Raw genomic sequence first — 56419 nt, 5'->3', positions numbered from 1 at the left:
GGACTGCGTAGCGCTACGGCCTACCGGTAGCCATCAACACTAACCAAATGAAAGAACCCATATGAATGATCTCGCCCATGCTTTGGGTCAGTTGTGCCGGCGCAATCGGGATGGCTCCCATGCCACCCAAGCGAACCGGCTCCGTGGCTTGCAGGCGATGGCGGGAGATCTATACCAACTCGGCTACAGAGTGCCTAAAGCGGCTTCCCTGAAGCCGAAACATGTCACCGCCCTTGTTGATCATTGGCAAGGGCAGGGGCTTAGCCAAGCCACTCTGAAGAACCGGCTCGGCTGGATCCGCTGGTGGGCGGAGAAGGTCAACAAGTCCTCGGTAGTACCGCGCGACAATGCCTCGCTCGGCATTGCGCCGCGTGAAAAGACCGTGACAAATCGCGCCTGGCAACCAGAAGCAGACGAGCCGTTACCCGATCCGCGCATGCAGACTTCCATCGACCTGATGGCGGCCTTCGGCCTCCGGCTTGAGGAAGCACTTAAGCTGCGACCGGTACAAGCCGATCGCGGCCATGTGCTGCACTTGCAAGGCTCGTGGACCAAAGGCGGACGGGAACGCGAAATTCCGATCCGCACTGATCAGCAACGCGCGTTGCTGACGCGCGCCAAGGAACTCGTCGGCAAGCAGTCCATGATCCCGGCGGAGCGGACCTATATCCAACACCGCAAGGCATTTGAGCATCAGGCACTCAAACACGGCATCACCAATGTACACGGGCTCAGGCATGCCTACGCTCAAACCCGTTATGCCGATTTGACGGGCTGGGCCTGCCCGAAACAGGGCGGCCCGCAACTAAAGGAACTGACCAAACCGCAACGCGAGCTGGACCGGCAAGCCCGGTTGATTGTGTCTCAAGAACTGGGACACAGCCGGATTGCGATTACGAAAATCTATCTGGGCTAGAAAGGAGGGCACTTATGAAGTTGATGGATGCTCGCCGCGCCAACTCGCTCTCTCACACAGCACGCGAAACCCATGCCCGCGAGTTATTCAACCCCGAAACCATCGCCGGTGAAATTGAACGGGCGGTGTCCCTCGGCAAGACAGAAATACGGATGTTTCAGAAAGTGCCGGTAGACCTCAAGGAAACAGAAGCTGCGCAGGCGTTGACTGCCAAACTGGCTGCATTGGGTTATGCCATTTCGTGGGAGCAGGCCGCGCAGAAAGAGGAGTTCGGCAAACGCGAAACGATGCGTTTTTTTCAGTATCGGGAACTGGTGATTGCTTGGGGCTGAGGAGCTACTCAGATTGGCTTTTCTGAGTTGGCACGCGGATCGAAAATTCAACGTCGAGGATATTTGCTTCCTCAAAACGCCGTGTTTCCACCGACAGCACGTATGGGCTAAGTGATTGTTCGTCAGTCGAAGCGCTTTCTATTGCTAACTCAATTTGCTCCGGCAGCGTTTCAAGACTGAACGCATTTCTGGCCAAAGCAAATGCTGCTTCCTTGAGGCTGGACAGTCCCGTTTGCGGAAATGGATCTATCTGAAAACTAGCTTTGATTTTGAGTTCGTCGGCTGCGTTCTCGCCACCTTGGATGCGGTAAACTAGCGTTTGGCGTGGAAACCCGTCGGTGAGGAATTTGTAACGGGATTCAGCGAACCATTCTTCACCGAAGCCTGATCGGTGATAGTCGTTAGTTTTCAGGCCTAATTCCGCTAGGAAAAGCTCGGCTTTATATGGGCTCCAACCTCTATCTGCGGCGACATCTGGCGGAGATTTTTTCAGGCGTTGATATTTTCGAACTTCAGAAATGATGTCTGTGAGGTCGGAGCTGGTTTTGGCGGGCAAAGATTGAAACTGTCGAACAGCCCGGAGCAATAGCACCGGTCGTAGGAAGAAGTTCCGAAAGAACGCTCTTCTGGCCTCTGTCTTCAGTTCGTCGGATTGAAAGGTCTTCAACCCAATTCGTATGGCGGCATTTTCCCAACGGGCGTAGCAGTGCATCAAGTAATAGATTGGTAGCGAAAACATGCTGAGCAGAACGGGCAACGACACTTCCCGCAGGGTTTGATACGAGAATAAGGAGCCTTTGGTCTCGATGGTGGTGGTGATGAAATGCCAAACCACGACGACGACAATGCCGACCAAAATCCATTCGACTAATCGTTTTACGGCGGCGAATTTTTCATCTCGTTCGCACACAACTTGAACCATCGCCAGTAGTGTCACGATGGGAACAAGCAGCAGCTCGGCCCAGAGTGAAAATGAGTAGGCGACGACGATAAATTCAAAAACCGCCAGGACCTTAAATTGGTCGCGGAGGATATTGCCGAAGAAAGAAGCATCCCCGTCATGCTGAATGGCGCGGCCAAGCAGCACGGCTCCAGAAAACAAAAACCAAAGAATAGTGCCCTTGAGCTCGAAAATGGTCCATAGACCAACAAGGGACAGCAGATAGGCACCAAGCCAAATCCAAATGCCATATGTGCCGAACAGCAAGGATAGTTTGGGCTGGAATAAGGCTTTCAGAGCCGCGAACAACGGCTCTTTCAAGTCAACCTTTAAAGGCAGGTATACCGCTATAAGCGCAAACCAGATCGCTGTGGCGATCTCGCGGTTCGAGAAAAATTGGCTAATCCATTCCATCAAGCGATAGGTGCGACTCCGATGTTCGTTTTGCTATTTTAGCGAGAAGTGCAGGGTAGATACAAATGCTTTGGTTCGAGCAGTTACGGCCCGAACACCAACACCCTGATCGATTGTCTTCGCCAGGCTCTGGCATTTGCGCCACAGAACGTTCTGCAATCGGGCTTGAGTTGACGTGATGAGCGATAGAAAAACTTGCTAAGGCTCATATTTTCCTTGATTCTGAGTTATAGAAAGGATGTCTATAACTCATGAAATGGAATTGGCAACGCGCCGGATGGCCCAACTTTAGCTACGATGCAACGGTGCTTGCACCGCTGGAAAGCCAATTTTTGCTGCGGTCCGGTGAGTTTATCGGTGCCTACAGACATATAAGTCCCGATGAGCGTGACCAGTTGCGCATCGAGCTTATTAGCGACGAGGCCCTGAAAACGTCCGCGATCGAAGGCGAGATGTTGAACCGGGATAGCTTGCAATCCTCGCTCCGTAAGCAATTTGGTATTGCAGGTGATACGCATCATGTCCCGCCGCGTGAGCGCGGTATCGCCGAAATGATGGTCAGTTTGTATCGGGATTTTGGGGCACCTCTGACCCATGAGGCTCTGTTTGCGTGGCACAAGATGGTGATGGCCGATGCTCGGCGCATCGAAACAATTGGCGCTTATCGCACGCATGCTGACCCGATGCAGGTTGTTTCCGGATCCTTCGGAAACCAGAAGATCCATTATGAAGCACCACCATCATCACAAATACCGGCACAGATGGAGGATTTTCTAATCTGGTTCGCCGCTTCCAGCCCCGGAGGGAAACAACCGCTGCCGGCCCTGACGCGCGCTGGCATTGCGCACATCTATTTCGAGAGTATTCACCCGTTTGAAGATGGCAATGGCCGGATAGGCCGGGCAATTTCCGAGAAGGTGTTGGCGCAAAGTCTGGGGCAACCCAGCTTGATCCTGCTGTCCTACACGATTGAACGTGGCCGCAAGCTCTATTACGATATGTTGGAGAGCAGTAGTAGAGACATCCATATCACCGAGTGGCTGCTTTACTTCGGTCAAATGATCCTTGAGGCACAGGAAAATACCGTCAACCGGATCAACTTCTATATTGCCAAGGCTCATTTCTTTGACCGGTTCGGTTCCCGCTTGAATGAACGCCAAAGAAAAGCAATTTTACGGATGTTCCGTGAAGGACTCGACGGCTTTAAAGGCGGCTTAAGCGCCGAAAACTACATCAGCATCACCAAGGCTTCGCGGGCTACAGCCACGCGTGACCTGCAAGGGCTTACAGAAATGGGCGCGTTCTCCCGGACGGGTGAGAGGCGCTATACACGGTACCATCTTGTACTGGAATAGCTCGTCCACCAGCGCGTGAGGGCGGACGAGGGGCCGCTACGGCCCGAACACCAGCACCTCGCCCTGATCGGTTTCCATAACGTTGAAATCGCCATTCACGGCCATGTCGCGGGCGAAGGCCTCGTAGTCGATGTAGTATTCCAATTTGACCGGAATATCGTAGCACTCGGTGATCAGCTCTTCGGCGTAATCGACGGCTCTGCCGCGATAGATGGATACGTCATCTATCCGGTCTGGAATCTCATCGATGTTATAGCCATTCTCAGCCAGATAGACGGCCTTGAGATAGTCGTCGTCATCGACATCCAGTTCGGCAAAGGTTTCAAACCAAACCGCCAAGGTGGCCTGACTGATGCCAAGGGCGTTGAACAGGCGGTGATTATCACCGTCGATGAACTGCAACTCGTATTCTTCGACAGGCATACCGAACCGGTCGGTATGACCCTTGGTCTTGGCTTCGTATTCCTCCAAGGAGGAGAAATAGAAGCCCGTCGCCTCGATGCTGTACGGCTGGGCGTAATACACCGAGTCTTCCAACGGCCCGGCGGCCAAGAGGCGGGGGCTCATTGCCCCGCCTCCTCTTTGCGACCCGCCTTGCGGATGACAGTACGGCCAGTCACCAGCGGGGAGTAGTTGATCGCGAGGCTCATGCCGTCGCTGTCCTGATGCGCCCAACCCACGCCGATCTTGGTCCAGCGGGCTTTGTTGCCTTCCCCGACGACGTGAAAAACTTCATGGGTCGGTGCTTTGTCGTTTTTGGTCTGTGTTGCCATTGGTGGCTCTCCTGTTTCGTTTGGCGGCCACTCCGTGTGGCCGGTCGGAAAGCGAGGCGTTCGGGCCAGTAGGACGGCGTGCAATGGTTTTCTCGGGAGACCGCGCAGCGGCGGAAGGCCATTGCAGGACGGCCGGACCGGACGATTTTCCGACCGTTTCCGGCCACAGGAGCTGCCAGACAAGGAGAGCGGTACCGATGCCCAGACCAGCGACATCGCACCAATGATAGATTTTCACGAAAATGGGTAAGCGAGTTCAGCAACCCGCCAAATCAAAGGAGAGGGTGCTTCACAGGCGATGAAGCAGCTTCAACCAGAAATTCTCTGCTTAGTGGCCGTGCTCTTCTTCGTCATGGTCCTGCTCAGGAGAGGTGGATGCACGTGACCTCTCCCTACGCTCGGCAGCATAGGCACTGAGTTGGTCACGCAAGGATGGATCAAGCTGCTGTTCAAAGCGGGCCAGGCGCTCGGCATCATCCTCATCCCGAATACGACGCATGCGCTCTTCCATGACAATGGTATCGATATGCGCTTTGATCTCAGGCGAGGCATTTTCGGCAATGGCCATGAGTTCCCGCTCTTCGGCAGTCGGGCTTAAAGCTGTTGCCCGTTGCAGAACCGATTGCTCGTATTCAGCATGTCGGTCCGCCAGTTCTTGCTCGAAGGACCGCTCAGACGGTTCCGCTTCATCCCTATCAAGACCAGCCTCACGTCGGGCACGCAGGCGTGCTTCTTCATACCAGGGTCGCTCGGATGCTGTTGCACTTTCACGGGCCGCGGCGTCATAGCGATCACCGGCTCGGGCGGCGAGGCGCGCTTCCTCATTGGCACGATGAACTTGGCGCTTCCGATAGGCTTCTTGGTTGTTCTGCTCAGCACTGTGAACTGCGTGTTCATCAGGGCGGACTGCAGCTTCATCAAGATTGGGTTCGTGCAACGGCTCACCGATGTCTGGTTCCTTCGCCATGATTTCCCCCTGTGATTGATGATAGGCACGGGCGGCCTCTCGTTTCAGGCGGCGTTCCGCCTGATCCGGCCCGCGATGTTGGGTCGGTACTTTTGGAATGCCGCGGGTCTTGTAGCTACGCCTGTCCAGGCGCACGCTTGACCCGGCGGCTGCCAGATATTTGTTGCTGGTCGTCTCCCATCCCCTTCGGGCTGCATCGACGAAGCCTTTATGATCCACGTTCGGGATCTTGGAACCGAAACCGTTCGGTTTCAGGGACCTGATGGTCAGAATGACATGGACATGGGGATTATGCCCTGTGCCGTCGTCATGAATGGCGATATCCGCCACCATGCCGTTGGCAACAAAGGGGGCCGCGAATTCTTGTGCCACCTTGATCCATTGGTCGCGGGGAATGTCCCGTGATAGGGCACTCACGATCGTTTTTGCCAAACGGGCATCTATCCGCTTAGCGCTCGCGTCAACGGCGTTCCAGAGTTGTTCGCGATCCTTCGTCCAAGCCGGCGCGCCTGATGGCACCAAAATTTCACTGTGCACCACATCACGCCGGTTGCCAAAGTTGGTAATTTTCTGTTCGCGCTCATTCCAGAGCGCCGTTCCCGAGATGTAGGCGGCAGCCGCTACAGCGGACCGTTCGCCGCCATCACGTTTGCGACGGGAGAGGTTGTCGACGTGACAATGAAACTGGTCATCCATCGCCAGTGACCTTGCACGACAATTCCAACGGGCACTGCCCGGGGTGCAGGGGGTACCCCCATGCCGCGCTTCCGGGTTCGACGGGCTCTGCAAGAGACCCTCGAACGCGGCAATGTTGCCGAACGGGACCAACGTGTACGCGTTTGGCAACATGTAAGTGCGCTGTTAAGAGGAGATGTTCCAACCCCGCCAAAACTCAGCGTTCCTGCTCTTTTTCCCGCTCGCGCAGCTCTTCCAGAAAGAGCCGGTCTTGCTCCAATTGGCGGGGGCCTTCTTCCGGTCGCAGGTATTCATATTCCGCATTCATGCGGTCCTGCGCGGTGTCCAGTTCTTCCCGGCTGTAGCTATCGTGATTGGGACCAGGTTGGGGCAGGTCGCGCTCAGGCGCGCTTTCCAGCTCTCGCTGTTTCCGGAGCGCTTCGAGTTTCTGAAACAGTTCTCGATTGGCGCGCTTTTCGTTGTCGCGTTCGTTCTTACGAATTTGACGCTCCAACGCAGCAACCCGTTTTTCTTGATCCTCAGCCCGAAGCTTGGCCATCCTTTCGGCGATGACAATGTCCTGGGCGTATTCATAGGCAGCGGGTGATTGGAATTTTGCAGCTTCCAAAAACTCCTGTTCCGCATTGGTGCGAAACCATTGGCTGGTGGCCCGCTGGTAAAGCTCTTTTTCTCGGCGCTGATGGGTAACCGCCAACTCGTGTTCATGTCTCAACGTCTGGGCTTGGAGCTCGTGTTCACGAACACTCGGCGTCTCATATTGCAGCTCTTCTACGTGCGGCGCATCGCGGCCGGATGACCGGGAAATAATGCGCTCTGCGATTTCCTCACGCTCTTGTTGAGCGCGATTGGGCTCTTCGGTCACGGCTTGTTGGTTCGACCACCAATGCCGGAACTCATTGCTTTCAACGTGCTGCTCGGTAGCTTGCTCCGCATCCTGCCAGCGTTCCTGCCAATAGGACTTGAGCTCGGTCCGCTCGACCTTCGTCATGTCTTCGGCAGGAAAGTAATCCTCCGGCGGCCAATCATCGCGTTGGGTGAGGTGAGGATAGAGTTTTCGTTCTTCCGCTGTCGGCTGCCGTTGCATGTGAGAAGTCGTCCTGTGCTGAAGAGGCTGACAAATCTGCCAATTCCATAGCACGCAACGGCTAAACGTTTAAGTGTGTAGTCTGTTGGGCGTCAGTTCTGGTTGAAGAGCATCGCCATAAGACCTCGTCAAAGTCACGTTTCACGAGGTAACACCATGCACGCCAATACACTCGAACTGGCCCAAAATTTCGCATCCAATGCCATGCTGGCTGTGATCATCATCATGATCCTGCCCGGTATCTATCACGGGTGTCTGTTCGCCGTGGGCTTCGTCTACGGCTTCTGCAAAGAAATACCGGACACATACCGGTTGTTTCGCAAGCTTAAGCGGGAAGGATTGATTTCCTGACTCCCGAGTTTCGCATCAGGGGCCGTTTCCATTGGAACGGCCTTCTCCTTTGCTGACTGGACACAATTCAGAGTTTTGCATAACGTATTTTCTAACATTGGTATTTCTTTATTGCGCGACGCGTCTGGGGAGAGGCGGAGCATGTCATCCGATCCGTTTGATCGTCTTAAAAACATGCAGATCGAGCCGTTCAAATCCGGAAGCGGCCCCATCGATGAATTCAAAACCGTCGGCAGCGGTCTTCGCCTTGGCGTGGGAATCCATCGGGGCGCCAAGGCATGGTTGCTGCGCCGCCAGCTTGAGAGTGAGGGCTACGACCCGATCACGATAGAAGCCGCCGTGGAGGCGGCTAAAGCCGGGCGTGACCATGAAGGAATACTGGCAGTTGCCAGAAAGGCCTATGCGGCACAGCGCAAGCAGCAAGAGATGCGGAAGAACCCGCCGCCTATTCATGGCTCGGCGGCTTGGGCAACGCACAACGCGCTAACAGAAGCTGGCTATCTTTTCGATACCTCCGACATAGCCCCCAGTGCGCTCAGCCTCGGACAGGCCACCGGAAGTTCTCAAAACCTGCAATGGGCAGGGGAAAGCCATCTCCTGACCGTCGCGCCGACCCGTACCGGCAAAGCAACCATGCAGATCATTCCCAATCTGCTGCAATATCAGGGCAGTGCTGTGGTGCTCGATCCCAAGGGTGAGTTAGCGCTGGCAACAGCAAGATGGCGGGCGGACAATGTCGGGCCGATCTACATCCTCAACCCCTTCGATCTGCCGGAACTCGGCGGTATCGGCCATTCCTTTAACCCGTTAGACATGGTGAAGGATGAGCGTGACGCCACCAAACTGGCGGAGATGATTTACCCAAGGACCGATGATGACCGGCAACGCTTCTTTGACAACGAAGCGATAGGGTTTTTGACGGGCGTCATTCTGTTCACAGCCCGCTACGCCGCCCCAAAGTTCCGGAATATGGGCGCTATTCGTGACGTTCTTTCTTCTTTAAACAAGGACTTTTACGGCCTTCTTAATGCAATGAGTGATCCGGCAATGCCGCCAGCGATCAGCAATGCAGCGAAAACGGTATCCACCAAAACAAGGGATGTTGGGCAACCCCGTTTGATCGATAGCCTCAGCCAGCATTTGCGGATCTGGGACACGTCGGGCCTACGGGACGCAACTGCGCATTCAGACTTCGATTTTCGGGATTTGAAGGACAGACCGGCAACCGTTTATCTCGTGTTGCCGTTTGAAGAGCTGAGCGCGTATTCGACATTTGTGCAGTTGGTGATGGCGACCGCATTGGACGCCATGATTGCCAATCGACGCAAACCCGATATCCCGGTGTTGTTTGTACTGGACGAGTTCCTGTCGCTGGATGCGGACGACCGCTTTGTAAGCGCGTTACGAACCCATGCCAGCGCTGGCGCACGGCTGTGGTTCTTTCTGCAGGACCTGCCAACCCTGGAGCAGAAGTATCCGACTACATGGAAATCGTTTTTGCAGGCTGAGGTCAAAACCTTTTTCGGCACCGACGATCCGCACACTGCCGACCTCATATCGAACTATCTCGGCGATACCACCGTGGCCTACGAAATCCCCTCGGGTAGCCTCGGCGTGGCGGGCGGCGGCGCTTCGTATTCCACTGCGGACAACCTGCATCTCACCGGGCGCAAGCTCATGACACCGGATGAGGTGATCCGGCTGCTGTCAGCCGTCAATGCCAGCGAGCCTCGGGCAGCTATTCATTTTCTGCGTGGTGTTCCACCGGTGCAGGCGCGTCTTACGCCGTGGTTTCAGAACGAACTCATTAGCCCGCGGCACGGAGCAGCAAGTGGGGGAACACATGCGCAAACTCGACCCGACCCGACTTAGAAATCCGGTTTGGTTTACGGTCATCGTGATGATGGCTGGCGCCGGGCTTGGCGTCGTCATCGGCAGTTTTGTTCTGCTGACGACCGGTATCTTCGCCATGTTGGCCACTGGTCCTTTGGGGTTCCTACTATATGGCCCCCTGTTGATGGCTCAGACGGCAGCATCTTCCTCAATGGGTATGATTATCGTTCCAGCATGGGCGTGGTTTGGTGGCTGGTTTTTTGCCGCTGGTTCGGTTGGTAATAATATTGGCGTAGCGGCCAGAGTCGGAATGACGCTGTTTTCCGAAGGTCACCCGGTCTACGTGCGGATTAACGAACTCGCGCGGGAGCTAAACCTGCCACCGATCAGGTGGGTAGGGTGGTATGAAGGCGAGGAAATCAATGCTTTCGCCATGGGTGTCAATCGCGAAAACGCTCTGATTGCAATGTCCAAGGGAGCGATCGACAAACTTACCAAAGAAGAGCTCGATGCGGTAATGGCGCATGAGCTTGCTCATGTTGCCAATAACGACATGGCACGCATGACCTATGCGCGGGGTGTTCAGAATGCGCTGACCTGGTTCTTGCTGTTTCGCGGGTTCAAACAGATTGCTTTGTGGGTGTTCACCCCGACCTCTCAGTTCGAGTTAATGCGGTTTTCCCGCACCCGCGAATATTGGGCTGATGCCATTGGCGCTGTGCTGACCAGCCCGCAGGCGATGGCTGGTGCCTTACGCGCTATCGATATGGATCAGGCCGCGCCGCCAGCCAAACAGACGCCTTATGCCAACATCATGCTGCGAGCCAATGCTCATAGCTGGCTCGCCACCCATCCGCCGATTGAAGACCGGATAAGCGCGGTCATCCAGCAAACCTATATCGAGAAGCTGCCGTTCAAGGCGGTACAGACAGTCGTCACCGAGGAGCCCGCCGCCGCACATTGATAGCTGAGGCGTCCAACTAGGTTTTGATGTGGGCAGCGTAGTGTTTTTCGATCATTTCGACGCTGGTGCGGCAGTTCTTGGCGATTTGATAGATATCCGCCCCCTCCAACAGTCTCAGGCAAATGTAGGTGTGCCGTAAGCTGTAAGCTGTAAGCCGTGCGCCGATTGCCGTCCCGGTCGAATTTAAGACCTTCGTCCTTCAGGAGGCGGTTGAAGCCCTTCACGTGGTAGGACGGAAATACGAGATCGGTCGCTTTGGGCTTGTTGCGCTCTTTGAGCCGCTTGAAGGGATGCACGGCTCCGGCAGTGCTCTTGCAGTAGCCAACCCCACGCTTGCCGCGCACCTCGATCACCAAAATAGTCTGGCCGTCTTCCTCTTCGATTGAGACATCCCGGTATTGCAGGTTATTGGCCTCATCGGGCCGCAGGCCGGTGTTGGCCATGAACAGCACGTAGTCATGCATCTGTTCTGCAGCCCATTGCCATTTCTTGCCTTCGGCTTCTTTGGCGTTGCGGCGGGTCGCCTGATAGAGCTTCTTGTAGTCCTCGGGCGAGAACCATGCCCGGTGGCTGATTTTGCGCGACATCTGGTAGGGTGTGGAGAAATCCGGTAGATGAGCGATCCAGCCATAGCGGTTCGCGGTCTTCATCACCTGACGCAGCACAACGATTTCCTGATTGAGCGTGCTGCGGGCAGGAACCTTGCCATTCTCATCCGGCGTCAGCCGCTTGATCCGGTATTCCTGCACGATGCCGGGGGTAATCTCCGACAGACCCTTCTTGCCGAAAAACGGCAGCAGGTGATTGTTCAACCGGCCTGTGTGGTTCTGGACATAACGCTCATTACGCTCGCCTGCGGTGATGGCCGCGTATTCCTTGCTGAACACCTCGGCTGCATCCGCAAAGGTCTTCTCGGCCTTGACCTCACCTGAGCGGATTTTGCCTCTGAGTTCGAGATACCAATCTTCGGCAAATTCACTCGCCTGACTGAGGCTGGAACGGCGCGAACTGACCCGCCATTCCTTGCCTTCCAAGTAGGCTGAACACTGCCACGCATTGCTGCGTGGACGCTTATAGAGCCGGACTTTGCCACCCAGTATCGAATGCGCTTCCATCACTCACACACCCCCTGAAAAAGTGTGTGCGTAGTGTGCGAGAGCAATTTGGCGAGAGCAAGACCAGTTAAGTGCTTGAAAAAGTTGGCTGGGGAACCTGGATTCGAACCAGGACTAACGGAGTCAGAGTCCGTGGGTCTACCGTTAACCTATTCCCCAACAATGCCCTTTGAAAGAGCGACCAATCGTTTTCAAGGAGACGGGTACGGTGCCCGCCGCGATTGGTGTGCCGGATATACAGCCATCATCTTCCTGATTGCAAGACCCGTTTCCGGATTTTTTTTGAAATCGAGTGCCCGGGCGGAACCGGACAGGGCGAGGCGGGGCCGAACCCGTCAGCAGACGGGAGAGTGACCGCCGTTGCTGCATTCAGAGCATGGAAAGCTTTTCCCGCGCCGGGCAACCTGTTACAGTTTTGGCAACGAAAGAGATGGTTCCCGGTCGCGCCCGGACAAAACGGCGGCTGCACCGGGATTCCGAAAGGCATAAACGTGACTCAGTCAGGTCAGGAACCGCCCGATACCGGGCGCAGTACCGCTGACGCGTCCGTTTCCAGCAGGACTCCGGGGGAGTCCGCGGGACCCGGCAGACGGCGCCGCAAGCGTCGCTCCGCAAAGGGTTCAAAAGGCAATGATTCGGGTTCCACCGCAGGTGGCGCGTCCGGGTCTGCGCCGGCGAGGGGACCGGATCCGGTCCCGGCTGAAAACGGAAACGTCGACAAGGCAAACCCGGTGCAGGCTTCGTCCGCACCGGCAGAAGCTTCACGCGAAGACAGCGGCAGAAGACCCCGGAAACGAAAGCGCGGCCAGGGCCGCGTTGCGGCAGCCGGTGCGCGCGCCGACATGCAAGAGCCTCGCGTTCATGATACCCGTGGCGATGATACCCGTGGCGATGATTCTCGTGGAGATGTTTCCCGAGGCCATGAGACCCGTGATCATGCTTCCGGCAGTGCTGAGTCCGAAGGTCGTCGCGCCGGTCGCATGAACGGCCGTGGGGCAGGCACTGGACATGGGCATGGTCAGGGGCAGGGGAAAGATCAGGGGCAGGGCCAGGGCCAGGAAGATCCGGACGCCGCAGCTTCGCCGGACGGACTGACCAGCGCGAAGGGCAGAAAAGCGGCCCGCAGACGTGGTCGCCGCCGGCGTAAATCCACAAACACTCCCGTCAACAGCATGGCTGGAAGCGCCGTCACGGCCGGCGGCGCGACGACCGCCGTCCCCGGTCAGCAGGAGGTTCAGGGAGCCGCTCGACAGGCCGGTAGCCGTGGGGGCGCCGGCTCACAGGGCAGCACACAGGGCCGGCAAAGGCCGTCCCGCCAGGCGTCCTCAGGCCACTCTAAATCCGGCCACCCCAACTCCCGACAGGCTTCCCCGGAACCCGGCTCTGCGGCCGAGGCCGACAGCCCTCACCGGAGCGGACACGCGGACCACAGGCGCGATGAACGCGCCGCCACGCACAGGCCCCGCGCCCAGGCGGGCCGGGCAGGCGGGCCGCTTTATGCCGCGCTCGATCTTGGAACCAACAATTGCCGCCTCCTGATCGCACGCCCGGAGGAGCGGGGCTTTCGTGTCGTCGACGCGTTTTCCCGGATCGTCCGTCTTGGCGAAGGCGTCGGCGCCCATCTGAGGCTCAGCGAAGCGGCCATGGACCGGGCTGTCGACGCGCTGGCCCAATGCCACCGCAAGCTTGCCGACCGGGGTGTCGTTCGGGCAAGGCTGATTGCGACCGAGGCCTGCCGGGCCGCGGAAAACGGCGATCAGTTCATCGACAGGGTCAAGGACGAGACCGGCCTTGCGCTGGAGGTTGTCAACCGTGAAACGGAAGCCCGGCTTGCCGTCGCCGGCTGCGCATCCCTGGTCGATCATGACGCCGACGGGGTCATTCTGTTCGATATCGGCGGCGGCTCGTCGGAAATCGTCTGGCTGGACCTGCGCAACCGCTGCGGTGCCAGAGGCTATGCGCTGACCCGCTTCATCCGCTCGTGGATCTCGCTGCCCGTGGGGGTGGTCAATCTGGCCGAGCGCCACGGCGGTGTTCACGTGACCCCGGAGATCTTCGAGGCCATGGTCGAGGATGCGGCCAACCATCTGTCCGAATTCAGCCTCGCGAACAATCTGACGGAAGCCATCGCCACCGGACGGGTACACATGCTGGGCACCTCGGGCACGGTCACCACCCTTGCCGGCGTGCATCTGGGCCTGAAGCGCTATGACCGGCGCCGGGTCGACGGCACCTGGCTGGAAGACGGAGATGTGTCGCTGATGATTGATCAACTGCGCGACATGCCGTATGAGGCGCGCGTGGAAAACCCTTGCATCGGCGCGGATCGGGCGGATCTCGTCCTGGCCGGCTGCGCGATACTCGAGGCCATCCGGCGGCGCTGGAGCTGTTCCAGGCTGCGGGTTGCCGATCGCGGGTTGCGCGAAGGAATATTGACGGAACTGATGGCCGCCGACGGCGTCTGGTCGCATCGCAGATCCGGACAGCGGCACCATCGCAGCCGCCAGAGGAGCGGATCATGAGCGGACAGAAAAAGGGCACGGGCGACCGCGGGTTCAACGTCAAGGTGAAGACGTCGGCCGGGCGCCGGGAATCCTCCACGCGCTGGCTGCACCGGCAACTGAACGATCCCTACGTGCGCCGGGCCAAGATGGACGGCTACAGATCGCGCGCGGCCTACAAGCTCATCGAGATCGACGACAAGCACAAGCTGCTGAAGCCGGGTTACAGGGTCGTCGACCTTGGCTGTGCACCGGGCGGCTGGTGCCAGGTTGCCGCTCAAAGAGTGCAATCCTCCGTCGACGCGCCAAAAGTCGTCGGGATCGACTATCTCGATATGGACCACGTCCGGGGGACAACCTTCCTGATGAAGGATTTCCTGGACGACGACGCCCCCGACGCCCTGCTGGCGGCGCTCGGCGGACAGAAACCCGATGTGGTCCTGTCCGACATGGCCGCACCGACGACCGGGCACAAGCAGACAGACCATCTGCGCACGACGCACCTCTTTGAAATTGCGATCGATTTTGCGCGTCAGAACCTGGTGCCGGGCGGCTCGTTCCTGTCCAAGGTGTTTCGCGGCGGTACCGAGCACGCGTTGCTGAACGATCTGAAGCGCGAGTTCAAGTCCGTTGCCCATCTGAAGCCGCCCGCAAGCCGCAAGGAAAGCCCGGAACTCTACGTGATCGCGAAAGGATTCCGTGGCGGCGATCCGCAGACCGATAGCTGAACACCGCGCCAGGCACGGAAGTCCTTCCTGTCACCGGACATTGTAACCGGCAAGGGACGGATCTGCAGCCAGTCCTCCGGCACGCTCCGGAGGCATGATTTTCCCGCCGCCGGAGCATGTAACGTCACCGCCCGAACCGGTTACGACCATCCGGGCGCGCAAAGGCGGACGGGAAGGACGGGCAGGCAAATTGCAAAAGGGTCGCTGTTACCCTTTCCTTTCTGTCACCTGCATGTTATTGACCCGCGCCAACTTCTCCGGCACAGCCGAAGCGACTCGACAGATGCAGGCTCTATAGACAGGCCGGCGTCGCGACATTTATTTTTAAGGGGAATTGGCAATGGCATCCTTCTTTGTCCCGACGACCGGACAGCAAGCCCTCACCTTCGACGATGTTCTGCTGATCCCCGGTCACTCGGAAGTCATGCCGGGTGAAGTCGACCTGAAAACCAGGGTCACCCGGGAACTGGAACTCAATATTCCGATCCTGTCGTCCGCCATGGACACGGTGACCGAAGGCCGCCTGGCCATCGCCATGGCCCAGGCCGGCGGCATCGGTGTGATTCACCGCAACCTGACGCTGGACCGCCAGGCGGAAGAAGTCCGCATGGTCAAGAAATTCGAGTCCGGCATGGTGGTCAACCCGCTGGTGATCGGTCCCGACGCGACGCTGCAGAATGCCCTGGACCTGATGAAACGGTTCGGCATTTCCGGCGTGCCGGTCGTCGACAATGGCGGTGCCGGTGGTCAGATCACCGGCAAGCTCGTCGGCATCCTCACCAACAGGGATGTGCGTTTCGCATCCAATCCGGACCAGAAGATCCATGAGCTGATGACCAGGGACGATCTGGTCACGGTCAACGAGAATGTCAGCCAGGACGACGCCAAGCGCCTCTTGCACCAGAACCGCATCGAAAAACTGCTGGTCATTGACGAGAACCGGAACTGCATCGGTCTCATCACGGTGAAGGACATGGAAAAGGCGCAGCTGAACCCGAATGCCTCCAAGGACGATCAGGGGCGTTTGCGGGTGGCCGCCGCGACCAGCGTCGGCGAAGAAGGCTTTGCCCGCGCTGAACGGCTGGTCGATGCCGGTGTCGACATGGTTGTGGTCGACACGGCCCATGGTCATTCCCAGAAGGTTCTGGACATGGTCACCAGGGTGAAGAGCCTGTCCAACTCGGTTCAGGTGCTGGCCGGCAATGTGGCCACTTCCGAAGGAACCAAGGCGCTGATCGACGCCGGAGCGGACGCCGTCAAGGTCGGCATCGGGCCGGGGTCGATCTGCACCACGCGCATCGTCGCCGGTGTCGGCGTTCCCCAGTTGACCGCGATCCTGGATTCGGTCAGCGAGGCCGAAAAGCACGGCGTGCCGGTGGTGGCGGATGGCGGCATCAAGTTTTCCGGCGACCTTGCCAAGGCGATTGCCGCCGGCGCGGCCTCCGTGATGGTCGGATCCCTGCTTGCGGGCACCGAGGAAAGCCCGGGCGAGGTCTATCTGCATCAGGGACGCTCCTACAAATCCTACCGCGGCATGGGCTCCGTTGGAGCCATGGCGCGCGGGTCTGCGGACCGCTATTTCCAGGCGGAAGTGCGTGACAGTCTGAAGCTGGTGCCGGAAGGCATCGAAGGTCAGGTGCCCTACAAGGGCGCGCTCGGCAGCGTTCTGCACCAGCTGTCCGGCGGCCTGAGAGCGGCCATGGGCTATGTCGGCGGCAAGACCATTCAGGATTTCCAGGAAAAAGCGCGTTTCGTGCGTATTTCCGGTGCAGGCCTGCGGGAAAGCCATGCCCACGACGTCACGATCACGCGCGAAAGCCCGAACTACCCATCCAACGTCTAACAGTTTATCGGGACGCTGACACAACAGCGGCTCTGCAAAGGCACATCATGAAAGATGGCGGACGCCTCGCGGCGGCAATCGAAGTACTCACCGAGGTGGAAACCCGCCATCGTCCCGTTCAGGTGGCGTTGAAGGAGTGGGGCGCGGCCCACAGGTTTGCCGGATCGGGCGACCGCACGGTCATCGGAAACCTGGTCTTCGATGCGCTGCGCAACAAGGCCTCGCTTACGGCCAGGATGCGCGACAGCGCGCCACGGGGCCTGATCCTCGCGACCTACTGCGTGTCGTGGAACAAGGGCATCGACACGCTGTCGGAGGTCCTTGCCCAGGATCACCACGCCCCCGAGCCGCTTTCCGAAGCCGAGACGGGCTGCCTGACCGGGGACGTTCACGACCTGACCCCGGCGCAGCAGGCCGATCTCCCGGACTGGCTCTGGCCGCATTTTCATGAGGTTTTCGGCGACAGCGCCGTCGAGGAGGCCAGGGCGCTCGCCACCCGTGCACCGGTAGACCTGAGAACCAACACCTTGAAATCCGATCGCGACAAGGTCCTGAAGCGCCTCGCGCATACCGGCGCGGTGGCAACGGCCACATCCCCGATGGGCATCCGGATCGAAGCCAAGCCGGGCCAGGCGCGCATGCCCCATGTCCAGGCCGAGGAAGGCTACCGGAAAGGCTGGTTCGACCTTCAGGACGAGGCCAGCCAGCTCGTGTCGGTGCTTGCGGGCGCAAAACCCGGCGAACAGGTTCTCGACTATTGCGCCGGCGGCGGCGGCAAGACACTTGCGTTCGCGGCGGCCATGCAGAACAAGGGTCAGCTCTACGCCTATGACGCGGACCGGTTGCGTCTGGCCCCCATTCACGAGCGGCTTCAGCGGGCCGGTGTGCGCAATGTTCAGGTGCGCGATCCGGCCAGCGCCGGGCTGGACGATCTCGTCGGCCAGATGGATCTCGTCTTCATCGATGCGCCGTGCACCGGCACCGGCGTCTGGCGCAGGCGCCCGGATTCCAAATGGAAGCTTTCGGAAAAAGCACTGGAGGACCGCATTCAGGACCAGCGCAACGTTCTTGAAAGCGCGAGCCGCTATGTCAAGAAGGGCGGCCGTCTGGCGTATGCGACCTGTTCGGTTCTGGCTGCGGAAAACCAGGCCCAGGCCGACTGGTTTCTGGTAAACAATCCTTCGTTCCAGTCCGTTTCAGCGCTTGAATCCTGGCAGCGTTTGCTGCCCGGCGCGCAAATCCCCCGGCATGCCTCGGACCGCGGCGACCTGCTGCTGACACCCGCATCGACCGGAACCGACGGGTTCTTCATCGCCCTGTTTCAACGGACGGACTAGGGTCCGCTCAGGACCGGTCCTGCCGCTGCAGTCCCAGCACATTCGGCACCGGGACGTCGTCGGCGGCAGGCGCCCCCGACGCGCGTTCCGGGCGCGGTTGATACGGCGGCATCCGGCCCTGAAGCGGGACTTTGGTCTGCGAGGGGGCCTGCGCGGCGGGCTGCGCGGAGACCGGTGCGGGTTCGCCCGGCGCCGGATCTTCCGGCTGCGAACCGGCAACGGCGGACGGAGTGTCCTGAGATGCGGCGTTTTCCCGGACGTTGGACTGGGCCTTTACAAGGTCTTCCACCAACTTGCGGATCGGCGGCTCCAGACCCTTTCCCGTCGCAAGCCCGGTCAGCACGGAGCGCGCCTGCACCGGATATTTCAGCGCCGCGAGGACAGTACCGAGGGCGTTGAGGGCTTCCCGTGCGGTCGTATCCAGATCGTGCGCGCGCACCGCGTATGTCAGCGCGCTGCCGTAGTCGGCCAGCTTGCGGCTGAGTACGCTGATCCTGACATGATTGGCCACCGACGCCGGTTCGAGCTTCAGCGCAGCTTCGGCGGCCTCGCGCGCGTCCTCGAGGGCGTTCTTTCCAAGAAGGGCATCCGACAGCAGTTCCAGGGGCAAGGGGTCGGCCGGCGCTAATTCACTCGCCCGGATGGAAAGACCGATGACCTCGTCGAAGCGTTTTCTCAACAGCAGCGTCGCCGACAAGCCGAGCAGGGCCGGACCGTAGTCCGGGTTCGACTTCAGCACGCGCCGGTAGGCGGCGATCGCCGCGGCTTTCTGGTCGGTTTTCGCCATCGTGTCGGCGAACAGCGTCAGAACAGCTGGCGTATCCGGCAGCAGTTCGGCCAGGTGCCGCGCCGGCTCGACCGCCTCGAAGGGTCTGTTTTCCTTCAGCAAAGCGCTGGCGAGACCGTACAACGCATTCCGGTTGTCGGGCCCTTTGGCCAGAACCTCGGAAAAATTCTGCAGAGCGTTCGCCGTGTCGCCCAGAAGCAATTGACAATTGCCGAGGCTGGCGCGCGCGCTCAGGTGATCGGGTTCGGCGAACACGATCCGGCGCAATTGAGATTGCGCCTCATCGAGATAGCCGGTCTGAAGAAGAGCAGACGCCGCCCTGTAAGCGATCTCCGTGTCGTCCGGAGACAGTTCCTGCGCCTTCAGATAGGAAACCAGCGCCTGATCCACACGACCGTCCGCCTCCAGGGCAACGGCTTCTTCAAACGCAAGGCGGGCTTCTGCGGTCATCGTGAACGGATATCCTCAAACGCCGGTCTGTCGCTTCGTCCTGGGGGCAGGCGAAGCGCGCGGCATCCCGGCAGCGTAAGGAGCGCGCATGAAGGGGTCAAAAGGGAAAATCGGCCGTACACAGCTTGTCCGCCGATTAGTTTGCCGGATACGGGCCGGCGGCGGCCGATGGACGGGCCGTGCGTGCCGGGAAATTCCTGTGCGGGAGCGCAACAGCTGCGAAATTCGGGTTCAAATTGCGCAAAAGACCGGTTAGAAGCTGGGCCATGACCCAGCATCAACGCCTTCTCATCATCGACTTCGGTTCCCAGGTGACGCAGCTGATCGCGCGGCGTCTGCGCGAGCTCAATGTCTATTGCGAAATCCATCCCTATCAGAACGTTACGGATGCGTTCCTGGCGTCCTTCGCGCCAGGGGCCGTGATCTTCTCCGGCGGACCGGATTCGGTGACCCGGGAAGGCTCGCCGCGTCCGCCAGAAAGCGTTTATCGGCTGGGCGTCCCGATTCTCGGGATCTGCTACGGCCAGCAGGTGATGATGCAGCAGCTCGGCGGCCAGGTTGAAGGCGGCAAGATCTCGGGCGGCGGCGGCACCGCCGAATTCGGCCGGGCCATCGTCACCCCCGTGGACGCGAAAGTCGACCTTCTCGAAGGCTGGTTCGCCGACGGCAGGGAGCAGGTCTGGATGAGCCATGGCGATCATGTCAGCCGCCTGGCCCCCGGCTTTGAAGTCTACGGCACTTCTCCGAACGCACCCTTCGCGATCACCGCGGATATCGAGCGCCATTTCTATGCGGTCCAGTTTCACCCGGAGGTGCATCACACGCCGAACGGCAAGAAACTCTACGAGAATTTCGTGCGCCTTGCCGGGTTCACGGGCGACTGGACCATGGGTGCCTACCGCGATGACGCGATTGCGAAAATCCGCGAGCAGGTCGGCGACAGGAAGGTCATTTGCGGCTTGTCCGGCGGTGTCGACAGTTCGGTCGCCGCCGTGCTGATCCATGAGGCCATCGGTGATCAGCTCACCTGCGTTTTCGTCGATCATGGCCTGTTGCGCCTGAACGAGGCGGACGAAGTGGTCTCCATGTTCCGGGATCACTACAACATTCCACTGATCCACGCGGATGAATCCGATCTGTTCCTCGGGGAACTGGACGGTGTTTCGGATCCCGAAACCAAGCGCAAGATCATCGGCCGCCTGTTCATCGACGTTTTCCAGAAACACGCCAACGACATCGAAGGCGCCGACTTTCTCGCCCAGGGAACGCTGTATCCCGACGTCATCGAAAGCGTCAGCTTTTCCGGCGGCCCGTCGGTGACCATCAAGTCGCACCACAACGTTGGCGGCCTGCCGGAAAAAATGGGCCTGAAACTGGTCGAGCCGCTGCGTGAACTGTTCAAGGACGAGGTGAGGGCACTTGGCCGGGAACTCGGCCTGCCCGATCATTTCATCGGCCGTCACCCGTTCCCCGGACCGGGTCTTGCCATCCGCTGCCCGGGTGAAATCACACGCGAAAAGCTTGAGATCCTGCGCAAGGCAGATGCGGTCTATATCGACCAGATCCGCAAGCATGGTCTTTATGACCAGATCTGGCAGGCCTTCGTGGCGATCCTTCCGGTCAGGACGGTCGGCGTCATGGGCGACGGGCGCACCTATGATTTTGCCTGTGCCTTGCGCGCGGTGAACTCCGTCGACGGCATGACGGCGGACTACTACCCCTTCAGCCACGAGTTCCTCGGCGAAACCGCGACCCGTCTGATCAACGAGGTTCAGGGGATCAACCGGGTCACATACGACATCACCTCAAAACCCCCGGGCACGATCGAGTGGGAATGAGGAATGACCGGCGACATGCCACCCGAACCGACGGTTTCTGATCTCGCAGTCATAGCCACCGGAAATCCGCAAGCGCACGGGGCGGGCGGATGACACGATCGACCGATCTGAAACCCGACTGCACCAATTGTGCCGCGCTGTGCTGCGTGGTCTTTGCCTTCGACAAATCGGAATCATTCGCACTGGACAAGGCTGCCGGAGAACCATGCCCGAACCTGGATGGCTGTGACCGGTGCCAGGTGTTTTCACGGCGGGACGCGCTCGGGTTCAAGGGCTGTATCGCCTATGATTGCCATGGGGCGGGACAGGTCATCACGCAGGAAGTGTTCCGAGGGCGCACCTGGCGGGACGACGCCGCCCTCGGCGCGCGAATGGGCGCGGCCCTGTCGGTGCTCCGGCGCATCCATGAACAGCTCTCGCTTCTGGAGACGGCCGCACGGCTGCCGCTGGACACCGACGAACTCGCCGGATTGTCGGCCCTGAAAGCACGCCTCACACCGGAAGAAACCTGGACCGAAGCCAATCTGCAGTCCTTCAGGGTCGATGAGACAAACCGGCGGGTCAGGGGGTTCCTGATGGGTCTGCGCCGGCATGTCGATGGCGGGATCAACGCGCGCAATTGATGCAGAATGCAGCGGCCGGGTCGGCTTTCAGGCGTTTGTCGGCGATCGGTTCCCCGCATTCGGCACATGCGCCGTAGTCGCCTTTGTCGAGACGCAGCAAGGCAGCGTCGATCCGTTGTATATGCGCCAGCCGCTGGCGTTCGGAAGCCTGGGCCATGGCCTGGCCCTGAAGGGCGTCCATGCGGGACAAACGGCCGACAGATTGCTGGTCGAGTTCCACCGGTGCCCGGGATTCTTCCGAAATTTCGCGCAAGGATTCCAACTCGTCCCTGAGCGACAGCAACGTTTGACGGACCGTGTCCGGTGTGTCTGGCATGGCACTCCTCCGGCAATCAGAATGACCATGCCGCCGCCGGGGCGCAAGTTTTTCGGGGACCTGGTTTTACGCGTCGTCCCGGCCGGTCGCCGCCTTTTCCTCCGCAAGCATCTCCTCATGATGCTCCTCCGCCTGGACCTCGATGAACAGCCGGGTCACGGACGGCATCTGCATCTTGATGGTCCGCTCAAGCGAATAGATGGTCTCCTCGACGGTCCCGGCCTTGACCTCGTCGATGAAGTCGACCGAAAGCGCCAGCAGGATGTCGTGGGGGCCGCGGTGAAGCGTGCGGATCTCGTTGAGGTTCCGAATGGCCGGTGTTGCACCGATGATCGACTCGATACTGGCAAGTACCTCCGGCGAAGCACCTTCTCCAATCAGAAGCCCCTTGGTTTCATAGGCCAGCAGTGCCGCCGTTCCGGCCAGAATAACCCCGATCATGATCGAAGCGGCCCCGTCCAGCCAGGGCAGGCCGAGATACTGTACGCCGAGCAAGCCCAGGAATGCGACGACAAGGCCGAGCATGGCCGCACTGTCCTCGAACAGGACGGTAAAGACCGTTGGATCCTTGCTGTCCCGCACGGCAGCCATGATCGACTTCTTGCCGCGCACCCGGTTGAATTCCTTGTAGGCGATCCACCAGGCCACGGCCTCGAAGACCATCGCCAGGGCGAGCACGACATAAGCGACATAAGGGCTGGTGACCGGGTGTGGGTACAGCACCTTTTGAATGCCTTCATAGATAGACACACCCGAGCCGACCGCAAAGATCAGGATCGCGACGACAAACGACCAGAAGTAAAGCTCTGCTCCGTATCCGAAGGGATGCCGTTTGTCCGCAGGCTGCCGGGATTTCTTCAGCCCGTAAAGCAGCAGTCCCTGGTTGCCGGTATCCACGAGGGAGTGAATGCCTTCCGAAAGCATTGCGGACGACCCTGTGTAGGCGGCGGCGGCAAATTTGGTGACGGCGATCAGCCCATTGCCGGCAAGTGCCGCATAGATCACCTTCTTAGACCCGTGTCCGGCCATTGTCGTCTCCCGAGACCTGTGGTTTCCAGCCCAACCAATGTGTTGAAACCTATGACGCAATCGTGACTTTGATCAAGCTGGCATCCTTTGCAAACTGCCGAGATCGACTTCAGTTCACCGGAAAGGCACTTTTTTCAGATGTTTCGCATAGCTGTACTGGCGTTCATGGTCCTTGCTCCTGTTTCCGGAGCGCAACCGTCAATGGCCGGAGACGTCGACATTGTCGGGGCGACCGCAAAGATGTCCGGCAACAGCTGGACTTTTTCCGTCACGCTCAAGCATGCGGACAGTGGCTGGGATCACTACGCGGACCTGTGGCAGGTTCTGACACCGGACGGCAACCTGCTGGGAGAGCGCGTGCTTCTCCATCCTCATGTCAACGAGCAACCCTTCACACGGTCGCTGTCCGGCGTGACGGTTCCCGAGGGTCTGGACACGGTGATCATCCGCGCGCGGGATACCGTCCACGGCGTTTCCCCTGACAGCTTTGAACTCCGGCTTCCGCGTTAGGGGACGGAACCCGGAGCAATTCGCGTGTCAGGTGTCGGAGGCCGCCCCGGCTCCTTGCCCGAGCTGTCCGCGCAGTTTCCGCTTTACGAGGTGAACCTTGAGACTGCGCATCGGATTGCGTCCGCCGAACCACGCCCGCCGGCTGATCATCTGCCCGGCAAGGACATCAACCTGGTGAAACCATGGTGCTGAACGCACGTTGCGCCGGCCAAGCAGAAGTTTCATGGCTTCTGTCGAGGCAACCCCGGCGCTGACGACAATGCCCATTGGCGTAGAAGGCACCTTCCGGCGGACAAAGTCGACATAGGACCTGTCAACCAGATAGGGCAGGTGCAAACCTCGCGGCGCCAGCCCGACGGCAAAGCGAAGGAAATTGTGTTCGGTCTCGCCCTCTTCGAAAGCGAAATAGTCCTCGAAGGACATACCATCGGGCTGGAAGATGATCCATGCGGACCCTGTGGCGACCGGAGCTGCCGTCAAAGCCGGGATACCGCTGACGCGGGCTTGTGCGAACAGGGCCCTGCGCACATCGAGAGCAAAGAAATCGATTGAATCGACGTAGATATCCGCTCCTTCCAGGAACACGCCGGCGTCCTGCGGCCGAAGCGGTGTGTGTGTGACGTCGATCTCGGCCTCGGGATTGATGTCCCTGATCCGGTCCACAATCACGTCCGCCTTGGAGCACCCGAGCGTGGAAACTCCGGCGCCGAACTGGCGGTTGAAGTTGGGAAGATCGAAATCATCGAACTCGCAAAGCTTGAACTTGCAGATCCCCAGCCGGGTGAGGGTAATCGCATGGGCACCACCGACACCGCCCAGTCCGGCGATTGCGACCGTCTTGGTTTTCAACCGGTTTTGTTCTTCCAGCGTGATCCAGCCCAGGGTGCGCGAAAACGCTTCTTCGTAGGAAAATTGCTTGGCATCGATGGAATCCATCCTGTGGTTCCCCAGCTGGTGATTTGAAATACGGATCTGAACAAGAGCATCAGGCGAGGAGACGAACACCATTCGACGTCGCATCCGGAGAGGGCCAGGTGGCTCCCTGATCGGTGATGTAATGCCAGACAGTCCGGTTGTGATGATAAAGGTCGTCCATCAGCGGGGTCATTTCGCGAAACAGCGGCGACCGTTTGCCTCGGTGTTCAATGCGAATACCGACGTCGTGATAATAGAAACCGGCCTTTTCGAGCAGCCTTTGCAGCGAGCGGGCCACGGTCATGACGACGACACCGACATTGTCCCGGAGAATGGCCCGCAGCACTCCCTTGATGAGCGCCAGCGCCGGGAAGATGCCTCTGGCGAGATCCCCCCGGCTGACAGGCCGCGAAACTTCCCGTGCCATCGTCAGGCGCGACAATTCAATGACCCTGTCCGACTGCAGGTGAGGCCGCAGATGCTCCCTGAAACCGTGCGCTAGCTCAAAACTGGGCAGGCTCAGATCCGTGTCCCGGGCGGCGTCATGATAGATGATGCGAACCGTACCGACAGACGCGCCGGTCACGGTGTCCTTGAGCAGAATATGGACGGCGTCATCGTCGTAGCGGTCCCTTTCCAGGCCTTCCGGAAACCTGGTGGAATCCTCCCAGCCACGCGAGAGGCAGTATTCCATGTACCGGAGACGAAGACATTCGTTGATCTCGGAAAAAGAACGACAAATGACCGGTACGTAGTCCGGCAAAATGAGCTGCTGATCCAGAATCGGATCCGGTGAAAATTCGGAAATCCCATGCATCTTGTTTCGCCCCTTGCCCTGTGTCACCTCAGGTCGAATAGGCAGGCCCGATAACAAACGCGTATAAATTTTGTGAAATTTAAATAAATACCCAACTAATCATTGGTAACAAGATCATGTTTGATATCGGCTTTTTCAGCTATCAACCGCGCAGAATCTGTAAAACAACTTAGACGGACAATAAACGGCCCATCATGTCTTTACTGAATGAAAGCCAGAACCCCGTCGGCAACGAATTGCACCGAGAGCGCGGCCAGAAGAACACCCAGCAGGCGCGTGATCACAAGTTGAGCGGTGTCGCCGAGCAGGCGTTCGATCTTGTCGGCGAGCAGAAACGCCCCCAGGCAACTGATCAGAATGACGGCGATGACGCCGCCCAGTCCCGCATAGGCGAGCGTGTCGGGAGCTTCTCCGGACAGGAGGATGATCGCCGAAATCGCGGCCGGTCCCGCTATCAGCGGGATTGCGAGCGGGAAAATCGCAAGTTCGTTCAGGGTACTGTGATGCGTGTCGGCTGATTCGACCGCCTTCTCGGCGGTTTCGGCCTTGCGTTCCTGCCGTTTGCCGAAAATCATCTCGATCGCGATCAGAAACAGAAGTATGCCGCCCGAAACACGGAATGCGGTTACCGAGATGCCCAGAACGTTGAGAACGGTCTGACCGCTGGCGTAGAAAACCAGGAGAATGGCCGCGGCCGTCGCCGTCGCCCGGATCGCAACCTTGCGCCGGTCCGTCCGGCTCATTCCGGCTGTTACGGCCAGGAACATCGGCGCCAGGCCGACCGGATCTATGGTCACGAAAAGCGTCGCGAAAGCGTTGATGTAAAAATCGAGCATTTCCGTTTCCCGCAGCCAGGTTTCAGGAGCGATTCCCACATTTTTATAAGGGATTTGAGGGCGCAGCGACCCGGGTGTCGAAAATCATTTCACCCCCCTGTGCATACTTGTTGTAGCCCGTTGTTTCTAAACGCTTATTAGTTAGGCGGTAAACTGCCGCAAATTTGGACGGGGCGGTTGAATCGGATATAAACGGGCCAGCAATAACAATCAAATGAGTGTCTTCCTTGGCCGACCAGGACAACAGCACCCCTTCCGACGGTCTTCCGTCGGATATCAAACCGGTCTCCATTGTCGATGAAATGAAGCGGAGCTATCTCGATTACGCCATGAGCGTGATCGTGTCACGCGCGCTTCCGGATGTGCGCGACGGTCTGAAACCGGTTCATCGGCGCATCCTGTATTCGATGCATGAAAACGGCTACGAGTGGAACAAGCCCTATCGCAAGTCGGCCCGCGTGGTCGGTGACGTCATGGGTAAATACCACCCGCATGGCGACAGCGCGATCTACGATGCCCTGGTCCGCATGGCGCAGAACTTCTCGCTGCGCCTGCCTCTGATCGACGGACAGGGCAACTTCGGCTCCGTCGACGGCGACCCGGCCGCGGCCATGCGCTACACGGAGTGCCGGCTGGAAAAGGTCGCCCACAAGCTCCTGGACGACATTGACAAGGACACGGTCGATTTCCAGGAAAACTACGACAATTCAGAAAGCGAACCGGTAGTCCTTCCGGCGAAGTTTCCAAACCTTCTGGTCAACGGTGCCGGCGGTATCGCGGTCGGCATGGCCACCAACATTCCGCCGCACAATCTGGGTGAAGTGATCGATGCCGCCATCGCGGTCATGGAAAACCCGGCCATGTCGCTGGAAGAACTGATGCAGATCGTGCCCGGTCCGGATTTTCCGACCGGCGCCATGATCCTCGGCCGCGCCGGGATCCGCAACGCCTATGAAACGGGGCGCGGTTCGGTTGTCATGAGGGCCAAGGTCGACGTGGAAGAGGTCCGCAAGGACCGCAACGCGCTGATCGTCACCGAGATCCCGTATCAGGTCAACAAGTCCACGATGATCGAAAAGATCGCGGAACTTGTGCGTGACAAGCGTGTCGAAGGCATTTCCGACATCCGCGACGAGAGCGACCGCTCGGGCATGCGCGTCGTCATCGAGCTGAAACGCGATGCGGTGCCGGATGTTGTCCTGAATCAGCTTTACCGCTTCAGCCAGTTGCAGACCTCCTTCGGTGCCAACATCGTCGCGCTGAACGGTGGCAAGCCGGAGCAGATGAACCTGTCCGACATGCTGCGGGCATTCGTTTCCTTCCGAGAGGAAGTGGTCCAGCGCAGGACACGGTTCCTTTTGAAAAAAGCCCGCGACCGGGCCCATATCCTGGTCGGGCTCGGCATTGCAGTCGCCAATATCGACGAGATCATCAAGCTGATCCGCAGCGCGCCTGATCCGGCAACCGCCCGCGGACAACTCATGGAGCGCAACTGGCCGGCACAGGACGTGGACGCGTTGATCCGGCTGATCGACGATCCGCGCCACATGGTTCTCGAGGACGGCACCTACAAGCTGTCCGAGGAACAGGCCCGGGCGATCCTGGATCTTCGGCTGCAACGCCTGACGGCCATGGGCCGGGACGAGATCGAGGAAGAACTCAACAAGATCGGTGCCGAAATTTCCGATTTCCTCGACATCCTGCGTTCCAGGGCGCGGATCCAGGAAATCATCCGCAACGAGATGCTGGAGATCAGGGAAGAATTCGCGACGCCTCGCAGGACGGAAATAGTCGAGGGCGGGCCGGACTTCGATGAGGAAGACCTGATCCAGCGCGAGGACATGGTGGTGACCGTATCCCACAGCGGTTACATCAAGCGGGTTCCTCTGACCACCTATCGGGCACAGCGGCGCGGCGGCAAGGGCCGCTCCGGAATGGCGACCAAGGAAGAGGATTTCGTCACCCGGCTGTTCGTGGCAAACACCCACACGCCCGTTCTGTTCTTCTCGTCCCGCGGCATCTGTTACAAGATGAAGGTCTGGCGCCTGCCGCTCGGCGGCCCGACCTCCCGTGGCAAGGCCCTGGTCAACATGTTGCCACTGGAACAGGACGAACAGATCACCTCGATTCTGCCGCTGCCCGAGGACGAGGACAGCTGGGCGAACCTCGATGTGATGTTCGCGACCGTGCGGGGCACCGTGCGCCGGAACAAGCTGTCCGACTTCGTCAGCATCAACCGCAACGGCAAGATCGCGATGAAGCTTGAGGAGGGCGACGGCATTGTCGGTGTCGATACGTGTTCGGAACATGACGATGTCATGCTGACCACCAATTTCGGCCAGTGCATTCGCTTCCCGGCCACCGACGTGCGTGTCTTCGCCGGCCGGAACTCCGTCGGTGTGCGCGGTATCAGGCTGGCGGATGACGACAAGATCATTTCCATGCAGATCCTTCATCACATTGATGTGGATGCGGAACAGCGCGCGGCCTATCTGAAACTTTCACGCGCCATGCGCGGCGAAGCCGACGATACCGGCGGGGCGGCCGACGAGGACGGTGTGGTCGCCGGGGAACTTTCCCAGGAACTTTACGCCCGGATGAGCGCCGCCGAACAGATCATCCTGACGATCTCGGAAAACGGTTACGGCAAGCGGACCTCGTCCTTCGAGTATCGCGTGACGGGCCGTGGCGGCAAAGGCATCACCGCGATGGCTGTCAACGATCGCAACGGCGGACTGGTGGCGTCTTTCCCGGTGGAAGACAACCATCAGATTATGCTGGTGACAGATGGCGGTCAGTTGATCAGGTGTCCGGTCCACGGCATCCGGATCGCGGGCCGGGCCACGCAGGGCGTCATCGTCTTCAAGACGGCGAAGGGCGAGAAGGTCGTGGCGGTCGAAGGCATTTCCGAAGAGGATGACGACGACACGTTCGAAGAAGGTGAGGAGCCGTCGACGGAAGAGGGCCAGGCCGGCGAAACCGATCCGGGCAGTGCGGACGGCACACCTCCGGCCGAAGGCGATGAAAAGCCGGAAAGCTGACGATCCGGAGCGCGTCTTGAGAAAACGACAACAGCGGCCAGGGTGGAACCTGAGCCGCTGTTTGCCGTTTCGGGGAGGGAGGTCGGGAAAGACGTCAGTCGGTCACGGGATACCGCGCGAGAATAGTTTCATTGACGGTCGGGGCCGATTTCTCGACGGTGACGAAGGAAACATTGCGCACACGATCCGCACCGGTCAGGGCAGCCGCACAGCCTTCGCTCCAGGCACCCCAGGTTTCGCCCCGGCATGTCGTGGTTTCCGAAGAGGCGGCGATCCGGTCGCCCTTGTTCACCATTACTCCCTGGGATGCCTGGCTCTTCAGGTCTTCCGCCTGGGACGCATTGCTCGGGTGCAGGGTCATGACACCCGCCGCGATCATCGTTATCAGGGCCAGCAAGAAGACGGCGGCCATCTTGACATGAACGGCCTTGTCGGCGGCCTCCGCGCGGATGGCGAAGGAATTCGGCGCCGTCTGACTTGCGGTCCGGTTGAAAGTTCTGCTGCTCCTCATCGTCCTGGCTCCTGCTCACGCCAACTGTTTTCGATGGATCCACCCTGACGGTTTGGAAGAAAGAGCGATGTGACGGCCGTCACAGTTTGTCAGTTGTTGGCAGAACTCCCCGAACACCCCGCCTTATACCAACCTCAACAAATAAGAACCCGTCTGATGGCACTGTTCCTATTTGCCGGCCAGGCGCGCTGCGCAGGACGGCCTGGTTGGCCGTTCAAGCGGTGCAACGCCGTCCGGCGGGCCGGAACAGGCCACCGAAGGCCGTGTCTGGAGACTGTTCCGTTGCGTCGAAGGTCTTGGACGATAACCCATATCGCCCTGCGACCTGCTTCTTGTTGAACAGTCTCCAGACACGGTCAGATGGGTTCTTATTTGTTGAGCTTGGTATTACTCTTGTGAGGCCGTTGCAGGCGGAGTAAGGAAGGACGCATGACTCGCATCGCTCTTTATCCGGGATCCTTCGATCCCGTTACCAACGGTCACATGGACATATTGCGCCAGGCGCTTGCCCTGGCCGACAAGGTGGTGGTTGCGATCGGCATTCATCCCGGCAAGTCACCGCTGTTTTCCTTTGACGAACGTGTCGACCTGATTCACGCCTCCGCCCGCGCCGAATTCAGCGCGCAGGACGCGAGCCGCATCGACGTCATTGCCTTCGACGACCTCGTCATCGACACGGCGCGCTCCCGGAAGGCGGCCTGTCTCGTCCGCGGACTGCGCGACGGCACCGATCTCGACTACGAAATGCAGATGGCTGGCATGAACGGCACGCTTGAACCCACGATCCGGACCATATTTCTCCCCGCATCTCCGGGCGTGCGCCACATCACGGCCACGTTGGTGCGCCAAATCGCCAAGATGGGCGGCGAAATATCCGCATTCGTTCCGGAGCCGGTCGCCGACCCGCTCAAGCGCCGCGCGACACCCGCCGGAAAATGACCTGAACCCGCGACACACGTGCGGTCTGAACTCTAGGAGCCTCCAGTGCCAAGACTATTTTCAATGCTCGCCCTTCTGGCGTCCCTTGTGATTGCGCCGCTGACTGCCGGCGCACAGGGAACCGATCCTGAAAACACCCTTTATCTGGACCTGAAGGATGGACGTGTCGTCATCCATTTGCGTCCCGACCTTGCACCGAACCACGTCGCGCGCATCAAGAAGCTCGCCCGCGAAGGCTTTTACGACGGGATCGTCTTCCATCGCGTCATTGACGGGTTCATGGCCCAGACCGGGGACCCGACCGGAACGGGCCGGGGCGGCTCCAGTGAACCCGATATCAAGGCGGAGTTCTCGAGCACACCCTTCAAGCGCGGCACCCTCGGCATGGCCCGGGCGGCCAGCCCCGACAGCGCCAACTCGCAGTTCTTCATCATGTTCGCCGATGGCGATTTCCTGAACGGCAACTACACCGTGTTCGGAGAAGTCGTCGACGGCATGAACCATGTCGACAGCATCACCCGCGGCGAACCGCCGGCAAATCCCGACAAGATCGTCAGGATGCAGGTTGCTGCGGACGCTCAGTGATACCCCCTGATACGAATAACCCCAGTTAAACGACACCAGGAGATTACCAGATGGCCGATATCAAAGACGCCGAGAACACCTTGCTGATGGAAACCAGCAAAGGGTCCGTCGTGATCGAGATGAAACCCGACCTGGCCCCCGGTCACGTCGCGCGGATCAAGGAACTCGTGCGCGAAGGTTTCTATGACGGGATCGTCTTCCACCGCGTCATTGACGGATTCATGGCCCAGACAGGATGCCCGCAGGGCACCGGCACCGGCGGTTCCGGCAAGAAACTGCCCGCCGAATTCAGCAAGCACAAGCACGTGCGCGGCACCTGTTCCATGGCCCGTGCCCAGGATCCGAATTCCGGCGACAGCCAGTTCTTCATCTGCTTCACCGACGCTCCCTGGCTCGACGGCCAGTATACGGCCTGGGGCGAGGTGATCGAAGGTATGGACAATATCGACAATATCAAGCGCGGCGAGCCGGTCACCGATCCGGACACGATCGTTTCCCTGAAGGTGGCAGCCGACGCCGCCTGATCCGGAACACGAAAATTTTTGAACAGCGCGGACAGGATTTCCGCGCTGTTCTGCTGTCCGCAAACCGCAGCGGCCAGTTGACCTGACACCGATCCGCCATTAAGAGCCGCTGTCTGATCGATCCGGTAGTCCTGCCTGAACCGGCAGACCGGAGCGAATCGGCCATTTTTCCTTGAAACAGCCCCGGAAGAGCGCCCATGCGCGTCGATCAATTCGATTTTGACCTTCCCAACGAGCGGATCGCGCTGCGTCCGGCGCGCCCGCGCGATGCCGCGCGGATGCTTGTGGTACGGCCCGAAGCGCAGGACGTGCTGCGTGATGGAAGCGTGCGCGACCTGCCCGGATTGCTGCAGCGGGGCGATGCCTTGGTATTTAACGACACCAGGGTCATCCCGGCGCAACTGGAAGGCGTCCGACTTCGCGGTGACATTTCCGCCGGCATCAGCGCGACCCTTCACCTGAGATCGGGCCCTGACAGGTGGCAGGCTTTCGTACGGCCGGCGAAGAAACTGCAAATCGGAGATACGCTTCGGTTTGAAGCCGACGGATGCCTGTTGACGGCCGAGGTCGCCGGAAAGTCCGATGGCGGCGAAGTGCTGCTGGTCTTCGACAGGTCCGGACCGGACCTTGATGCCGCGATAGCCGCAGTCGGCCATATTCCGCTGCCGCCCTATATTGCCCACAAGCGCGGTGAAGACGCTCAGGACCGCAAGGACTACCAGACGATCTTCGCGGAAAAGGACGGCGCCGTCGCGGCACCAACCGCCGGATTGCATTTTACACCCGAGCTGCTGCAGGCACTGGACGATGCCGGCATCGAACAGCACCGGGTCACGCTGCATGTCGGGGCCGGCACATTTCTGCCCGTCAAGGCCGACGACACGAACGATCACAGGATGCATGCCGAATGGGGCGAGGTCTCCGACCAGACGGCTCAGGCGCTCAGCGCCGTGAAGGCGCGGGGCAACAGGGTTGTCAGCGTCGGCACCACATCACTGCGGATACTGGAGAGTGCCGCGAGACAAAGCGGCGCGATTGCGCCGTTCAAGGGCGAAACCTCGATCTTCATCACACCGGGCTACCGCTTTCTGGTGATAGACGCGCTGATGACCAATTTTCACCTGCCCCGATCGACACTGTTCATGCTGGTCTCGGCATTTTCCGGCCTGGAAACAATGCGGGAAGCCTATGACCACGCCATCCGGGAACAGTACCGCTTCTACAGTTATGGCGACGCTTCGCTTCTGTTTCCCCTGAATTCGGCGCCCGAGGACCAAAAATGACCGATACCGCCCGGAAATTCGGCTTCAAGCTGATTGCGACCGACGGCATAGCACGCCGTGGCGAGATTACCACGCCACATGGTGTGGTGCGCACACCGGCATTCATGCCGGTCGGGACCCAGGCGACCGTGAAGGCCATGTATCCGGACCAGGTGCGCGAGACCGGCGCCGACGTCGTTCTCGGCAACACGTATCATCTGATGCTGCGGCCGACGGCGGAACGGGTCGCCCGGCTGGGTGGCCTGCACACCTTCATGAACTGGCCGCATACGATTTTGACGGACAGCGGCGGCTTCCAGGTGATGTCGCTTGCACAATTGCGCAAGCTCGACGAGGACGGCGTCCGCTTTCAGAGCCATATCGATGGAAGCAAGCACCACCTGACACCGGAGAGATCCGTCGAAATCCAGGGCCTGCTCGGGTCCGATATCCAGATGCAACTGGATGAATGCATCAGACTGCCGAGCCCGAAGGAAGAAATAGAGCGGGCGATGGAACTGTCCCTGAGATGGGCGGAGCGGTCACGCAGCCAGTTCGAACGGATGGGCGGACCGGGCAAGGGGCAGGGGCTCTACGGCATTGTCCAGGGCGGTGATCAGCCGGACCTGCGTATCCGTTCGGCGCAAGAACTCGGAAAAATACCGTTCGAGGGCTATTCTGTGGGAGGGTTGGCTGTCGGCGAGCCCCAGGACGTGATGCTGCGGATGCTGGACATCACCACACCGGTGATGCCGGTGGACAAACCGCGTTATCTGATGGGCGTCGGAACACCCGACGATCTCCTGGAAAGCGTGAAACGGGGCATCGACCAGTTCGATTGCGTGATGCCGACGCGCGCCGGACGCCATGGACTGGCCTATACACGCTTCGGCAAGGTCAATCTAAAGAACGCCCGCCATCAGGACGACCCGAGACCACTCGACGCGGACAGCGGCTGCCCGGCCTCCAGCGTTTACAGCCGTGCCTATCTCCATCATCTCGTGCGGGCGGGCGAGGGCCTTGCGGGCATGCTGCTGACCTGGAACAACATCGCCTATTATCAGGTCCTGATGCAGGGCATGCGCGATGCTATCGAAACAGGCACGTTCGACGACTTCTACGCCCGCACCAAGGAAGACTGGGCAAAGGGCGATATCGCGTCGCTCTGAACCGCCTCGAGGGCGGAACCCCGGCCTGTTCGTTCAGGCAGCGAACCCTGTCGATTTGGTCAGGTAACAGCCGGAAATCCGCCAGCTGCCGTCACTCTGCTGTTCAAAACTGTACAGGGCCAGCCAGTGGTTTCCCTTCGGACCGGTCACAAAGACTTCCTGTGTCGGCCCCTGACCGGTCATTTTGGAGCGGCCAAAGGTAACGTCCTGCGGCTGGTAGACCGGTCTGTAGCCCTGGCGGACCATTTCCATGAAGAATTCAGGCGTCTGGAATTGTTGCTGGAGCGATCTGGTCGCGAAGCCGAAGGCCGCTTTTGCATTGCCCGATGCAAAGGCATTCATCTGGTTCTTGATGACTTTTTGAAGCGCGCTGCCGTCGAAGCCGTCATCCGCACTGACGGCGCCGGCCGTCATGAGCGCGAGCGCGGCACCCGCGACGGCTGATTTCCAGAAACAAGCGTGAACCATGGCCGATGTCTCCCTTCTCGAAACGTGGCCAGTATACGGCGCATTGCTCACTTCGGTTTACTGAAATCAGGATATCCCCTGCGTCAATTAAAGATCGTTAGGTGTGAAAAGCCTTTGCGGGAGCATCGGAAACACCATTTGCCGGCGCATGAAATTTGTTTGCACCGGAAACAATCCAGTGATTTCAAAGGCGCCAGAGACTGACACCGTCGGGCAGGGCGTTTCTGGCAAGCACGGCGGGAATGTCGGCAACCAGGCCCTGTCCGTCCTTCAGGACGCGGGTTACCGTGTGCCAGCCGGTGCCATCCTGACAAAAATGCGCATGCGGCACCGCCAGAACCACCGCATCCGATCCTTCCAGAGCCTCTTGCGCGCACAAGGTGATTCCATATTCAGAGGTGACCGCCTCTGCGTCGGCGAGAGGGTCATGCACCTGAACCTGGGCACCGAACCGTTCCAGTTCCCTTACCAGGTCAACAACCTTGGAATTGCGGGTGTCGGGAACATCGGCCTTGTAGGTCAATCCGAGAACGGCCACCCGGGGCGGCATGGGCAAACCCAGTTTGACGCATTCCTGAACAATCTTGCCGGCGACAAATGCCGGCATGGCTTCATTGGTGCCGCGGCCGGCCAGAATGACCTGCGGTGTCATGCCGATTTCATGGGCCTTGTGGGTCAGATAATAGGGATCGACACCAATGCAGTGGCCACCGACAAGACCAGGCTGGAAAGGCAGGAAATTCCACTTGGTGCCGGCTCCCGTCAATACGTCCCTGGTATCGATGCCCATTTGATGGAACAGCATGGCGAGTTCGTTCATCAAGGCGATGTTGAGATCGCGCTGCGTGTTTTCGATCACCTTGGCGGCTTCCGCCACCTTGATGGAGGGGGCGAGGTGAATGCCGGCATCGACCACTGCGCCATACACCGCAACCAGCAGATCCGCCGCGCTGGCCGTGGACGCCGAAACGATTTTGGTTATGTCGGAAAAGCCGCGTGCGGTATCGCCGGGATTGATCCTTTCGGGCGAATATCCGACTTCGAACCCGTGACCCAGCTTGAGCCCCGAGGCGCCTTCCAGGACCGGCACCGCGACTTCTTCCGTCGCTCCCGGAAAGACGGTCGACTCAAAAACCACGATCGCTCCGGGTTTCAGGTTTCTCCCTGCGGTTCCGGCTGCCGCGATGAATGGGGACAAATCCGGCCGCTTGACATCGTCGACCGGCGTCGGCACGGCGACGATCAGAATGTCCCTGTCGCGCAGACTGGTTTCATCGGCGGAAAGAGACAGCGTTTCTTGCCTCAATTCGTCAGGTTCAACCGACGACGTGCTGTCGCGCCCCTGACGTAGTTCTTCCAGACGCCTGCGGTTGATGTCGAACCCGAGCGTATCGAAGCCGCGCGCAGCGAATGCGGCGGCGACCGGCAGCCCGACATAACCAAGGCCGATAACGGCGATTTTCAGGGATTTGAGATCGGGGTCGGGCATGTGACTTCCGCAATGGGGCCAGAACGACGGGGCCAGAAAAACGGGGCAAGGGCAGGGAGCAGGAACGGAACCACCGGGTCGCAATCCGGCGGTTCCCGGTTTTCCATGAAGGGTGCGCGGATCGGATCAAAGCCCGTCCGCGCACCAGCGAACTCTATTCGGCTGCCAGCGGTTGACGGATCACTTCCTCCAGGAAGGGAACCAGTTCTCTGGCAAGCTTCGGGTCGTCCATTCCGAAGGCGATGTTGGCACTCAGGAAACCGACCTTGTTGCCGCAATCGTAGCTGCGGCCCTCGAACTTGAGCGAGGCGAAGGATTGCTGCTTCATCAGGGAAAGCATGCTGTCCGTCAGCTGGATCTCACCGCCGGCCCCCTGGCCCTGACTGGACAACAGGTCGAAGATTTCAGGCTGGAGAATGTAGCGCCCCGTGATCATCAGGTTTGAGGGTGCCGTTCCCGGGGCCGGTTTCTCCACCATGTTGGAGATCCTGTGCGCATTGGGAGCGATCTCGCCGGACAGTTCGACGATGCCGTACTGATGGGTCTGATCATCGGGAACTTCTTCAACGGCGACAATGTTTCCGCCGGACTTGTCGTAAACATCCACCATCTGTTTCAGACAACTGACCTGCGATTTGATGATGACGTCCGGAAGCAGGATGGCGAAAGGTTCATCGCCGATGATGTCACGGGCGCACCAGATGGCGTGACCGAGGCCAAGCGGCGCCTGCTGACGCGTGAAACTGGTGGAGCCTGGTTGCGGCCGGTGTTTTTCAAGCAGCTCCAGGGCGGCGGTCTTGTTGCGCGCCTTCAGCGTGTCTTCAAGCTCGTAGGCCACATCGAAATGGTCTTCGATCACGTGCTTGTTACGGCCCGTCACGAACACGATGTGCTCGATGCCGGCCGCACGCGCCTCATCGACGACGTACTGGATGATCGGCCGGTCGACGATGGTCAGCATTTCCTTGGGCACCGCCTTGGTCGCGGGCAAAAACCGTGTGCCCAGGCCGGCAACGGGCAGGACTGCTTTGCGTATGGGCTTGTTCATCTGTTGGTCTTCCATTGCTGCTTGTCAGCGTGATCGGTGATCTTCGCCCACTCATAAACAACGCGGGCAGGAAACTCACGCGCAAATAACCGGATTCGCGGACCACCGGTAGCACCGCCCCGGCACTGGCTCCGAATTTGATCGAAGCCCTTGCGCTTGCGGCAAGTGGTTCGAACGCGTCGATTTTTCAATAGGAAAGAAGCGTGATGACATTGCGGCAAAGGGTCGGCGGCGCGAAATTCATACGCTTGGGCACCCCCGAATGCAGAAAATCAGAGCGATATTGCGGGCAGGCCAAAAGAACGCTATGGAACACCCAATTTGAAGCCGGGACAGGGCGACCCGATACGGGAACGCCCAGGCCCCGGCACTCCTTTTGAGCAAGTGGTGGATGATGACTGAGGCAAATCGCAACGTATCGGCAGGCAACGTCACGTTCAGCAACAATGCGGCCTTCAGCCTCATTGCCGGTCCCTGCCAGTTGGAAAGCAGGGCCCATGCGCTGGAATGCGCGGCCGCGATCAAGGAAATTACGACAAAACTCGGCATCGCAACTGTCTTCAAGACGTCCTACGACAAGGCCAACCGAACCTCCCTGAGCGGCGTGCGCGGCGTCGGAATGAAGGAAGCCCTGCCGATCTTTGCCGAAATCAAGGAAACCTTCGGCATGCCTGTGCTGACGGATGTCCATGCCCCGGACCAGTGCGCTCCGGTGGCGGAAGTCGTCGATATCCTGCAAATTCCTGCTTTCTTGTGCCGTCAGACGGATCTTCTGATCGCGGCCGCGAACACCGGCCGTGTCGTCAACGTGAAGAAGGGGCAGTTTCTTGCGCCCTGGGACATGAAGAACGTTCTCGGCAAGGTAACGGGATCCGGCAATCCGAACGTTCTCCTGACGGAACGCGGCGCGAGCTTCGGCTACAACACGCTGGTCACCGACATGCGCTCCCTGCCGATCATGGCCCAGACCGGCGCGCCGGTCGTTTTCGACGCAACCCATTCCGCCCAGCAGCCGGGCGGGCAGGGTGGCTCATCCGGCGGTGACCGGACCATGGTGCCGGTTCTGGCCCGCGCGGCCGTAGCCGTCGGTGTCGCCGGCCTGTTCATTGAAACACATCCGGATCCGGACAACGCTCCGTCCGACGGACCCAACATGGTGCCGCTGAAGGACCTGGAAGCGCTGCTGGCGCAATTGCAGGCGCTCGACAATGTGGTCAAGTCCCCCGCAGCGGCCGAATAGGCAGACAACGGCCGCGCCCGCGCGGCTTCCTTTCATACGGGCGACCACGGCTCAAATCGGGCCGGTTCGCCCGCCACTCCACATGCCGGATATGTTCCGGCACGTGCCAGTCACGCTACATGCCACAACGGAGTTCTTCCCATGACCGCCATCATTGATGTCATCGGCCGCCAGATATTCGACAGCCGTGGTAACCCGACTGTCGAAGTCGACGTTTTTCTGGAAGACGGGTCCTTTGGCCGTGCGGCGGTTCCCTCCGGGGCGTCCACGGGCGCCCATGAAGCCGTGGAACTGCGCGACGGCGGCGACAGATACATGGGCAAGGGCGTACAGAAGGCAGTCGACGCCGTGAACGGCGAGATCTTCGAGACCGTGGGCGGCCTGGAGGCCGAGGACCAGTTGCAGATCGACCAGGCCATGATCGATCTCGACGGCACCAGCAACAAGGCCCGCCTCGGCGCGAACGCCATTCTGGGTGTCTCTCTGGCTGTCGCCCGTGCAGCCGCCCAGGCGACCGGGCTGCCGCTCTATCGCTACGTCGGCGGCACTTCGGCCCGCACACTGCCGGTCCCGATGATGAACATCATCAATGGCGGCGCCCATGCGGACAATCCGATCGACTTCCAGGAATTCATGATCATGCCGGTCGGCGCCGAAACGTTCAGCGAAGCGGTTCGCATGGGCACGGAAGTCTTCCACACCTTGAAAAAGGCATTGAGCGCCGCCGGTCACAACACCAATGTCGGCGATGAAGGCGGTTTCGCACCCAACCTTGAATCCACCGATGCCGCCATCGGCTTCGTCATGAAGGCCATCGAGACCGCCGGCTACAAGCCCGGCGAAGACATGTATCTCGCACTGGATGCAGCCTCGACGGAATTCTTCAAGAACGGCAAATACGAGCTGGAAGGTGAGGGCAAGTCCCTCGGGCCCCAGGAAATGGCGACCTATCTGGAGGATCTTGCTGCCCGTTACCCGATCATCTCCATCGAGGACGGACTTGCCGAAGACGACTGGGAGGGCTGGAAAGCCTCAACCGATCTGTTCGGTGACAAGTGTCAGCTGGTCGGCGACGATCTTTTCGTCACCAACTCCGAGCGCCTCCGCAAGGGCATCGACATGGGCGTTGCAAACTCGATCCTGATCAAGGTCAACCAGATCGGAACCCTGTCGGAAACACTCGATGCCGTCGAGACCGCTCACAAGGCAGCCTATACGGCGGTGATGTCGCACCGCTCCGGGGAAACCGAGGATTCCACAATCGCAGACCTCGCGGTCGCCACCAATTGCGGGCAGATCAAGACCGGCTCTCTGGCCCGGTCCGACCGGCTTGCCAAATACAACCAGCTGCTCCGCATCGAGGAAGAACTCGGGGCCCAGGCCTACTATGCCGGCCGTTCGATCCTGCGCGGCTGAACGGCGAAACGATCAAAAGAAAAAGCCCCGCACAACCTGCGGGGCTTTTTTCGGGGTGAACCCCGGAACTCAGTTCGAGGCAGCTGCCTGCGGATTGGTTTTGGTTTCCTCCGCATGCACAAGCGCGGCGGCGATCGTCTCGGCCTTTTCTGCTCCCGCCAGGACGAACCGCCCATCGATGATGAAACAGGGAACGCCGGTGATACCGGACTCCTGCGCGCTGGCAATCTGCGCTTCCACCTTGTCCAGATCGGTCTCGGTCTCGAGAAGCTGCTCTACCAGATCGGATTGCATGCCGGCTTCCCGGGAAATGCGGACCAGTGTTTCGGACTGGGTCAGGTCCTCGCCATCGAGAAAATAGGCCTTGAACAGGCGCTCGACCACCTCGTCCTGAAGATCGTCATCCCGGGCCCACAGGATCAATCTGTGGCAATCAAGCGTGTTCGGCGACAGCGCGATGTCTTCAAAGGCAAAGTCGATACCTTCTTCATGACCCGCCGCACCGATCTGGCTGTAGAACGCGTTGGCGCTCTGTAGGCCGCCGAACTTGTCGCTCAGATACTGCTGCCGGTCCTTGCCGGTTTTGGGCAGGGTGGAATCCAGTTGAAACGGATGCCAGCGGACCAGCACGTCCAGTTGCGGCACGGCCCGCAAGGCAGCTTCCAGCCGCCGTTTGCCAATGTAGCACCACGGACACATCACATCTGACACGATATCGACTGTAAGGGGAGCTGATGTGGTCATTCGACTTCCTGGATTGCTGGTGTGTGTCTCAAGGCTAACCGCTCTGAAGTAAATGCCAAGCCTGATTTCATGGCAGCGTTAAGGCGAATGTTGCAAAAAAGGGAAAATGGGGCACTTGCAGCAGGAGACACGCCCTAAAGCACTGTGTGCGTCAAGATCGAGTTGATCCGTTTCTGCAGGCGTCTGGTGCCTTGCTCGTTTTTCAACACCGCCACAGGTCCGAGTTCCCGGACCAGGCACACGAGATCCTCGTCCCGGCTGGTCGCGTCGGCGACCGACAGCAGCGTGGCGTGTATTTCTTCAAGGTTGTCGGCGGACGTTGCCTCGATGCCGAAGTTTTCCGGTTGAAGCCGCATTTCCCAGAGATCCAGGCCGCGCACCGCCAGCGCGTTGCTGCAGGCTTCCAGATAGGTTGTGTAGTCCGACACGCCAAGCCCCCCGACGGTTACCTGCTGCCGCAGCCACATCTGACTTTCCGCCAGAACCCTGTCGGCGAGACGGCGACGTTTTCCAAACCGGATTGCCGAGTTCAATCTCTGAACGAGCGTTTCTTTCCGGTTTTCGCCAGCCAGGACATCGGACGCCCCGTTGCGGAACAACTGGACAAGATCCTCCTCGCGGTTGCACACGGCAAGAACAGGCAGGCCGGCGAAGCGGGAATCCCTGCGGATCTGCTGCATGTAATCGACCGCGTCATCGAAAGGAGCATCGATTACCACGGCGTCGAACGCGCGTTTGGTCATGTATTCGACGGCCATGTTGCCGTCGAAGGCACCGACGACTTCGACTTTCTGGTCGCTGGCGTCCTGCCATTCCAGAAAGCGGCCGCTGAGACCCACGACCATCAGGCTGCTGGTGCCGGATTGATGCGGAGCGGTTCCAAAACCGGGAATGCGTCCGAAGATGCGCCGGCGGAGCTGGGCTTCCTCCGAGCGCAGCAGGGCGCGTTGATGAATGCAGATCAGCATCAGCAACACTTCATCCGGCACGATCCTGTCAACGATTGCAGTAGGCTGCACCCCGGACGGCAGCAGGTCCTCGCTGCCCGTCAGCAGATAGAACGGCACATCACACGGCAGAGTGCGGATCTGGGGAATCAGCCAGGAAAAAAAATCGTTTCGAATGCCGGTTTCCAGGCAGGCGACATCGACAACGACGGCAGCGGGCAGGGCCATCGGGATCCGGCTGTTCCGCTCGAACATGTTAAGCAACGACACATCAAGATCTTCCGGCGCGTCACCGTTACTGCTGCGTTTCGGCCTGCGGCCCGCATACCAGTAAGGTCCACGCCAGGAGAGCGAGGTTTCTACATCCATTCCCTGTCCCCACCTACGCCACGGCAGCAGGCAATCGCTGGGTTCGCATGGTCAGCCGTTCTCTGCAGACTGTTCCATCCGAATTCCGTGGCAATGACTGTAAAATCAGCACACGATGGGGGATCTTGGCAAGGTCTACTCCGTCCGCATCCAGATAGGCAAAGAAAGCGCCTGCATCCGGCACGTGACCAGATTCGGGAACGAGAGCGGCGTACATCCGGGCGCCGAGCACCGAATCCTCGACCACAAAGGCTGCCGCCTCCCTTATCCCGGGATAGTCGGCATAGATGGTGTCAATGGTTTCAAGGTTGCCCGTACCCAGGGCATATAGACCGGGTATGCCGAATCCGGAGATACCGCCTTCGGTCAGTTCGACCTTGATGTTGGTATTGAGAAATCCGGTCTCTTCCCAGCGCACCTGGCGATCTTCTCCGTTGATGGTACGCCAGCCGATGTCAGGAACCGCCGGCCCCTTCACCAGAAGGACGGGCTGTTGCGTGTCACCGTCCTCGGTGACTGCAATTTCCAGAAGGGCTGGCCCGCTCTCACACCCGTTAGGCCCGCAATGCTTTCCCAGCGCAGTCGCCTTCATTTTTGCCGAAGGACCTCGCGCCTTGGCGACGAGCGCGAATTCATCGGCAATTTGAAGGTCGACCAGCCGCCTGCGCGCGACGAATGCGACCGGACGAGGGGCCGCGATGTTCCAGGCGGCCAGCAAGGTCGTCTTCGAATTGGTCAGCTTGCGGTCAAGCGTCTGCGCGAGCGGTCCGGGTGTCATCACCACATCCGCTTCGACTTCGTTCGCATGCGCTGCAAGGTTTTCCAGCGAGGTCGGGTGATGCAGATGCAATGTGCTGCCCGTCAACAGCCAGGGAACCAGCCCGCCCCCCAGGCCCGTCAGTCCACTCAGGGAATAGGGCAGGACAATCGAACTGCCTTCCTTGAGATGGGCCTCGTGGACGATCATGCCGGCTGCCGTGATCCAGTGATTGTGGCAGCGTGTGACCGGAACATTTTCCTCGCCGCTGCGGCTCCAGCAGATCGTCGCCGTGTGGTCGGCCGGCTCCGGCCGCTCACCGGGCGTGAACACCAGCTCGTCACCCATTTCCGCCAGCATTGGTCCCAGTTCGATGAGACCATCCGGAATATCCTTGCCGAGCCCGAACACGAAGCGCAGAGAAAACAGATCGGCGGCAACGTCCCGCGCGGCTGACCCCACATCCCTGGTTTCAACACGGTCCGCCGCGATGAACCCCTTGGCGCCTATGGAGTTCAACGCCTCCAGCACGTTTTTCTGCCGCCAGTGCAGCGGCAGCGGCGACACGACCAGATCGGCCCGCAAGGCCGCCAGCAAGGCAATCACCGTGTCCACGGTGTTGGGCGCCTGAACGCCGATCACGTGATCGGAACTCAGGCCCACAGTGGCGTAGAAGGCCGCGAGCCGGTCGATTTCCCGATCCGCCTCGGCATAGGTCAATTTCCTCGGAGTGCCGCCGGTCCAGGTCGCCCGGTCCGGCGCATCGACCAGGGCCGTGCGGTCGGGATGCTTCTCGGCGGTGTTCCGGAAGAGTTCGTCCAGCGGCACATCGGACCAGGCTCCGCTTTCATGGTATTCCCGAGACAGTTTTTCTTCGGTCGCTTTCATAATGTCTTTCGTCCATTGGTCCGATTATTGGGCCTCGGCAGACCACCAAGTGTCGTATTCGTGCCCGTAGAGAGAATCCCGCCGAGGCGGCACGACCGTGTTCCAGTAGGCCACCCAGTCGTCCTTCACATGATAGAGCGGCACTGCGTAGGCGCCGGATATCAGCACGCGGTCGAAGGCTTTGACCGCATCGACAAAGTCTTCGCGGCTGCCGGCGGCAACGATTTCATCGATAAGCGCGTCGATGGCCGGTTCCCTGGCTCCAACGAAATTGAAGGATCCGTCCGCGTCTGCGGCCTTGGTGGACCAGCGGCCATACTGCTCCGCGCCAGGGGACAGCGACGCATACCAGGTGTTGAACACCATATCGAAATCGCGCTTCGTGCGCCGGTCCTCGAATTGCGAAGGATCAACGCTGCGAACGCCTGCCTCGATTCCAAGGAGCTCCAGCGTCCGGACATAGGCCAGAGCCAGTTTTTCCTCGTCCTCGTTCTTGGCGAGAATTTCAAAAGACAACGGTTTGCCGCTGTCCCCGTTCACCAGCTTGCGGTCTTTCAGAACGTAGCCGGCGCTGGCGAAAACATCGAGAGCCGCCTTGAGCACCTTGCGATCCCGGCCGGACCCGTCCGCATCGGCCGGACGCCAGGTACCGTTCATGACCATCGGGTCAACCGCATCCGGGAAAGGCGCAAGCAATTCCTTCTCGCGCGCGCTTGCCGGGCGGCCGATGGAAGACAGCTCGGAATTGTCCCAGTATCCGGCGGTCCTTGTATAAAGGCCGTAGAACAGGTTGCGGTTCACCCATTCGAAATCGAACAGCATACGCAGCGCCTTGCGCACATTCGGGTCGGAGAACTGATCCCGGCGGGTGTTGAAGGCAATGCCCTGCATGGCCGCCGGAATACCCAGCGGAATTGCCCTTTTGACAACATCGCCATTTTCGGCCGCAGGAAAATCGAACCCGGTTGCCCATCTGGTCGGATCGCCGAATTTGAGCGCGTTCACGAGACCTTTCTTGAAGGCCTCCTGAAGGGTTGTTTCGTCCCGGAAATACTCGACGCGGATCTCGTCGAAATTGTCGAAACCCGCCTTGACCGGCAGATCGCGGGCCCAGTAGTCCGGGTTCTTTTCATAGACCACCAGACGGCCAGGCTCGATGGTCTTGAACGTATAGGGCCCCGATCCGACCGGCGGGGTCAGCGTGGACTTGTCGAAGGTTTCCGCATCGGTGTGGGCCTTGGCAAAGACCGGTGCCAGGGCAATCAGAAGCGGCAGTTCCCGGTTGTCGCCATTTTCAAAAACAAGTTTCAGTCGGTTTGGCGCCGTGACCTGTTTTTCCGCTATCGCTGCATACCAGTTGCGGTAGGGCGGGCGGCCCTTGGCCTCGATCACCTCGAGCGAGAAAATCACATCATCCACAGTCACCGGGGAGCCGTCGGAGAACCTTGCATCCGGATTGAGTTCGAATTCGATCCACTCCCGGCTGTCGGGCATGCGCACGCGTTGAGCAAGCAATCCGTACAATGAAAACGGTTCCGCATAGGAGCGAACCATCAGGCTTTCCAGGATGTTGTTGCCGAATTCCCGTTCACGCATGCCTCGCGCGGACGTCCAGCCGCCCTGTACGATAAAGGAATTGAGGCTGTCGAAGGTGCCTTGAACACCAAGCGTGATAGCTCCTCCCTTGGGCGCGTCCGGATTGACATAGGGAAACGGCTGACCGGGCCCGAGAGCCGGCGTGCCATGCATCGAGATGGCATGGCTCCACGGCACGTCCTCGTCGTTGGCCCATGCGGGCATCGCCCAGCCAGCTCCGATCAGGCCGGAGACGATCGCAAGGTTTCCAAATGCCTTGCTCACCTGGGAGAGGAGGCCGGTAAAAATAGAAAAACGCATGACTGCCGCCCGGAATTCCGTTGATTCTCACACGGCAGAGTACCACAAGGTTAACGTGAACGCGCCCGAGGCCAGTCACTATCAGCAAGATATTCAGGTTTGAATCGTTGCTTCCACCTGCGTTGCATATCGGCCACCATCTTGCCCAAATTAGGTGTCTTACCATGCTTTTCACGGTTCGAATGTTCGAACGGGCCTTGCGGTTGGTTCCGGAATGCCTCAGAACAACGCGAAAGTTTCGTACACGCACGATTGAGGACGTTTCGATGAAGAGTGTTTTGAAAAGAAGATTGTACGGATGTGCCACGGGTGCGTTCGTGGCCCTGTCTTCTTTTGCTGGTGCTCCCGCAATCGCCCAGGAAGAAAAGAGCCCTTGGACGAAAGCGTGTAACACCAACGCGGATACCCAGAAGGAAGTCTGCTTCATTTCGATTGAACTGCGCACCAATACCGGACAGTTCCTGAGCAACATTGCCATTCAGGAAACCGAAGGCGAAGCACGCAAGAAGCTGCTCGCTGCCGTGCCCACCGGTGTTCTGCTCCAGCCGGGTCTGCGCATTCAGATCGACGACGGCAAGGCCATCCAGGCCAAATACAGCATTTGTGCTCCCAATGCCTGTTACGCGGAATTGGCAATTGATGACTCGTTCATCAACACCATGAAGCAGGGCGGTGAAATGATCGTTGCGCCTTACAATCAGCAGGCCAAGGAAATCGTCTTCAAGATGACGCTGATCGGCTTCACGAAGGTCTATGATGGCGAGCCGATGAATCTCGCTGACCTGCAGAAGCGTCAGGAAGAACTGCAGAGCGAATTGCAGAAGCGTGCCGACGAAGCCCGCCAGAAGCTCATCGACGCTCAAAACCAGAGCCAGTAAGACCCCCGCGCGGTCCTGAAAAGCAAAAAAGGGCCGGATCCCAGGGATCCGGCCTTTTTCGTTAAGATGAGAAACAGGCGTCAGTGAACCTCGACACTGCGCGGCAGATAGGAACCATCCATCTGTTCCTCGAAGATTTCCTCGACCTGCGGATGACGGACCGGTTCGCCGGTCATGTCCGCCTCGAGGTTCTGTTCGCTCACATAGGCAACATATTCGGTCTCGTCGTTTTCGGCGAGAAGATGATAGAACGGCTGGTCGCGCGTCGGCCGCACGTCCTCGGGGATGGCATCCCACCATTCTTCCGTGTTGCTGAAGGTCGGATCGACATCGAAAATAACACCCCGGAAAGGGTAGATCCGGTGCCGGACGACCTGACCAATTCTGAATTTCGCCGTACGCATGGTTCTTCGTCCGCTATAGCATGCATTGCCGGGATACCGTCTTGATGCCCTGCCTGCAAGCTTTGTAAGCTTAAGTGTCGAGCCTTGCAATTTTCTAAAGACCGTAGACTGCGGCAAGTTCCGTGTCCTTGGAGGCAACCAGTTTCGCCAGATCGACGATCACCTTGGCCTGTTTCCAGGTTGCATCGTCCTGCATCTTGCCGTCAATCATGACGGCCCCGGTGCCGTCGGGCATCGCCTCCAGAATCCGGCGCGCGAACGAGACTTCGGCCGGATCGGGCGAAAACACCTTCTTGGCAATGTCGATCTGGGTCGGGTGCAGTGACCACGCACCAAGGCACCCCATCAGAAACGCGTTGCGGAACTGGCTTTCGCAGGCCGCGGTATCCGAAAAATCGCCAAAGGGACCGTAAAAAGGTTTCAAGCCGTAGGCGAGGCAGGCGTCGACCATCTTGCCAACGGTATAGTGCCAGAGGTCCTGCTGGAAAGCCGTACGCGCGCCGTTTGCGTCCGGATCAGAAAGCACGGCGTAGTCCGGATGGCCTCCGCCCACACGCGTGGTCTTCATGCCGCGCGAGGCGGCAAGATCCGCCGGCCCCAGGCTCATGCCATGCATGCGCGGGCTCGCGGCAGCGATCTGCTCGACATTCTTCACGCCCTCGGCAGTCTCCAGGATCGCATGGATCATGATCGGCCTGGAAAGCCCGGATCTGGCTTCAAGCTGGGCAAGCAACTGGTCAAGGTAATGGATATCCCAGGGCCCCTCGACCTTCGGCAGCATGACGACATCAAGCTTGTCGCCGACAGCCGGGACGATCTCCATCAGGTCGTCCAGGAACCAGGGGCTGTTGAGGCAATTGACGCGGGTCCACAAACCGGTCGCGCCAAAGTCATTGTCCTGCGCCATCTTGATAAACCCGCGACGCGCATCGGTTTTTGCGTCGGCGGGAATTGCGTCCTCGAGATTGCCGAGCACGACATCCACGGTCCGGATCAGGTCAGGCACCTTGGCGCGCATCTTTTCCACGTGCGGGGGCACGAAATGGATCATGCGTTCCAGGGTAACCGGACGGTCCCGGAAAGGGGCCGGGGCACCGATCGCGAGCGGCTTGAAAAATGCACCGGGCGTTTTCATGAACTGCGGTCCTCCACCAACATCGTACAAAGGATCAGGCCCCATTCAACTGCTTGAATGGGCATGGCCAACGAACCTGCTTTCAAGGCGCCCGGATCGGCTATCCCTTTCAGGATCGCTCAAACGGCGCCGATTTGCGGCCATTTCAAACAAATGTATATGTCCTGAACCAAGCTATAGCGCCGATGCTGCGCTGCAGCCATTCGCCGAAAGGTGAACAGGGTCAGGGGCTGACCGTTTTCTCCGCGGCGGCGCGCCTGGCCTGCTTTTCGGCCGATGTCTTGCCCGGCCCGGCCCACTTCTTGTGGATCCACATCCATTGCTCCGGGTGCTCCCTGATCCAGCTCTCGAAAATCGCGTGGATCCGGGCAGTTGCCACCTCGATATCGGCCTGACGGTCATCGGTCACCGGCACCTGGATCGCGCGGCCCTCGATCCGGAAATTCACACCCTTCTTGCGAACCACCCGCCCAAGCACGATGGGCACATTGCAGGACCGGGCGAGGGCGGCCGGAACGGGATTGGCGTAGGCCATCTGGTTGAAGAAAGGCACCTGGATGCCTCGGGTTTCCCGCAGGTCTCCCATCATGGCAACGACGCCTCCGCTCTTGAGCCTGCTCAGGATCCTGCGCGCCGTTTCATGGCTCTTGGACAGCAGCCCGCCCTTGTAGAGATTTTCGCGCAGCGCCCGCAGCGCCTTGTCCGCCTCCGGATTGCGCAGGGCCTGGTAGACACCGGTAATTTCGAGGCCATTGGCCACCGCCGGCTGAACGCACAGCTCCCAGTTGGCGCTGTGAAAGGAGACAAAAAGGCAGGCTCTTTTGCCATTGAGCACATCTTGCGTGATGTCGTCCGCTTGCGCCTCGAACCGAAAATCCTGTTTCAGCAACCGGTCGACATGAAAGGTCTCCGCCGCGACACGGCCGAGGTTCTCCCACATTCCCCGCACGATCCGCTCGCGTTCCTGCCCGGGCATCTCCGGAAAGGCTTTTTCCAGATGCCCCAGGGCGCGCGCGTGCCGGGCGTTCAGTGGCGCCAGCAGGCGCCAGGCCGCACCCATGAGATAGGAAGCCAGATCCACCGGAATCAGCCGAAAGATCCAGATGGCGGATTTCAGCGCAATGCCTTCGGCAAAGTTTTGCGTGGCGGTCAGCCTGGGGTGATTTCGCTGTCGTTTTTTCCGGGACATCTGGAACGAGTGTTTCCTGTTCTATGGCGCTTCCCAGAAAGAAGCTACTCCGACCGGGTGCGTGCGTTTGAGCCCTTGCGATACGGCCGCAGACCTGATTGGAATGCGGTTCACCGCTCCGACCGACAGGTCCCGCGTCCTTATCCAAGCCCGGCGCAATATGCAAGCGCCATGACCCGCCACAACAGCAAAACGCTCACATTCTGGAAGTCGAATGCAGGACGTCATTACACTGGCCTTGCCCTTCTTCGGGTTGATCCTTATCGGATTTGCCGCTGGCAAACTCAAGAACCTTCCCGAGGCCGGGTTGAGCTGGATGAATTTCTTCGTGGTTTACCTGGCGCTGCCTGCGCTGTTTTTCAGACTCCTGTCCGAAACGCCCTTCGAGCAGCTTGCAAACGTTTCCTTTGTCGCCGCGACGACCTTCACGACCTACATCGTGTTCGCTATATCCTTTTGCATCGGCGTTGTGGCGACCCGCGGCAGCATCGGCGAATCGACGATCCTCGGGATCGCGGGCGCTTATTCCAATGTCGGCTACATGGGTCCCGGCCTGACCCTTGCCGTTCTCGGCGAACAGGCGACCGTCCCGACGGCGTTGATCCTTGCCTTCGACAATGCCCTGATGTTCATCCTGGCCCCCTTGTTGATGGCGCTCGCGGGGACCGAGAACGAAAGTATTCTCGGTACACTCAAGAAAATCGCCTTCCGGATCTTCACGCACCCCTTCATTCTCGCGACGACCGCGGGCGTGCTGGCGGCGGCCCTCGAGGTTCGCCCGCCCGAAGCGGTCAACACCATGCTGCACTACCTGAGCAACGCGGCCGCGCCCTGTGCCCTGTTCGCCATGGGCGTGAACATCGCGCTGCGTCCCATGGGGCGCATTCCCATGGAGCTGCCGCTGGTCCTGTCCGTCAAGCTGGTCCTGCATCCGGTCCTCGTCTTCCTGCTGCTGACCTGGCTCGGCGGATTCGATCCGAACTGGATCGCCACCGCCGTGCTGATGTCGTGCCTGCCACCGGCAACGAATGTCTTTGTCATCGCCCAGCAATACGGCACCTATGTTCAGCGCGCGTCGAGTTTCGTGCTGATCGGGACCGCGGTTTCCATTGTCACGGTCACGGGATTCATCTGGGCCCTGACGAGCGGCTTTCTGCCGCTGGGATGACATCCGGTTCTGAACCCGGCCCGCACGCTCACGAGAGGACCAGAGGAAAGGCCATGAAGGACACCCCGGAAGTACTGGAACTCCTGGAAAGCTATCCCCCGGATGTCAGAACCGCGCTGTCACGGTTGCGCACCCTGATCGTCGAAACCGCCCAGGGAAACGAGCGGATCGGCGAACTGCAGGAAACTCTCAAGTGGGGACAGGCCAGCTATCTGACCGTGCGGCCGAAAACCGGCACCACGATCCGCATCGACCGCGACAGGAGCGAGGCCGGCGACGTGGCGCTTTACGTCAATTGCCGCTCTTCCCTGGTGTCCGAATGGCGCGGTCTGTTTCCACAGCTGACCTATGGCGGCGACCGGTCCGTCCATTTCAAGGTGAACACGCCCCTGCCGGAAGAGGAACTGCGCCAGATGATATCCATGGCGCTGACCTATCACCGGAAGCGCACCTGATCTGGCAGCGCACCGGGCTTGTCAATGCACCAGACTTGTCAACGTACTGGACGGAAGGAACTCCCGGGCGTCATGCCTTCGCGCATGAGCATCCTTCGGAACGGTCCGATCTTTCCTGCCAGGTAAAGGCCCGTGCTGCGGGCCGCCTGCACCGGCAGGAAGGCCGTCAAAAGCGACCTGTTCAGGAGATCGACCGCATTCGTTCGGGTCCGCACATCCCCGAGCCGCCTGTTCTCGTAGGCGGACAGAACCGTTGCCGCGCCCGGGTCGGCGTCCTTTGCCCTCGCAGACTTCAATACGGTCCTGAGATCCAGGATATCGCGCAGGGAAAGATTGAGCCCCTGGGCACCAATCGGAGGAAACACATGTGCGGTCTCGCCGACAAGGACCAGCCGCTGGCCGACCAGTTTCCCGGCGGTCATTCCAGAAAGCGGAAAACTCTGCGGCTCCGAGGCCAACCTGAACGCACCGAGCAGGGAATGCGCACGGTGTTCCAGCTCCAGTTCCAGTGCTTCGGGCGCGAGCGCGAGAAGGCGTGCCGCGCCCTCGGCGGTCTCCACGCAAACAAGCGCGGACTTGCGACCAGGCAGCGGCACAAGTGTAAATGGCCCGGTGGCCGTGTGGAATTCTGTGGAGACATCCTGGTGGGGCAGCCTGTGTTCAAGGTTGAGCACGACAGCCACCTGTGGATAGGACCAGCGCTTCACATCGATTGCGGCGCTTTCGCGAAGCAGCGATTGGCGGCCATCGGCCGCGACCGCAAGACGTGCCGAAACCACCTTGTCCGTTGCCGTGGACAGACGGACCCGGTCCTCTCCGTACTCGACGGACTGGACACTCTCCGCAACGACGGTCAGAGTCGGCTCCGATGCGCATCTTTTTTCAAGTTCCAGATTAAGATCTGAGTTCAAGATATTGAAACCAAACTCTTCCATGTCCAGTTCAGCACAATCGAACGTGACCTCCGGCGCCCGGACCAGACGTCCCGTCGCATCGATCATGCGCATCTTCTTCAAGGGTGCCGCACGGGTCTCGATATCCGCCCAGACCCCAAGCTGCCGCAACAATTCGATCGACTGGCGCCAAAGCGCCGTCGTGCGTCCGTCGGCGCGCGGTGCTTCCGGCGCGAACAGGACGCAGGAAAATCCTTCCCGGGCAAGCGCCAGCGCCGCGATCCGGCCCGAGGGGCCGCCACCGACAATGGCAATGTCGAAAAGATCAGGCAGTTTTTTCTTGGCCATGGGACAGGTCCATCTGGTTCGGCAGTTTCCCCAAATGTGTCTCTTTTGATCCAATATTCAACAGGACCAATAAGCGCAGGCCGGATGTCGCGCGTTCAGGGGCAGGCCGGTCAATTGTTCGGCCGTGAGAAAAATCAATGGCGGCCCTGAAGTTCCGGGCTAAACTTTTTTGGAACGCCCACCTCCAGGAGCCCGCAGGCTTTTACACATGGCATCTCTCTTCGACACCCCGGACCGTCGCGATACCCGGAAAAAGACCCCCGATGGCCGTCTTGCCTGGCCTCTGGTTCTATTTTGCGTCGGCATTCTCAGTCTGGCCGGATGGGCTTACCTTGTCGCCATGATCGCCGACATGGTCCCGGTGATGGACATGAGCGAAACCGGACCGGGCATGGGGATCTTCAATGCCTTCAACCTGTTTGCCGGTCTGCCGGCGGAAGCGCGGGCGGCCCTTGCCGTGCTCTGCCTGCCTGCGGGAGCGACCTTCGGGATGCCCGGCGCGGATCTGACCCTCGCCGATCTTGCGAGAATCTTCCTGATGTGGGCCATGATGGCTCTTGCCATGATGCTACCGACAGCGATTCCCATGCTAAGAGCCTATTATGGCCATGTCGCCGAAAAAGGCGGTTCAACGGCGACGGCCGGTGTTGCCGTTTTTCTGGCGGCGGCCGGATACCTGACGGTCTGGCTGGGCTACGCGGTTGTCGCGACCGGCGCGCAATGGGGCCTGTCGAGGGCAGGGGCGCTGACCGACATGATGGCCCCGGCCAGCCTTTCCCTGACCACATCGGTTCTGATCGCGGCAGGGCTTTATCAGTTCACACCGGCAAAACGGGCCTGTCTGGCGCGATGCTGGTATCCCAGATGGGCATTTCCCGCCGGTCCGGATCATCCGCGAACTGGCGCCGCCTACCGGGAAGGCCTCGCCCAGGGACGGGCCTGTCTCGGCTGCTGCTGGGCCGTCATGACAGTCATGTTCGCGGTCGGACTGATGAACATCCTCTGGATCGCATTGCTGGGGGGCATCATGGCGCTGGAAAAAACCTTTCCTAGCCGCGCCTTGCCGCCCGTCATCGGTGCCGGTCTGCTGCTTTGGGGGGGGACGCTCGCCACTTTGATGCTCACGGGACACCTGTTCGCCTAATTTTGTCCGGCACGCCCCCGGGACTGTATTTTTGGTTCACTCTGTCATACGATTGCAATAAACGTCAGTATGCAGCGTCTGTGTGGTCCTTGGGCAAAATCAGTGCCTCACGCAAAAAGCGCGACCGCCGTGGGAGTCCGCGGCTGGAACTTTTAGGTGAGGATACCCCGTGACAGATATTACGCCCGGCAAGGAGAGACCCGAAGCCGCTCTGTTCCTGATCCACATTCTGACAGCATCCGGGGCCCCGATCGCGCTGGTCGCGCTGCTGGCGGGCGCCCAGGGCAACTGGGCGGAAATGTTCGCCTGGCTCGGACTGGCGTTCTTTGTCGACGGCATCGATGGACCGCTCGCCCGGCGCTACAATATCGCGGAGCGGCTGCCGCGCTGGTCCGGGGCTTCGCTCGATTTTGTCATCGACTACGCCACCTATGTTTTTCTGCCGGCTTTCGCGCTCTCCTGGAGCCTGATGCTGAGCCAGCCCTGGAACTGGATATGCGGCGGCCTCGTGGTCTTTACCGGCGCGCTCTATTTTGCCGACAACGGCATGAAGACCCCGGACGGGTCGTTCAAGGGATTTCCGGCAGGCTGGAACATGGCCGTCTTCGGCCTGATGGTGTTGTCGCCATCTGAAGGATTCACCATCTTCGCCGTGCTGTTGTGCTGCGCGCTAACGTTTGCGCCGGTCCGCTTCGTGCACCCCGTGCGCGTGAAACGCTGGCGTCCCGTCACCTTGTCCGTCACGCTCCTCTGGATGGGGCTCGCCGGCTATGCGATCCTGAACGGCATGTCCCTGACCGGTCCTTCGGCGCTGGTGTTCGCGGCGGCCAGTCTCTACCTGTTCTGTGTCTCGGCTGTCCAGCAACTGCTTGACCGGGTCGACTAACCCTCTGAATCACGGTTTCATTTAAAGAAATTCAGACCGGCGCCGGACGTCCGTCAGCCGAAAGCGGCACCTGATCGAAGGTGCTCGGGGGTGCGCGCGTTTCCACACGCCATATCTCTTTCGAAATGGTCTTTTCGACCGGCGCCGAGTTCACTACTGTTCACACAAATCACCAACACACACGAACCCGATCAGGGTCGGAAGCCGAACACGGTGGAGAAGTCAAAATGGTTCAAGCTATCTGCGTTCATGAAATTGGCGGTCCGGATGTGATGCGCTGGGAAAAGATCGACGTGGCTGAACCCGGCCCCGGAGAAGTCCGCATTCACCAAACGGCCATCGGACTGAACTTCATCGACACCTATTTCCGGTCCGGTCTTTATCCGGCTCCCAATGGCACGCCTTTCAGCCCGGGCAACGAGGGTGCCGGCATCGTGCAGACCGTGGGCGAGGGCGTCAGCCATCTGAAGCCCGGCGACCGGGTTGCCTATGTCGGTCCACTCGGCGCATATGCGCAGGAACGCCTTGTTCCGGCGGACAGGCTTGTGGTGATCCCGGACGGCATCGATGACAAGACTGCGGCCGGAATGATGCTGAAGGGCATGACCGCGCAATACCTGCTTCGGCAGACATTCAGGGTAGGGCCCGAAACAACGCTGCTGTTTCACGCAGCGGCTGGCGGCGTCGGCCTGATTGCCGGACAGTGGGCCGCCCATCTCGGTGCGACCGTGATCGGCACCGCCGGATCGGACGACAAGATCGCGCTTGCGCAAGCGCATGGCTATCAGCACATGATCAACTATCGCACGGAAAATTTCGTCGAACGGGTGAAGGAAATTACCGGCGGCAAAGGCTGCGACGTAGTCTATGATTCTGTGGGCCATGACACCTGTCCCGGATCACTGGACTGTTTGAAACCACGCGGCCTGTGGGTCAGCTTTGGTCAGTCCTCAGGACCCATCAGGGATTTCAATCTTGCGCTTCTGGCACAGAAGGGTTCGCTGTTCGCAACCCGTCCGACCCTGTTCAATTATATTGCCAGCCGGGAAGACCTGGAGGCAACCGCGGGTGAATTGTTCGACGTGGTGCTGAAGGGGATCGTAAAGATCGAGGTCAACCAGGAATACCGCCTGGCGGATGCCGCCCAGGCGCACAGGGACCTGGAAGGGCGAAAGACGACCGGCACCACGGTGCTGGTCCCCTAAGAGCGCCCGATATGCGTTCCGGCCGCGCCCAGGATCTGTCCCGCAATCTCTACAGCCCGGCGATGCGCTACTTTCTGGCGGTCGCCGAAGCCGGATCGATCCGGGCGGCTTCCCGGGAACTGAATGTGGCTTCTTCCGCGATAAACCGGCAGGTGCTCTGGCTGGAGGAGGCGCTCGGACTACAATTGTTCGACAGGGTCGGCCGCCGCCTGCGGCTATCTCAGGCGGGGGAAGTTCTTCTTGCCCATGTCCGCCGCACCTATTCGGATTTCGACGGCACGGTTGCCGAACTCGACGCCCTGAAGGGGCTGCGGCGCGGCACCGTCTCGATCGCCAGTGTCGAAAGCGTCGCGGAAAGACTGCTGCCGGCGGTCATCAGCAGTTTCCGCAAGCGCTATCCGGGCATTCACGTCAACGTCTCGATATCGTCCTCGCAGGAGGCTGCGCGAAAGGTGGAAGCCGCGGAAGCCGATGTTGGTTTCACCTTCGATCCGCCTCAGACTTCCACGCTGACGATCGCCTTTCATCACGATCTGGCGATCGGTGCACTGATGCGTCCGGACCATCCGCTCTGCGACGCCAGGGCCCTGTGCTTGCAGGACTGTCTGAAATTTCCAGTCGCGCTTCCTGCCGAAGGTCTCTCGCTGCGCACCCGTATAGACCTGGTGCGGGCGCATATTCCGAGGGTTTCGCGCACCTATGTGGAGGCCAACTCACTCAGGCTGATGCGGGCCCTGGCCAGGGAAGAACAGGTGATCGGATTCCAGACCCGGATCGGCTGCGAGGACGACATCGAAAGCGGCGCATTGATCTTCAAGCCCTTGAGCGACAAGCCGCTTCAGGCTGATCGCCTGTGTGTGGTAACCTCTTCACTGCGCGCGCTCGCGCTGGCACCCGGGATGTTCTTCGATCATGCCGTGCTCGCCTTGAAAGATCAGTTGCCGGCTCTTGATGCCAAATAGGCAACACCACGGTCTCAAATGAGCGCTTTGGTTCACGGTGTTTTTAAGGCACATTTTTCAAGACTGATTAGCGGCGGGGAGCCGCACGAGGGAGAAAACCGATGGGGCGTTCGACAACGCGCACTCGCAACACCGCCCCGGGGACCGGATTTTCCCCGGCCGGCCGCTGCGGCCTTGATGAACGCACGC

53 protein-coding genes and 1 tRNA gene are annotated in these 56419 nt (G+C 59.8%); 28 read left to right on the top strand and 26 right to left on the bottom strand.

Translation table 11 applies throughout. The features are described 5' to 3' along the window. Nucleotides 1-61: 61 nt before the first annotated feature. Both WNZ15_RS22410 and WNZ15_RS22405 read left to right on the top strand, forming a co-directional pair. A complete protein-coding gene (locus WNZ15_RS22410) occupies nt 62-916 on the top strand; it encodes a phage integrase N-terminal domain-containing protein (RefSeq protein WP_342895247.1) in 855 nt (284 codons plus the stop codon). A 14-nt stretch (nt 917-930) separates the two neighbouring features. Then, entirely contained in the window at nt 931-1248 is a 318-nt protein-coding gene (locus WNZ15_RS22405; RefSeq protein ID WP_342895246.1) for a hypothetical protein, read from the top strand. A gap of 4 nt (nt 1249-1252) precedes the next feature. Here WNZ15_RS22405 and WNZ15_RS22400 read toward each other — a convergent pair whose 3' ends face one another. Then, on the bottom strand, nt 1253-2605 hold the full coding sequence (locus tag WNZ15_RS22400; protein ID WP_342895245.1) for a hypothetical protein: 1353 nt from the start codon (nt 2603-2605) through the stop codon (nt 1253-1255). Between the two features lie 248 nt (nt 2606-2853). Between WNZ15_RS22400 and WNZ15_RS22395 the strand changes: the two genes are divergently transcribed. Further along, a complete protein-coding gene (locus WNZ15_RS22395; protein ID WP_342895244.1) occupies nt 2854-3957 on the top strand; it encodes a Fic family protein in 1104 nt (367 codons plus the stop codon). A 36-nt stretch (nt 3958-3993) separates the two neighbouring features. Here the strand turns inward: WNZ15_RS22395 and WNZ15_RS22390 are convergent, their stop codons facing one another. The 4 genes from WNZ15_RS22390 to WNZ15_RS22375 form a co-directional block, all read right to left on the bottom strand. Then, entirely contained in the window at nt 3994-4524 is a 531-nt protein-coding gene (locus WNZ15_RS22390) for an antirestriction protein ArdA (protein WP_342895243.1), read from the bottom strand. Beyond that, nucleotides 4521-4730: a hypothetical protein gene (locus tag WNZ15_RS22385; RefSeq protein WP_342895242.1), complete on the bottom strand. Its 210-nt coding sequence runs from the start codon at nt 4728-4730 to the stop codon at nt 4521-4523. Before WNZ15_RS22385 ends, WNZ15_RS22390 begins: the two co-directional genes overlap by 4 nt. A 328-nt stretch (nt 4731-5058) precedes the next feature. After that, nucleotides 5059-6393, bottom strand: a complete 1335-nt coding sequence (locus tag WNZ15_RS22380) for a MobA/MobL family protein (protein WP_342895241.1) — start codon at nt 6391-6393, stop codon at nt 5059-5061. A gap of 196 nt (nt 6394-6589) precedes the next feature. Further along, entirely contained in the window at nt 6590-7477 is an 888-nt protein-coding gene (locus WNZ15_RS22375; RefSeq protein WP_342895240.1) for a hypothetical protein, read from the bottom strand. Nucleotides 7478-7633: 156 nt separating this feature from the next. On the opposite strand from WNZ15_RS22375, the gene WNZ15_RS22370 reads away from it, so the two are divergent. The 3 genes from WNZ15_RS22370 to WNZ15_RS22360 all read left to right on the top strand — a co-directional run bounded on the left by WNZ15_RS22370 (nt 7634) and on the right by WNZ15_RS22360 (nt 10625). Beyond that, nucleotides 7634-7828 (top strand): hypothetical protein, encoded by a 195-nt coding sequence (locus WNZ15_RS22370; protein ID WP_342895239.1) that lies wholly within the window; start codon nt 7634-7636, stop codon nt 7826-7828. 141 nt (nt 7829-7969) lie between these two features. Continuing rightward, nucleotides 7970-9700 carry a type IV secretory system conjugative DNA transfer family protein gene (locus WNZ15_RS22365; protein ID WP_342895238.1) on the top strand — a complete coding sequence of 577 codons (1731 nt, stop codon included), beginning with the start codon at nt 7970-7972 and terminating at the stop codon, nt 9698-9700. After that, entirely contained in the window at nt 9672-10625 is a 954-nt protein-coding gene (locus WNZ15_RS22360) for a M48 family metalloprotease (RefSeq protein ID WP_342895237.1), read from the top strand. Before WNZ15_RS22365 ends, WNZ15_RS22360 begins: the two co-directional genes overlap by 29 nt. Here WNZ15_RS22360 and WNZ15_RS22355 read toward each other — a convergent pair. The 3 genes from WNZ15_RS22355 to WNZ15_RS22345 form a co-directional block, all read right to left on the bottom strand. Further along, nucleotides 10556-11740 (bottom strand): site-specific integrase, encoded by a 1185-nt coding sequence (locus WNZ15_RS22355; RefSeq protein ID WP_342895272.1) that lies wholly within the window; start codon nt 11738-11740, stop codon nt 10556-10558. The genes WNZ15_RS22360 and WNZ15_RS22355 overlap by 70 nt on opposite strands. Nucleotides 11741-11825: 85 nt before the next feature. Beyond that, nucleotides 11826-11899: transfer RNA gene (locus WNZ15_RS22350), tRNA-Gln, on the bottom strand. A 602-nt stretch (nt 11900-12501) separates the two neighbouring features. After that, on the bottom strand, nt 12502-12750 hold the full coding sequence (locus WNZ15_RS22345) for a hypothetical protein (RefSeq protein WP_342895236.1): 249 nt from the start codon (nt 12748-12750) through the stop codon (nt 12502-12504). A gap of 162 nt (nt 12751-12912) precedes the next feature. Here WNZ15_RS22345 and WNZ15_RS22340 point away from each other — a divergent pair, with 162 nt between their 5' ends. The 4 genes from WNZ15_RS22340 (at nt 12913) to WNZ15_RS22325 (ending at nt 18149) form a co-directional block, all read left to right on the top strand. Next, the gene (locus WNZ15_RS22340) at nt 12913-14262 is read left to right on the top strand and encodes a Ppx/GppA family phosphatase (RefSeq protein WP_342895235.1); all 1350 of its coding nucleotides are present in this window, start codon (nt 12913-12915) and stop codon (nt 14260-14262) included. Further along, the gene (locus WNZ15_RS22335) at nt 14259-14969 is read left to right on the top strand and encodes an RlmE family RNA methyltransferase (RefSeq protein ID WP_342895234.1); all 711 of its coding nucleotides are present in this window, start codon (nt 14259-14261) and stop codon (nt 14967-14969) included. Before WNZ15_RS22340 ends, WNZ15_RS22335 begins: the two co-directional genes overlap by 4 nt. A 340-nt stretch (nt 14970-15309) precedes the next feature. Next, a complete protein-coding gene (gene guaB, locus WNZ15_RS22330) occupies nt 15310-16812 on the top strand; it encodes an IMP dehydrogenase (protein WP_342895233.1) in 1503 nt (500 codons plus the stop codon). A 47-nt stretch (nt 16813-16859) separates the two neighbouring features. After that, entirely contained in the window at nt 16860-18149 is a 1290-nt protein-coding gene (locus WNZ15_RS22325; protein WP_342895232.1) for an RsmB/NOP family class I SAM-dependent RNA methyltransferase, read from the top strand. Nucleotides 18150-18156: 7 nt separating this feature from the next. On the opposite strand, the gene WNZ15_RS22320 is transcribed toward WNZ15_RS22325, so the two are convergent. Next, a complete protein-coding gene (locus WNZ15_RS22320) occupies nt 18157-19386 on the bottom strand; it encodes a tetratricopeptide repeat protein (RefSeq protein WP_342895231.1) in 1230 nt (409 codons plus the stop codon). Nucleotides 19387-19652: 266 nt separating this feature from the next. On the opposite strand from WNZ15_RS22320, the gene guaA reads away from it, so the two are divergent. Together guaA and WNZ15_RS22310 are read left to right on the top strand one after the other, a co-directional pair. Then, complete coding sequence (guaA, locus tag WNZ15_RS22315; protein ID WP_342895230.1) at nt 19653-21224, top strand: glutamine-hydrolyzing GMP synthase; 1572 nt, start codon at nt 19653-19655, stop codon at nt 21222-21224. Nucleotides 21225-21313: 89 nt separating this feature from the next. Beyond that, on the top strand, nt 21314-21847 hold the full coding sequence (locus WNZ15_RS22310) for a hypothetical protein (RefSeq protein WP_342895229.1): 534 nt from the start codon (nt 21314-21316) through the stop codon (nt 21845-21847). Here the strand turns inward: WNZ15_RS22310 and WNZ15_RS22305 are convergent. Then, entirely contained in the window at nt 21831-22163 is a 333-nt protein-coding gene (locus WNZ15_RS22305; protein ID WP_342895228.1) for a TraR/DksA C4-type zinc finger protein, read from the bottom strand. The two genes, WNZ15_RS22310 and WNZ15_RS22305, sit on opposite strands and share 17 nt — an antisense overlap. Nucleotides 22164-22229: 66 nt before the next feature. After that, on the bottom strand, nt 22230-23192 hold the full coding sequence (locus tag WNZ15_RS22300) for a cation diffusion facilitator family transporter (protein WP_342895227.1): 963 nt from the start codon (nt 23190-23192) through the stop codon (nt 22230-22232). A 201-nt stretch (nt 23193-23393) separates the two neighbouring features. On the opposite strand from WNZ15_RS22300, the gene WNZ15_RS22295 reads away from it, so the two are divergent. Continuing rightward, entirely contained in the window at nt 23394-23702 is a 309-nt protein-coding gene (locus WNZ15_RS22295; protein WP_342895226.1) for a hypothetical protein, read from the top strand. Between the two features lie 27 nt (nt 23703-23729). Here the strand turns inward: WNZ15_RS22295 and WNZ15_RS22290 are convergent, their stop codons facing one another. From WNZ15_RS22290 to WNZ15_RS22280, 3 genes are all read right to left on the bottom strand, one after another. Next, nucleotides 23730-24638: a ThiF family adenylyltransferase gene (locus WNZ15_RS22290; RefSeq protein WP_342895225.1), complete on the bottom strand. Its 909-nt coding sequence runs from the start codon at nt 24636-24638 to the stop codon at nt 23730-23732. Nucleotides 24639-24687: 49 nt separating this feature from the next. Continuing rightward, on the bottom strand, nt 24688-25434 hold the full coding sequence (locus WNZ15_RS22285) for a PEP-CTERM/exosortase system-associated acyltransferase (protein ID WP_342895224.1): 747 nt from the start codon (nt 25432-25434) through the stop codon (nt 24688-24690). A gap of 200 nt (nt 25435-25634) precedes the next feature. Next, a complete protein-coding gene (locus WNZ15_RS22280; protein WP_342895223.1) occupies nt 25635-26270 on the bottom strand; it encodes a MarC family protein in 636 nt (211 codons plus the stop codon). A 218-nt stretch (nt 26271-26488) separates the two neighbouring features. Between WNZ15_RS22280 and gyrA the strand changes: the two genes are divergently transcribed. Further along, the gene (gene gyrA, locus WNZ15_RS22275) at nt 26489-29311 is read left to right on the top strand and encodes a DNA gyrase subunit A (RefSeq protein ID WP_342895222.1); all 2823 of its coding nucleotides are present in this window, start codon (nt 26489-26491) and stop codon (nt 29309-29311) included. A gap of 94 nt (nt 29312-29405) precedes the next feature. Here the strand turns inward: gyrA and WNZ15_RS22270 are convergent, their stop codons facing one another. Further along, on the bottom strand, nt 29406-29822 hold the full coding sequence (locus tag WNZ15_RS22270; RefSeq protein ID WP_342895221.1) for a phosphopantetheine adenylyltransferase: 417 nt from the start codon (nt 29820-29822) through the stop codon (nt 29406-29408). A 429-nt stretch (nt 29823-30251) separates the two neighbouring features. Between WNZ15_RS22270 and coaD the strand changes: the two genes are divergently transcribed. From coaD to tgt, 5 genes are all read left to right on the top strand, one after another. Further along, the gene (gene coaD / locus WNZ15_RS22265; RefSeq protein WP_342895220.1) at nt 30252-30761 is read left to right on the top strand and encodes a pantetheine-phosphate adenylyltransferase; all 510 of its coding nucleotides are present in this window, start codon (nt 30252-30254) and stop codon (nt 30759-30761) included. A gap of 63 nt (nt 30762-30824) precedes the next feature. After that, nucleotides 30825-31346, top strand: coding sequence for a peptidylprolyl isomerase (locus tag WNZ15_RS22260; protein WP_342895271.1), 522 nt, complete (start codon nt 30825-30827; stop codon nt 31344-31346). Nucleotides 31347-31396: 50 nt separating this feature from the next. Beyond that, nucleotides 31397-31870 carry a peptidylprolyl isomerase gene (locus WNZ15_RS22255; RefSeq protein ID WP_342895219.1) on the top strand — a complete coding sequence of 158 codons (474 nt, stop codon included), beginning with the start codon at nt 31397-31399 and terminating at the stop codon, nt 31868-31870. Nucleotides 31871-32067: 197 nt separating this feature from the next. Continuing rightward, complete coding sequence (queA, locus tag WNZ15_RS22250; RefSeq protein WP_342895218.1) at nt 32068-33153, top strand: tRNA preQ1(34) S-adenosylmethionine ribosyltransferase-isomerase QueA; 1086 nt, start codon at nt 32068-32070, stop codon at nt 33151-33153. Continuing rightward, on the top strand, nt 33150-34301 hold the full coding sequence (tgt, locus tag WNZ15_RS22245) for a tRNA guanosine(34) transglycosylase Tgt (protein WP_342895217.1): 1152 nt from the start codon (nt 33150-33152) through the stop codon (nt 34299-34301). The genes queA and tgt overlap by 4 nt, the downstream gene beginning before the upstream one ends. Before the next feature lie 33 nt (nt 34302-34334). Here the strand turns inward: tgt and WNZ15_RS22240 are convergent, their stop codons facing one another. The 3 genes from WNZ15_RS22240 to galU form a co-directional block, all read right to left on the bottom strand. Further along, the gene (locus WNZ15_RS22240) at nt 34335-34769 is read right to left on the bottom strand and encodes a DUF4864 domain-containing protein (RefSeq protein ID WP_342895216.1); all 435 of its coding nucleotides are present in this window, start codon (nt 34767-34769) and stop codon (nt 34335-34337) included. Nucleotides 34770-34953: 184 nt separating this feature from the next. Next, nucleotides 34954-36258: a nucleotide sugar dehydrogenase gene (locus WNZ15_RS22235; RefSeq protein ID WP_342895215.1), complete on the bottom strand. Its 1305-nt coding sequence runs from the start codon at nt 36256-36258 to the stop codon at nt 34954-34956. A 154-nt stretch (nt 36259-36412) separates the two neighbouring features. Next, nucleotides 36413-37306 (bottom strand): UTP--glucose-1-phosphate uridylyltransferase GalU, encoded by an 894-nt coding sequence (gene galU, locus WNZ15_RS22230; protein WP_342895214.1) that lies wholly within the window; start codon nt 37304-37306, stop codon nt 36413-36415. 394 nt (nt 37307-37700) lie between these two features. On the opposite strand from galU, the gene kdsA reads away from it, so the two are divergent. Next, complete coding sequence (gene kdsA / locus WNZ15_RS22225; RefSeq protein WP_342895213.1) at nt 37701-38546, top strand: 3-deoxy-8-phosphooctulonate synthase; 846 nt, start codon at nt 37701-37703, stop codon at nt 38544-38546. Between the two features lie 141 nt (nt 38547-38687). Next, a complete protein-coding gene (gene eno / locus WNZ15_RS22220; protein ID WP_342895212.1) occupies nt 38688-39962 on the top strand; it encodes a phosphopyruvate hydratase in 1275 nt (424 codons plus the stop codon). Between the two features lie 69 nt (nt 39963-40031). Here eno and WNZ15_RS22215 read toward each other — a convergent pair whose 3' ends face one another. The 4 genes from WNZ15_RS22215 to WNZ15_RS22200 form a co-directional block, all read right to left on the bottom strand. Next, nucleotides 40032-40706 (bottom strand): DsbA family oxidoreductase, encoded by a 675-nt coding sequence (locus tag WNZ15_RS22215; protein WP_342895211.1) that lies wholly within the window; start codon nt 40704-40706, stop codon nt 40032-40034. A 134-nt stretch (nt 40707-40840) separates the two neighbouring features. Beyond that, the gene (locus WNZ15_RS22210) at nt 40841-42022 is read right to left on the bottom strand and encodes a hypothetical protein (RefSeq protein ID WP_342895210.1); all 1182 of its coding nucleotides are present in this window, start codon (nt 42020-42022) and stop codon (nt 40841-40843) included. A 13-nt stretch (nt 42023-42035) separates the two neighbouring features. Continuing rightward, a complete protein-coding gene (locus tag WNZ15_RS22205; protein ID WP_342895209.1) occupies nt 42036-43667 on the bottom strand; it encodes a class I adenylate-forming enzyme family protein in 1632 nt (543 codons plus the stop codon). A gap of 24 nt (nt 43668-43691) precedes the next feature. After that, entirely contained in the window at nt 43692-45563 is a 1872-nt protein-coding gene (locus WNZ15_RS22200; protein WP_342895208.1) for an extracellular solute-binding protein, read from the bottom strand. A gap of 164 nt (nt 45564-45727) precedes the next feature. On the opposite strand from WNZ15_RS22200, the gene WNZ15_RS22195 reads away from it, so the two are divergent. Next, nucleotides 45728-46441, top strand: coding sequence for an invasion associated locus B family protein (locus WNZ15_RS22195; RefSeq protein WP_342895207.1), 714 nt, complete (start codon nt 45728-45730; stop codon nt 46439-46441). A gap of 80 nt (nt 46442-46521) precedes the next feature. Here WNZ15_RS22195 and hspQ read toward each other — a convergent pair whose 3' ends face one another. The 3 genes from hspQ to WNZ15_RS22180 all read right to left on the bottom strand — a co-directional run bounded on the left by hspQ (nt 46522) and on the right by WNZ15_RS22180 (nt 49169). Further along, on the bottom strand, nt 46522-46845 hold the full coding sequence (gene hspQ, locus WNZ15_RS22190) for a heat shock protein HspQ (RefSeq protein ID WP_342895206.1): 324 nt from the start codon (nt 46843-46845) through the stop codon (nt 46522-46524). A 94-nt stretch (nt 46846-46939) separates the two neighbouring features. Further along, on the bottom strand, nt 46940-47980 hold the full coding sequence (locus WNZ15_RS22185) for a CoA ester lyase (RefSeq protein WP_342895205.1): 1041 nt from the start codon (nt 47978-47980) through the stop codon (nt 46940-46942). Between the two features lie 223 nt (nt 47981-48203). Further along, the gene (locus tag WNZ15_RS22180; protein WP_342895204.1) at nt 48204-49169 is read right to left on the bottom strand and encodes a lysophospholipid acyltransferase family protein; all 966 of its coding nucleotides are present in this window, start codon (nt 49167-49169) and stop codon (nt 48204-48206) included. A gap of 214 nt (nt 49170-49383) precedes the next feature. Between WNZ15_RS22180 and WNZ15_RS22175 the strand changes: the two genes are divergently transcribed. Continuing rightward, nucleotides 49384-50337 (top strand): AEC family transporter, encoded by a 954-nt coding sequence (locus tag WNZ15_RS22175; RefSeq protein WP_342895203.1) that lies wholly within the window; start codon nt 49384-49386, stop codon nt 50335-50337. Between the two features lie 53 nt (nt 50338-50390). Further along, a complete protein-coding gene (locus WNZ15_RS22170) occupies nt 50391-50792 on the top strand; it encodes a DUF1801 domain-containing protein (RefSeq protein WP_342895202.1) in 402 nt (133 codons plus the stop codon). A 38-nt stretch (nt 50793-50830) separates the two neighbouring features. On the opposite strand, the gene WNZ15_RS22165 is transcribed toward WNZ15_RS22170, so the two are convergent. Beyond that, entirely contained in the window at nt 50831-52033 is a 1203-nt protein-coding gene (locus tag WNZ15_RS22165) for a UbiH/UbiF family hydroxylase (protein ID WP_342895201.1), read from the bottom strand. Between the two features lie 208 nt (nt 52034-52241). Between WNZ15_RS22165 and WNZ15_RS22160 the strand changes: the two genes are divergently transcribed. The 4 genes from WNZ15_RS22160 (at nt 52242) to WNZ15_RS22145 (ending at nt 56230) form a co-directional block, all read left to right on the top strand. Continuing rightward, entirely contained in the window at nt 52242-53177 is a 936-nt protein-coding gene (locus tag WNZ15_RS22160) for a DUF2182 domain-containing protein (RefSeq protein WP_342895200.1), read from the top strand. A gap of 169 nt (nt 53178-53346) precedes the next feature. Next, nucleotides 53347-54063 carry a CDP-alcohol phosphatidyltransferase family protein gene (locus tag WNZ15_RS22155; protein WP_342895199.1) on the top strand — a complete coding sequence of 239 codons (717 nt, stop codon included), beginning with the start codon at nt 53347-53349 and terminating at the stop codon, nt 54061-54063. Nucleotides 54064-54290: 227 nt separating this feature from the next. Then, nucleotides 54291-55268 (top strand): quinone oxidoreductase, encoded by a 978-nt coding sequence (locus WNZ15_RS22150; protein ID WP_342895198.1) that lies wholly within the window; start codon nt 54291-54293, stop codon nt 55266-55268. Nucleotides 55269-55279: 11 nt separating this feature from the next. Further along, entirely contained in the window at nt 55280-56230 is a 951-nt protein-coding gene (locus tag WNZ15_RS22145; RefSeq protein WP_342895197.1) for a LysR family transcriptional regulator, read from the top strand. The last annotated feature ends 189 nt before the right edge of the window (nt 56231-56419 follow it).

Source organism: Roseibium sp. AS2, from assembly GCF_038900065.1.
Taxonomy (GTDB): Bacteria; Pseudomonadota; Alphaproteobacteria; order Rhizobiales; family Stappiaceae; genus Roseibium.
This window is presented reverse-complemented; position numbering and strand designations above follow the sequence as displayed.

Excerpts from the sequence above, each read along its gene's own strand:
- WNZ15_RS22260 (WP_342895271.1), top strand. The coding sequence starts at position 30,825 with ATGCTCGCCCTTCTGGCGTCCCTTGTGATTGCGCCGCTGACTGCCGGC.
- WNZ15_RS22195 (WP_342895207.1), top strand. The coding sequence starts at position 45,728 with ATGCTTTTCACGGTTCGAATGTTCGAACGGGCCTTGCGGTTGGTTCCG.
- WNZ15_RS22270 (WP_342895221.1), bottom strand. The coding sequence starts at position 29,822 with ATGAGGAGCAGCAGAACTTTCAACCGGACCGCAAGTCAGACGGCGCCG.
- WNZ15_RS22365 (WP_342895238.1), top strand. The coding sequence starts at position 7,970 with ATGTCATCCGATCCGTTTGATCGTCTTAAAAACATGCAGATCGAGCCG.
- WNZ15_RS22345 (WP_342895236.1), bottom strand. The coding sequence starts at position 12,750 with ATGTCCAGTGCCTGCCCCACGGCCGTTCATGCGACCGGCGCGACGACC.
- WNZ15_RS22165 (WP_342895201.1), bottom strand. The coding sequence starts at position 52,033 with ATGGCCAAGAAAAAACTGCCTGATCTTTTCGACATTGCCATTGTCGGT.
- WNZ15_RS22215 (WP_342895211.1), bottom strand. The coding sequence starts at position 40,706 with ATGACCACATCAGCTCCCCTTACAGTCGATATCGTGTCAGATGTGATG.
- WNZ15_RS22255 (WP_342895219.1), top strand. The coding sequence starts at position 31,397 with ATGGCCGATATCAAAGACGCCGAGAACACCTTGCTGATGGAAACCAGC.
- WNZ15_RS22285 (WP_342895224.1), bottom strand. The coding sequence starts at position 25,434 with ATGCATGGGATTTCCGAATTTTCACCGGATCCGATTCTGGATCAGCAG.
- WNZ15_RS22370 (WP_342895239.1), top strand. The coding sequence starts at position 7,634 with ATGCACGCCAATACACTCGAACTGGCCCAAAATTTCGCATCCAATGCC.
- WNZ15_RS22160 (WP_342895200.1), top strand. The coding sequence starts at position 52,242 with ATGGCATCTCTCTTCGACACCCCGGACCGTCGCGATACCCGGAAAAAG.
- WNZ15_RS22355 (WP_342895272.1), bottom strand. The coding sequence starts at position 11,740 with ATGGAAGCGCATTCGATACTGGGTGGCAAAGTCCGGCTCTATAAGCGT.
- WNZ15_RS22240 (WP_342895216.1), bottom strand. The coding sequence starts at position 34,769 with ATGGTTCACGCTTGTTTCTGGAAATCAGCCGTCGCGGGTGCCGCGCTC.
- WNZ15_RS22150 (WP_342895198.1), top strand. The coding sequence starts at position 54,291 with ATGGTTCAAGCTATCTGCGTTCATGAAATTGGCGGTCCGGATGTGATG.
- WNZ15_RS22360 (WP_342895237.1), top strand. The coding sequence starts at position 9,672 with ATGCGCAAACTCGACCCGACCCGACTTAGAAATCCGGTTTGGTTTACG.
- WNZ15_RS22340 (WP_342895235.1), top strand. The coding sequence starts at position 12,913 with ATGGCTGGAAGCGCCGTCACGGCCGGCGGCGCGACGACCGCCGTCCCC.
- WNZ15_RS22180 (WP_342895204.1), bottom strand. The coding sequence starts at position 49,169 with ATGTCCCGGAAAAAACGACAGCGAAATCACCCCAGGCTGACCGCCACG.
- WNZ15_RS22295 (WP_342895226.1), top strand. The coding sequence starts at position 23,394 with ATGGCCGGAGACGTCGACATTGTCGGGGCGACCGCAAAGATGTCCGGC.
- WNZ15_RS22305 (WP_342895228.1), bottom strand. The coding sequence starts at position 22,163 with ATGCCAGACACACCGGACACGGTCCGTCAAACGTTGCTGTCGCTCAGG.
- WNZ15_RS22200 (WP_342895208.1), bottom strand. The coding sequence starts at position 45,563 with ATGCGTTTTTCTATTTTTACCGGCCTCCTCTCCCAGGTGAGCAAGGCA.
- WNZ15_RS22145 (WP_342895197.1), top strand. The coding sequence starts at position 55,280 with ATGCGTTCCGGCCGCGCCCAGGATCTGTCCCGCAATCTCTACAGCCCG.
- queA (WP_342895218.1), top strand. The coding sequence starts at position 32,068 with ATGCGCGTCGATCAATTCGATTTTGACCTTCCCAACGAGCGGATCGCG.
- WNZ15_RS22280 (WP_342895223.1), bottom strand. The coding sequence starts at position 26,270 with ATGCTCGATTTTTACATCAACGCTTTCGCGACGCTTTTCGTGACCATA.
- WNZ15_RS22175 (WP_342895203.1), top strand. The coding sequence starts at position 49,384 with ATGCAGGACGTCATTACACTGGCCTTGCCCTTCTTCGGGTTGATCCTT.
- WNZ15_RS22335 (WP_342895234.1), top strand. The coding sequence starts at position 14,259 with ATGAGCGGACAGAAAAAGGGCACGGGCGACCGCGGGTTCAACGTCAAG.
- WNZ15_RS22300 (WP_342895227.1), bottom strand. The coding sequence starts at position 23,192 with ATGGCCGGACACGGGTCTAAGAAGGTGATCTATGCGGCACTTGCCGGC.
- WNZ15_RS22325 (WP_342895232.1), top strand. The coding sequence starts at position 16,860 with ATGAAAGATGGCGGACGCCTCGCGGCGGCAATCGAAGTACTCACCGAG.
- WNZ15_RS22210 (WP_342895210.1), bottom strand. The coding sequence starts at position 42,022 with ATGGATGTAGAAACCTCGCTCTCCTGGCGTGGACCTTACTGGTATGCG.
- galU (WP_342895214.1), bottom strand. The coding sequence starts at position 37,306 with ATGAACAAGCCCATACGCAAAGCAGTCCTGCCCGTTGCCGGCCTGGGC.
- WNZ15_RS22410 (WP_342895247.1), top strand. The coding sequence starts at position 62 with ATGAATGATCTCGCCCATGCTTTGGGTCAGTTGTGCCGGCGCAATCGG.
- WNZ15_RS22185 (WP_342895205.1), bottom strand. The coding sequence starts at position 47,980 with ATGAAAACGCCCGGTGCATTTTTCAAGCCGCTCGCGATCGGTGCCCCG.
- WNZ15_RS22385 (WP_342895242.1), bottom strand. The coding sequence starts at position 4,730 with ATGGCAACACAGACCAAAAACGACAAAGCACCGACCCATGAAGTTTTT.
- guaA (WP_342895230.1), top strand. The coding sequence starts at position 19,653 with ATGACCCAGCATCAACGCCTTCTCATCATCGACTTCGGTTCCCAGGTG.
- WNZ15_RS22390 (WP_342895243.1), bottom strand. The coding sequence starts at position 4,524 with ATGAGCCCCCGCCTCTTGGCCGCCGGGCCGTTGGAAGACTCGGTGTAT.
- WNZ15_RS22205 (WP_342895209.1), bottom strand. The coding sequence starts at position 43,667 with ATGAAAGCGACCGAAGAAAAACTGTCTCGGGAATACCATGAAAGCGGA.
- WNZ15_RS22380 (WP_342895241.1), bottom strand. The coding sequence starts at position 6,393 with ATGGATGACCAGTTTCATTGTCACGTCGACAACCTCTCCCGTCGCAAA.
- WNZ15_RS22170 (WP_342895202.1), top strand. The coding sequence starts at position 50,391 with ATGAAGGACACCCCGGAAGTACTGGAACTCCTGGAAAGCTATCCCCCG.
- eno (WP_342895212.1), top strand. The coding sequence starts at position 38,688 with ATGACCGCCATCATTGATGTCATCGGCCGCCAGATATTCGACAGCCGT.
- tgt (WP_342895217.1), top strand. The coding sequence starts at position 33,150 with ATGACCGATACCGCCCGGAAATTCGGCTTCAAGCTGATTGCGACCGAC.
- hspQ (WP_342895206.1), bottom strand. The coding sequence starts at position 46,845 with ATGCGTACGGCGAAATTCAGAATTGGTCAGGTCGTCCGGCACCGGATC.
- WNZ15_RS22405 (WP_342895246.1), top strand. The coding sequence starts at position 931 with ATGAAGTTGATGGATGCTCGCCGCGCCAACTCGCTCTCTCACACAGCA.
- WNZ15_RS22290 (WP_342895225.1), bottom strand. The coding sequence starts at position 24,638 with ATGGATTCCATCGATGCCAAGCAATTTTCCTACGAAGAAGCGTTTTCG.
- WNZ15_RS22235 (WP_342895215.1), bottom strand. The coding sequence starts at position 36,258 with ATGCCCGACCCCGATCTCAAATCCCTGAAAATCGCCGTTATCGGCCTT.
- WNZ15_RS22320 (WP_342895231.1), bottom strand. The coding sequence starts at position 19,386 with ATGACCGCAGAAGCCCGCCTTGCGTTTGAAGAAGCCGTTGCCCTGGAG.
- WNZ15_RS22310 (WP_342895229.1), top strand. The coding sequence starts at position 21,314 with ATGACACGATCGACCGATCTGAAACCCGACTGCACCAATTGTGCCGCG.
- coaD (WP_342895220.1), top strand. The coding sequence starts at position 30,252 with ATGACTCGCATCGCTCTTTATCCGGGATCCTTCGATCCCGTTACCAAC.
- kdsA (WP_342895213.1), top strand. The coding sequence starts at position 37,701 with ATGACTGAGGCAAATCGCAACGTATCGGCAGGCAACGTCACGTTCAGC.
- WNZ15_RS22375 (WP_342895240.1), bottom strand. The coding sequence starts at position 7,477 with ATGCAACGGCAGCCGACAGCGGAAGAACGAAAACTCTATCCTCACCTC.
- guaB (WP_342895233.1), top strand. The coding sequence starts at position 15,310 with ATGGCATCCTTCTTTGTCCCGACGACCGGACAGCAAGCCCTCACCTTC.
- WNZ15_RS22395 (WP_342895244.1), top strand. The coding sequence starts at position 2,854 with ATGAAATGGAATTGGCAACGCGCCGGATGGCCCAACTTTAGCTACGAT.